This window comes from Halomonas shengliensis (genome assembly GCF_900104135.1).
GTDB classification, from domain to species: Bacteria; Pseudomonadota; Gammaproteobacteria; order Pseudomonadales; family Halomonadaceae; genus Halomonas; species Halomonas shengliensis.
Map to the genome: position 1 here is coordinate 277,981 of NZ_FNIV01000001.1, position 55,768 is coordinate 333,748.

Annotated in this window: 50 protein-coding genes (2 of these 50 running past the window's edge); 24 read left to right on the forward strand and 26 right to left on the reverse strand. The window is 70.9% G+C overall.

What is annotated here, in order from left to right; all coding sequences use genetic code 11:
- From BLP95_RS01295 to BLP95_RS01315, 5 genes are all read left to right on the forward strand, one after another.
- On the forward strand, positions 1-229 hold the 3' end of the coding sequence (locus BLP95_RS01295; protein WP_245678649.1) for an NfeD family protein. The gene continues 1,220 nt to the left of window position 1, outside the view; 229 of the gene's 1,449 nt are visible here — the last part of the coding sequence; the start codon falls outside the window, past its left edge; its stop codon occupies positions 227-229.
- Between the two features lie 54 nt (positions 230-283).
- Entirely contained in the window at positions 284-1,087 is an 804-nt protein-coding gene (locus BLP95_RS01300) for a slipin family protein (RefSeq protein WP_089676386.1), read from the forward strand.
- Positions 1,088-1,191: 104 nt separating this feature from the next.
- On the forward strand, positions 1,192-2,070 hold the full coding sequence (locus BLP95_RS01305; RefSeq protein WP_089676878.1) for a DMT family transporter: 879 nt from the start codon (positions 1,192-1,194) through the stop codon (positions 2,068-2,070).
- Between the two features lie 317 nt (positions 2,071-2,387).
- On the forward strand, positions 2,388-3,878 hold the full coding sequence (locus BLP95_RS01310; RefSeq protein ID WP_089676387.1) for a SulP family inorganic anion transporter: 1,491 nt from the start codon (positions 2,388-2,390) through the stop codon (positions 3,876-3,878).
- Between the two features lie 63 nt (positions 3,879-3,941).
- On the forward strand, positions 3,942-4,796 hold the full coding sequence (locus tag BLP95_RS01315; RefSeq protein WP_089676388.1) for a universal stress protein: 855 nt from the start codon (positions 3,942-3,944) through the stop codon (positions 4,794-4,796).
- Positions 4,797-4,875: 79 nt separating this feature from the next.
- Here BLP95_RS01315 and BLP95_RS01320 read toward each other — a convergent pair whose 3' ends face one another.
- From BLP95_RS01320 to BLP95_RS01345, 6 genes are all read right to left on the reverse strand, one after another.
- A complete protein-coding gene (locus BLP95_RS01320) occupies positions 4,876-5,925 on the reverse strand; it encodes a LacI family DNA-binding transcriptional regulator (RefSeq protein ID WP_245678650.1) in 1,050 nt (349 codons plus the stop codon).
- A gap of 105 nt (positions 5,926-6,030) precedes the next feature.
- Positions 6,031-7,137 carry an ABC transporter ATP-binding protein gene (locus BLP95_RS01325; RefSeq protein WP_089676389.1) on the reverse strand — a complete coding sequence of 369 codons (1,107 nt, stop codon included), beginning with the start codon at positions 7,135-7,137 and terminating at the stop codon, positions 6,031-6,033.
- Between the two features lie 74 nt (positions 7,138-7,211).
- On the reverse strand, positions 7,212-8,834 hold the full coding sequence (locus BLP95_RS01330; RefSeq protein ID WP_089676883.1) for an alpha-glucosidase family protein: 1,623 nt from the start codon (positions 8,832-8,834) through the stop codon (positions 7,212-7,214).
- Between the two features lie 20 nt (positions 8,835-8,854).
- Positions 8,855-9,697: a carbohydrate ABC transporter permease gene (locus tag BLP95_RS01335; RefSeq protein ID WP_089676390.1), complete on the reverse strand. Its 843-nt coding sequence runs from the start codon at positions 9,695-9,697 to the stop codon at positions 8,855-8,857.
- Positions 9,694-10,668, reverse strand: coding sequence for a carbohydrate ABC transporter permease (locus tag BLP95_RS01340; RefSeq protein ID WP_089676391.1), 975 nt, complete (start codon positions 10,666-10,668; stop codon positions 9,694-9,696). Before BLP95_RS01340 ends, BLP95_RS01335 begins: the two co-directional genes overlap by 4 nt.
- Before the next feature lie 14 nt (positions 10,669-10,682).
- The gene (locus BLP95_RS01345; RefSeq protein WP_089676392.1) at positions 10,683-11,984 is read right to left on the reverse strand and encodes an ABC transporter substrate-binding protein; all 1,302 of its coding nucleotides are present in this window, start codon (positions 11,982-11,984) and stop codon (positions 10,683-10,685) included.
- 341 nt (positions 11,985-12,325) lie between these two features.
- Here BLP95_RS01345 and BLP95_RS01350 point away from each other — a divergent pair, with 341 nt between their 5' ends.
- Positions 12,326-13,828, forward strand: a complete 1,503-nt coding sequence (locus BLP95_RS01350; protein ID WP_089676393.1) for a carbohydrate porin — start codon at positions 12,326-12,328, stop codon at positions 13,826-13,828.
- Positions 13,829-13,997: 169 nt separating this feature from the next.
- Entirely contained in the window at positions 13,998-14,360 is a 363-nt protein-coding gene (locus BLP95_RS01355; RefSeq protein ID WP_089676394.1) for a RidA family protein, read from the forward strand.
- Positions 14,361-14,388: 28 nt separating this feature from the next.
- Here BLP95_RS01355 and BLP95_RS01360 read toward each other — a convergent pair whose 3' ends face one another.
- Genes BLP95_RS01360 through BLP95_RS01370 form a run of 3 tightly spaced genes read right to left on the reverse strand, consistent with a single transcriptional unit; the run spans position 14,389 to position 17,554 of the window.
- A complete protein-coding gene (locus BLP95_RS01360; RefSeq protein ID WP_245678651.1) occupies positions 14,389-15,912 on the reverse strand; it encodes an ABC transporter permease in 1,524 nt (507 codons plus the stop codon).
- Complete coding sequence (locus tag BLP95_RS01365; protein WP_089676395.1) at positions 15,909-16,682, reverse strand: ATP-binding cassette domain-containing protein; 774 nt, start codon at positions 16,680-16,682, stop codon at positions 15,909-15,911. Before BLP95_RS01365 ends, BLP95_RS01360 begins: the two co-directional genes overlap by 4 nt.
- Positions 16,683-16,690: 8 nt before the next feature.
- A complete protein-coding gene (locus BLP95_RS01370; protein WP_089676396.1) occupies positions 16,691-17,554 on the reverse strand; it encodes a putative selenate ABC transporter substrate-binding protein in 864 nt (287 codons plus the stop codon).
- A 252-nt stretch (positions 17,555-17,806) separates the two neighbouring features.
- On the opposite strand from BLP95_RS01370, the gene BLP95_RS01375 reads away from it, so the two are divergent.
- A complete protein-coding gene (locus tag BLP95_RS01375; RefSeq protein WP_089676397.1) occupies positions 17,807-19,405 on the forward strand; it encodes a solute:sodium symporter family transporter in 1,599 nt (532 codons plus the stop codon).
- A 298-nt stretch (positions 19,406-19,703) separates the two neighbouring features.
- Here the strand turns inward: BLP95_RS01375 and BLP95_RS01380 are convergent, their stop codons facing one another.
- Positions 19,704-20,558 (reverse strand): MurR/RpiR family transcriptional regulator, encoded by an 855-nt coding sequence (locus BLP95_RS01380; RefSeq protein WP_089676398.1) that lies wholly within the window; start codon positions 20,556-20,558, stop codon positions 19,704-19,706.
- A 206-nt stretch (positions 20,559-20,764) separates the two neighbouring features.
- Between BLP95_RS01380 and zwf the strand changes: the two genes are divergently transcribed.
- From zwf to BLP95_RS01395, 3 genes are read left to right on the forward strand one after another with little or no spacing between them, the layout of a single operon-like run.
- Complete coding sequence (gene zwf / locus BLP95_RS01385; protein ID WP_089676886.1) at positions 20,765-22,258, forward strand: glucose-6-phosphate dehydrogenase; 1,494 nt, start codon at positions 20,765-20,767, stop codon at positions 22,256-22,258.
- A gap of 1 nt (position 22,259) precedes the next feature.
- Positions 22,260-22,928: a 6-phosphogluconolactonase gene (gene pgl, locus BLP95_RS01390; protein ID WP_089676399.1), complete on the forward strand. Its 669-nt coding sequence runs from the start codon at positions 22,260-22,262 to the stop codon at positions 22,926-22,928.
- 18 nt (positions 22,929-22,946) lie between these two features.
- Positions 22,947-23,609 (forward strand): bifunctional 4-hydroxy-2-oxoglutarate aldolase/2-dehydro-3-deoxy-phosphogluconate aldolase, encoded by a 663-nt coding sequence (locus BLP95_RS01395; protein ID WP_089676401.1) that lies wholly within the window; start codon positions 22,947-22,949, stop codon positions 23,607-23,609.
- A 97-nt stretch (positions 23,610-23,706) separates the two neighbouring features.
- Here BLP95_RS01395 and BLP95_RS01400 read toward each other — a convergent pair whose 3' ends face one another.
- The 10 genes from BLP95_RS01400 to ptsP form a co-directional block, all read right to left on the reverse strand.
- Positions 23,707-24,591, reverse strand: a complete 885-nt coding sequence (locus BLP95_RS01400; protein WP_089676403.1) for an SMP-30/gluconolactonase/LRE family protein — start codon at positions 24,589-24,591, stop codon at positions 23,707-23,709.
- Entirely contained in the window at positions 24,588-25,199 is a 612-nt protein-coding gene (locus tag BLP95_RS01405; RefSeq protein ID WP_089676405.1) for a 2-dehydro-3-deoxy-6-phosphogalactonate aldolase, read from the reverse strand. The genes BLP95_RS01400 and BLP95_RS01405 overlap by 4 nt, the downstream gene beginning before the upstream one ends.
- Before the next feature lie 22 nt (positions 25,200-25,221).
- On the reverse strand, positions 25,222-26,214 hold the full coding sequence (locus BLP95_RS01410) for a 2-dehydro-3-deoxygalactonokinase (protein WP_089676407.1): 993 nt from the start codon (positions 26,212-26,214) through the stop codon (positions 25,222-25,224).
- Positions 26,211-26,966, reverse strand: coding sequence for an SDR family NAD(P)-dependent oxidoreductase (locus BLP95_RS01415; protein WP_089676410.1), 756 nt, complete (start codon positions 26,964-26,966; stop codon positions 26,211-26,213). The genes BLP95_RS01410 and BLP95_RS01415 overlap by 4 nt, the downstream gene beginning before the upstream one ends.
- Before the next feature lie 159 nt (positions 26,967-27,125).
- Positions 27,126-28,274 carry a galactonate dehydratase gene (gene dgoD / locus BLP95_RS01420; protein ID WP_089676412.1) on the reverse strand — a complete coding sequence of 383 codons (1,149 nt, stop codon included), beginning with the start codon at positions 28,272-28,274 and terminating at the stop codon, positions 27,126-27,128.
- Between the two features lie 191 nt (positions 28,275-28,465).
- Positions 28,466-29,455: a Gfo/Idh/MocA family protein gene (locus BLP95_RS01425; protein WP_089676414.1), complete on the reverse strand. Its 990-nt coding sequence runs from the start codon at positions 29,453-29,455 to the stop codon at positions 28,466-28,468.
- A 165-nt stretch (positions 29,456-29,620) separates the two neighbouring features.
- Entirely contained in the window at positions 29,621-31,294 is a 1,674-nt protein-coding gene (gene pgi, locus BLP95_RS01430) for a glucose-6-phosphate isomerase (RefSeq protein WP_089676417.1), read from the reverse strand.
- Between the two features lie 156 nt (positions 31,295-31,450).
- A complete protein-coding gene (locus BLP95_RS01435; RefSeq protein ID WP_089676419.1) occupies positions 31,451-33,202 on the reverse strand; it encodes a PTS fructose-like transporter subunit IIB in 1,752 nt (583 codons plus the stop codon).
- A complete protein-coding gene (gene pfkB, locus BLP95_RS01440; protein WP_089676421.1) occupies positions 33,199-34,173 on the reverse strand; it encodes a 1-phosphofructokinase in 975 nt (324 codons plus the stop codon). Before pfkB ends, BLP95_RS01435 begins: the two co-directional genes overlap by 4 nt.
- On the reverse strand, positions 34,173-37,085 hold the full coding sequence (ptsP, locus tag BLP95_RS01445; protein WP_089676423.1) for a phosphoenolpyruvate--protein phosphotransferase: 2,913 nt from the start codon (positions 37,083-37,085) through the stop codon (positions 34,173-34,175). Before ptsP ends, pfkB begins: the two co-directional genes overlap by 1 nt.
- A 190-nt stretch (positions 37,086-37,275) precedes the next feature.
- On the opposite strand from ptsP, the gene cra reads away from it, so the two are divergent.
- Positions 37,276-38,277 carry a catabolite repressor/activator gene (cra, locus tag BLP95_RS01450; RefSeq protein WP_089676425.1) on the forward strand — a complete coding sequence of 334 codons (1,002 nt, stop codon included), beginning with the start codon at positions 37,276-37,278 and terminating at the stop codon, positions 38,275-38,277.
- A gap of 6 nt (positions 38,278-38,283) precedes the next feature.
- On the opposite strand, the gene BLP95_RS01455 is transcribed toward cra, so the two are convergent.
- The 6 genes from BLP95_RS01455 to BLP95_RS01480 all read right to left on the reverse strand — a co-directional run bounded on the left by BLP95_RS01455 (position 38,284) and on the right by BLP95_RS01480 (position 45,779).
- Positions 38,284-39,252 carry a carbohydrate kinase family protein gene (locus BLP95_RS01455; protein WP_089676427.1) on the reverse strand — a complete coding sequence of 323 codons (969 nt, stop codon included), beginning with the start codon at positions 39,250-39,252 and terminating at the stop codon, positions 38,284-38,286.
- 40 nt (positions 39,253-39,292) lie between these two features.
- Positions 39,293-40,183: an aldo/keto reductase gene (locus BLP95_RS01460; RefSeq protein ID WP_089676429.1), complete on the reverse strand. Its 891-nt coding sequence runs from the start codon at positions 40,181-40,183 to the stop codon at positions 39,293-39,295.
- Positions 40,180-41,235 (reverse strand): aldose epimerase family protein, encoded by a 1,056-nt coding sequence (locus tag BLP95_RS01465; RefSeq protein ID WP_245678652.1) that lies wholly within the window; start codon positions 41,233-41,235, stop codon positions 40,180-40,182. Before BLP95_RS01465 ends, BLP95_RS01460 begins: the two co-directional genes overlap by 4 nt.
- Complete coding sequence (glk, locus tag BLP95_RS01470) at positions 41,232-42,197, reverse strand: glucokinase (RefSeq protein WP_176760205.1); 966 nt, start codon at positions 42,195-42,197, stop codon at positions 41,232-41,234. The genes BLP95_RS01465 and glk overlap by 4 nt, the downstream gene beginning before the upstream one ends.
- 182 nt (positions 42,198-42,379) lie before the next feature.
- Positions 42,380-44,266 (reverse strand): phosphogluconate dehydratase, encoded by a 1,887-nt coding sequence (edd, locus tag BLP95_RS01475; protein ID WP_089676431.1) that lies wholly within the window; start codon positions 44,264-44,266, stop codon positions 42,380-42,382.
- 115 nt (positions 44,267-44,381) lie between these two features.
- Positions 44,382-45,779, reverse strand: coding sequence for a coniferyl aldehyde dehydrogenase (locus tag BLP95_RS01480; protein ID WP_089676433.1), 1,398 nt, complete (start codon positions 45,777-45,779; stop codon positions 44,382-44,384).
- A 92-nt stretch (positions 45,780-45,871) separates the two neighbouring features.
- On the opposite strand from BLP95_RS01480, the gene BLP95_RS01485 reads away from it, so the two are divergent.
- The 12 genes from BLP95_RS01485 to lpxL all read left to right on the forward strand — a co-directional run.
- On the forward strand, positions 45,872-47,014 hold the full coding sequence (locus BLP95_RS01485) for a GNAT family N-acetyltransferase (RefSeq protein ID WP_089676435.1): 1,143 nt from the start codon (positions 45,872-45,874) through the stop codon (positions 47,012-47,014).
- A 95-nt stretch (positions 47,015-47,109) separates the two neighbouring features.
- Positions 47,110-47,445 carry a cell division protein FtsB gene (gene ftsB / locus BLP95_RS01490; RefSeq protein WP_023006247.1) on the forward strand — a complete coding sequence of 112 codons (336 nt, stop codon included), beginning with the start codon at positions 47,110-47,112 and terminating at the stop codon, positions 47,443-47,445.
- Positions 47,442-48,176: a 2-C-methyl-D-erythritol 4-phosphate cytidylyltransferase gene (ispD, locus tag BLP95_RS01495; protein WP_089676437.1), complete on the forward strand. Its 735-nt coding sequence runs from the start codon at positions 47,442-47,444 to the stop codon at positions 48,174-48,176. The genes ftsB and ispD overlap by 4 nt, the downstream gene beginning before the upstream one ends.
- Positions 48,176-48,709: a 2-C-methyl-D-erythritol 2,4-cyclodiphosphate synthase gene (gene ispF, locus BLP95_RS01500; protein WP_089676439.1), complete on the forward strand. Its 534-nt coding sequence runs from the start codon at positions 48,176-48,178 to the stop codon at positions 48,707-48,709. Before ispD ends, ispF begins: the two co-directional genes overlap by 1 nt.
- Positions 48,702-49,778, forward strand: a complete 1,077-nt coding sequence (truD, locus tag BLP95_RS01505; protein ID WP_245678653.1) for a tRNA pseudouridine(13) synthase TruD — start codon at positions 48,702-48,704, stop codon at positions 49,776-49,778. Before ispF ends, truD begins: the two co-directional genes overlap by 8 nt.
- 25 nt (positions 49,779-49,803) lie before the next feature.
- Positions 49,804-50,550 carry a 5'/3'-nucleotidase SurE gene (gene surE / locus BLP95_RS01510; protein ID WP_089676442.1) on the forward strand — a complete coding sequence of 249 codons (747 nt, stop codon included), beginning with the start codon at positions 49,804-49,806 and terminating at the stop codon, positions 50,548-50,550.
- Entirely contained in the window at positions 50,537-51,217 is a 681-nt protein-coding gene (locus BLP95_RS01515; RefSeq protein WP_023006252.1) for a protein-L-isoaspartate(D-aspartate) O-methyltransferase, read from the forward strand. The genes surE and BLP95_RS01515 overlap by 14 nt, the downstream gene beginning before the upstream one ends.
- Before the next feature lie 13 nt (positions 51,218-51,230).
- Complete coding sequence (locus tag BLP95_RS01520) at positions 51,231-52,235, forward strand: DUF368 domain-containing protein (RefSeq protein WP_089676444.1); 1,005 nt, start codon at positions 51,231-51,233, stop codon at positions 52,233-52,235.
- The gene (locus BLP95_RS01525; RefSeq protein WP_089676447.1) at positions 52,228-53,352 is read left to right on the forward strand and encodes a peptidoglycan DD-metalloendopeptidase family protein; all 1,125 of its coding nucleotides are present in this window, start codon (positions 52,228-52,230) and stop codon (positions 53,350-53,352) included. The genes BLP95_RS01520 and BLP95_RS01525 overlap by 8 nt, the downstream gene beginning before the upstream one ends.
- Positions 53,353-53,457: 105 nt before the next feature.
- A complete protein-coding gene (rpoS, locus tag BLP95_RS01530; RefSeq protein WP_089676448.1) occupies positions 53,458-54,444 on the forward strand; it encodes an RNA polymerase sigma factor RpoS in 987 nt (328 codons plus the stop codon).
- 145 nt (positions 54,445-54,589) lie between these two features.
- Positions 54,590-55,696 (forward strand): alanine racemase, encoded by a 1,107-nt coding sequence (gene alr, locus BLP95_RS01535; protein ID WP_089676449.1) that lies wholly within the window; start codon positions 54,590-54,592, stop codon positions 55,694-55,696.
- A 17-nt stretch (positions 55,697-55,713) separates the two neighbouring features.
- A protein-coding gene (gene lpxL, locus BLP95_RS01540; protein WP_089676451.1) for an LpxL/LpxP family Kdo(2)-lipid IV(A) lauroyl/palmitoleoyl acyltransferase crosses the window boundary here: on the forward strand, positions 55,714-55,768 show its start. It continues 860 nt past the right edge of the window; the window shows 55 of its 915 coding nt (coding positions 1-55); the start codon lies at positions 55,714-55,716; the stop codon falls past the right edge of the window.

The following is a 55,768-nucleotide window of genomic DNA, read 5'->3' on the forward strand; positions in this document are numbered from 1 at the left end:
GATGCGCTTCGCCGGCCTGCGTCGGCGGCGCGCCCGCACCGGGCAGGAGGAGCTGATCGGCCACGAGGCCGTGGCGCTGGAGGACTTCTCCGGCAGCGGCCATGTGCGCCTGATGGGCGAGCGCTGGAACGCCCGCGCCAGCGAGCCGGTGAGCCGGGGCCAGACGCTGCGGGTCACCGCGGTGGACGGCCTGACCCTGGAGGTGGCGCCGCTGGCGTCGTCCGGGTAACGCAAGCCGGGAAACGGCATCCGCCGTCTCCCGATCCTTCAAGGAGTGGCAACCATGCTGATTTCCTATCTCGTTCCCGTGGTGCTGGTGGTGATGCTGCTCGCCGCCTCGATCCGCATCCTGCCGGAGTACAAGCGCGGGGTGGTGTTCTTCCTGGGGCGCTTCCAGTCGGTGAAGGGGCCGGGGCTGATCATCATCATCCCGGGCATCCAGAAGATGGAGGTGGTCGACCTGCGGGTGGTGACCATGGACGTGCCCGAACAGGACGTGATCTCGCGGGACAACGTCACCGTCAAGGTCAACGCGGTGCTCTACTTCCGGGTGGTGGACCCCGAGAAGGCGATCATCCAGGTGGAGAACTTCACCCAGGCCACCAGCCAGCTGGCCCAGACCACGCTGCGCTCGGTGCTCGGCAAGCACGACCTCGACGAGATGCTCTCCGAGCGCGACAAGCTCAACGACGACATCCAGGAGATCATCGATGCCTCGGCGGAGAACTGGGGCATCAAGGTAGCCAACGTCGAGATCAAGCATGTCGACCTCGACGAGAGCATGATCCGCGCCATCGCCCGCCAGGCCGAGGCGGAGCGCGAGCGGCGCGCCAAGGTGATCCACGCCGAAGGCGAGCTGCAGGCCTCGCGCAAGCTGGTCGAGGCGGCCAATGTCATGGCCGAGAACTCCGCCGCGCTGCAGCTGCGCTACCTGCAGACCATGAGCGACATGAGCAACAAGAACGCCTCGACCATCGTCTTCCCGCTGCCCATGGACATCATGGAGGCCTTCAAGCATATGCAGGCCTCCGCGGCGAACCGTCCGGCGCCGCGTCCCGGCGCCGACGAGGACGGCGACCCGGCCTGACCCCGTGCCAAGGCGGGGCCATCATGGCATCCTGAGGCGCCCTGTCCGTCCACGAGGTTGCCTTGACGCCTTCCCCCCTCGGCCGCCGCCAGCAGGGCCTGCTGATGACCGGCGGCGGCGCCCTGATCATTTCCCCCGACGCCCTGCTGATCAAGGTGATCGGCCTGCCCGACGCCGAGATCCTGGTCTGGCGCGGCCTGCTCACCGCGCTGGGCTTCATCGCCATCGTGGTCGCCCGCCACGGGCGCGGGGCGCTCGCCGCCTACCGCCGCTGCGGCTGGACCGGCATCGGCGTGGCGCTGCTCTTCAGCCTCTCTACCTTCGGCTTCGTGCTGGGCAACCAGTACACCCGCGGCGGCAACGTGCTGATGATCCTGGCCGGTGCCCCGCTGATCGCCGCGCTGCTCTCCCGGTGCTTCCTGCAGGAACGCCTGCCCCGGCGCACCTGGCTTGCGATCCTCGCCTGCCTGGTGGGCATCGCGCTGATCGCCCTGGACGACGCCGGGGTCGGCTCCTGGCAGGGCAACGCCTTCGCCCTGCTCGCCGCCACCGCCATGGCGGCCAACTTCACCCTCTGCCGCACCCGCCAGGGCGTCGACATGAGCCCCATGCTGACCCTGGCGGGGCTGATCGTGGCGGCCCTCGCGGCGCTCCATGGCCTGACGGGCCCCGGCCTCACGCTGCCCGCCGGCGACACCCTGGGGTGGCTGCTGCTGCTCTGCCTGGGCCTGCTGCCACTGGGCTTCACCCTGCTGCAGCGGGGGCCGCTCTACCTGCCCGCCGCCGAGGTGGGGCTGCTGATGCTGCTGGAGGTGGTGGTCGGCACGCTCTGGGTGTGGTGGCTGCTCGGCGAGCGCCCGACGCCGGCCGCCTTCGCCGGCGGCGCCCTGGTGCTCGGCAGCCTGCTGGCGAAGGGACTGGTGGACCGGCGGGTCGAGCGTCGCCAGCGGGCGCTGGGTGCAGCGCAGCACGAGCCCTGCTAGAATGCCGCTTTTCCGTCACCCGCAGCCTTGGACCTTCGTCTGATGAGCCCGATGCACATGATGACTCCCCTGGCAGGGCTGGTCACGCCGCCCTAGCGCACCCCTCCTATCCCTCGGCGATGACGCCGTCCTCGATGCGTCATCGCACGACATCATCCTGATGTCCCGGGCGCCTCGGCGCGCCCTCCTGGCTCGCGACTCACGCCCGCTCCCCGTGCGGTCTTCGGCCACCGCCCCCTCGTCGGGGCGGCCACGGCGCGTGATCGACAGGCTCCAACGCCTCACGGCCCCTCCATCCCCCCTGACCGGACCGCAGCATGTACGAAAAGATGAAACTGAGCTGGTTCTCCAACCTCAAGGGCGACACCCTCTCGGGGATCGTCGTCGCCCTGGCGCTGATCCCCGAGGCGATCGCCTTCTCCATCATCGCCGGGGTCGACCCCAAGGTGGGCCTCTACGCCTCCTTCTCCATGGCGGTGATCATCGCCTTCGCCGGCGGTCGCCCCGGGATGATCTCGGCCGCCACCGGCGCCATGGCGCTGCTGATGGTCACCCTGGTCAAGGAGCATGGCCTTCAGTACCTGCTGGCCGCCACCCTGCTCACCGGGGTGCTGCAGATCCTCGCCGGGTATCTGCGCCTCGCCGACCTGATGCGCTTCGTGTCGCGCTCGGTGGTCACCGGTTTCGTCAACGCCCTGGCGATCCTGATCTTCATGGCCCAGCTGCCGGAGCTGACCGGCGTGACCTGGCACGTCTACGCCATGACCGCGGCGGGCCTGGCGATCATCTATGGCTTCCCCTACCTGCCGGTGATCGGCAAGTCGCTGCCCTCCCCGCTGGTCTGCATCCTGGTGCTCACCGCCGTCTACCTGGCCACCGGCATGGAGATTCGCACGGTGGGCGACATGGGCGAGCTGCCCGACAGCCTGCCGGTGTTCCTGTGGCCCGAGGTGCCGCTCAACCTCGAGACCCTGATGATCATCCTGCCCTACTCGGTGATGCTCACCGTGGTGGGCCTGCTGGAGTCGATGATGACCGCCACCATCGTCGACGACCTCACCGATACCCCGAGCGACAAGAACCGCGAGTGCAAGGGCCAGGGCCTGGCCAACATCGGCACCGGCCTGATCGGCGGCATGGCGGGCTGCGCGATGATTGGCCAGTCGGTGATCAACATCAAGTCGGGCGGGCGGACGCGGCTCTCCACCCTGGTGGCTGGCGTGGCGCTGCTGCTGATGGTCGTGTTCCTGTCCGACTGGGTCTCGCGGATCCCCATGGCGGCGCTGGTGGCGGTGATGATCATGGTCTCCATCGGCACCTTCAGCTGGGAGTCGATCCGTGACCTGAAGAAGCACCCCATGAGCACCAACCTCGTCATGCTGGCCACCGTGGCGGTGACCGTGGGCACCCACAACCTGGCCATCGGCGTCTTCGTGGGCGTGCTGCTCGCCGCCATGAACTTCGCCAACAAGGTGGGCAATATCCTCTACGTGGGCAGCGAGGAGGCCGACGACGGCGAGGCGCGCGTCTACCGGGTGGTGGGCCAGGTGTTCTTCGCCTCCTCCGAGCGCTTCGGCAACGCCTTCGACTTCAAGGAGACGGTAGCCAGGGTCACCATCGACCTCTCCCGCGCCCACTTCTGGGACATCACCGCCGTCCAGGCGCTGGACCGCGTGGTGATCAAGTTCCGCCGCGAGGGCACCCGGGTGGAGCTGGTCGGCCTCAACGAGGCCAGCGCCACCATCGTCGACCGCTACGCGGTGCACGACGACCCCGAGGCGGTGGAGAAGCTGATGGGCGGCCATTGACGGCCGCTATGATCAGGGAGAACGTGACACCCTGACCCGACACGCCAGTATCAGGACAAGACGATGACCGAACAGGTAATGGCCGCCATCGATGGCTCCAGGTTCTCGGAAGGGGTGTGCGACTACGCCGCTTGGGCAAGCCGGGCCCTCGAGGCCCCGCTGACCTTCCTGCACGTGAACGACAACCACCCCCAGACCGCCGAGGCCGACCTCTCCGGCAACATCGGCCTGGGGGCGCGGGAACACCTGCTGGAGGAGCTCTCCCAGCTGGAGGAGAAGCGGGCCAGGGTGGCCCAGGAGCAGGGCCGGCTGATGCTCAAGGCGGCCCGGGAGCGCGCCGTGGAGAAAGGCGTCGCCGAGCCCGCCGGCCGCCAGCGCAACGGCACCCTGGTGGAGACCCTCGAGGAGTTGGCCGACGAGATCCGCCTGCTGGTGGTAGGCAAGCGCGGCGAGACCGCCCATCAAGACAGCGGCCACCTGGGCTCCAACCTGGAGCGGGTGGTGCGCAGCCTGCATCGCCCGATCCTGATGGTGCCCCACACCTACCAGTGTCCCGAGAAGGTGATGCTGGCCTTCGACGGCAGCAAGACCACCCGCAAGGGGGTGGAGATGCTGGCCAAGAGTCCGCTCTTCGCGGGCATCCCGGTGCATGTGGTGATCGTCGGTGCCGAGACCGGCGACAACCGCTCCCAGCTCGACTGGGCACTCAAGACCCTGCGCGAAGCCGGCCACGCGGCCGAGGGCGCCATCCGCGCCGGCGAGGTGGAGGCGACCCTGCGCGGCTACCTGGAGGAGCACGGCATCGACCTGCTGGTGATGGGCGCCTACGGCCACTCGCGCATCCGCCACCTGCTGGTGGGCAGCACCACCACCGCCATGCTGCGCAAGGCCAGGGGGCCGGTGCTGCTGCTGCGCTGAGGTTGCCGAACCGGTCCGCCTTTCCGGCGCGACAACGTCGCCCCGGAGCCGCATGGCCCGGGGCGTCGTGCCTTGCGGCCTAGGGGCAGCTCTCGCCGACGATCAGCTCGGTGGCCAGCAGGCTGGGCTCGGCGGGGACGAGGCCGAGGATCATGCGTGCGGCGATGCGCCCCTTCTCGGTGCTGTCCTGGCGCACCGTGGTCAGGCGCGGCGAGCGATACTGCCCTTCGGCGATGCCGTCGAAGCCGGTCAGGCGCAGGTCCTCGGGGATGCGCAGGCCGCGGCGCTCGGCGAGCGTCAGCGCGGTGAGGGCGATGCGATCGGACATGCACAGCAGCAGGTCCGGCCGCTCCTCCTCGGGCAGGTCAAGGATCCCGGCGATCACCGGTTCGCACACCGGGAAGGTGTTCTCCTCGATGTTCCACATCGGCACCTGGTCGGGGGCGAAGCCGGCCTCCTCGAGGGCACGATGGAAGCCGATGAGGCGCGAGCGGGTGATGGTCTGCTCGGGCCCGAGCAGGGTGTGGTCGGGTGTGACGCGCCCGTTGCAGGGCTCGGCGGTGAGGCGCAGGTTGATGATGCCCGGGCGCCGTGGCGGCCGGCGCAGGGCGTGGCGGGCGATCCCGTAGCAGGCCGGCTCGTCGTCCACGTGGACCGAGGGGCGGCCGGCGATGTCGAAGTCCGCCGAGACCAGCGGCGCCTGGGCCGGCAGGGTGTCGAGCAGGTCGCCGCTGGGCATCAGGCCGTAGACGATGAAGCCGTCGGCCATGCTGGCGGAGCCCGGCAGCAGCCCCTGGGCCTGGCGCGAGGAGAGCAGCAGCAGGGTGTGCCCCTGGGCATCGAGGACCTCGGCGACCCCGGAGAGGAACTCGCTGGCCACCGGGTCGTTGAGGCTGTAGGTGAGGCTCTCGGCGAGGATCACCGCGATGATCCGCGAACGCCCGGTGCGCAGGCTGCGCGCCTTGGCATCGGGGCCACGGTAGCCCAGCCGGCTGGCCTCACCGAGGATGCGCTCGCGCAGGGCCGGCGAGAGCTGGTCCGGGCGGTTGAAGGCGTTGGAGACCGTCGCCGTGGAGACGCCGAGTTCGCGGGCCAGGTCCTTCAGGGTCATGCGGCGTGAGTGGGTCACGGTGCGGATCCTTCGCCTTCTGGAACGATTCAGTTAGCCTGCTATGCTAGCCGCTGGCCCGCGACTTTGCCAGTCCGGGGCGCCTCACGGCGGGCCGGGCCGCCCTCAGGCCGCGGCACGGCGGGGCCGGGCAGGCAGGGCGTGGCCCGCCGTATCGAACAGGTGGAGATGCTCGGGGTCCGGCACCAGGGCGACGCGTTGCCCCTCCTGCCAGCGGCTGGGCGCCTCGCTGCGATGGATCAGCAGGGTGTCGCCGTCGCGGGGCTCCAGGTAGACGTAGACCTCGTTGCCCAGGTACTCGACGTTGACGATCTCGAAGGCGTTGTCGCCGCTGGCCTCGGCCAGGCGCAGGTGCTCGGGGCGCACGCCCAGGGTCAGGGCCTCGTCGGCGCGGCGGCCGCTGGCGTCCTGGGGCAGCGCCAGTTCGCCGATGCCCGCGGTGCGTACCCGGCAGCCGTCGGCGTCGCCGGTCACCAGGGTCGCCGGCAGGAAGTTCATGGTCGGCGAGCCGATGAAGCCGGCGACGAAGCGGGTGAGCGGGCGCTGGTAGAGCTCGTGGGGGCTGCCCACCTGCTCCACCCGACCGCCGTTGAGCACCACGATCTTGTCGGCCAGGGTCATCGCCTCCACCTGGTCGTGGGTCACATAGATCATCGTCGAGCCAAGGCGGTTGTGCAGCCGGGCGATCTCGTTGCGCATCTGCACCCGCAGCGAGGCATCCAGGTTGGAGAGCGGCTCATCGAACAGCAGGATGCGTGGCTCCCGGGCCATGGCGCGGCCCATGGCGACACGCTGGCGCTGGCCGCCGGAGAGCGCCTTGGGCTTGCGGTGCAAGAGCTCCTCGAGCTGCAGGATGCGCGCGGTGGCCATCACCCGCTCCTCGATGGTCTCCTGGCTCTCCTTGGCCAGCTTGAGGCCGAAGGCCATGTTCTCGTACACCGTCATGTGCGGGTAGAGGGCGTAGGACTGGAACACCATGCCCACGCCGCGCTCCCGGGGCGGCAGGTCGTTGACCACCGTGTCGCCGATGGCGAGCTCGCCGTCGCTGATCGACTCGAGCCCGGCGATCAGCCGCAGCAGGGTCGACTTGCCGCAGCCCGAGGGACCGACGAAGACCACGAACTCGCCATCGCCGATCGCCAGGTCGACGTCCTTGATGATGTGGTCGCGACCGAAGACCTTGTTGATCCTGTTCAGGGTGACGCTTGCCATTGTTCTCTCCTTGCCGACCCGGAGCCCGTGGGCGCTGCCCGGGCCGGCGTCTTGTCGGATGCCGGTGGCGCGGGTCAGGCCAGCCGGTAGTAGGCCGCCTGGTAGGGCGGCAGGTGCAGGGTGTCGCCGTCGCATTCGGCGGCGAAGCCGTGGCCCTCGAGTGGCGCCTCCACCGCCAGGGGCAGCCGCGTCGAGCGGGGCTCGCCGGTGAGGTTGAACACGCACAGCAGCCGCTCCCCCTCGCCTTCACGCACGAAGCCGAGCAGCGCCTCACCCACGTCCACCAGGGTCAGCTCACCCGCGACCAGCGCCGGGTGCTCGCTGCGGAAGGCCAGCAGGCGGCGGGTGGCGTTGAGCACCGAGGCGGGGTCCTCCTGCTGGCGCGACACGGCCACGGCCAGGTGACGCTCGTCCACCGGCAGCCAGGGCTCGACGCCCGGGGCGGTGAAGCCGGCATCCGCGCTCGGCTCCCAGGGCATGGGGGTACGGCAGCCGTCGCGGCCCTTGAACTCCGGCCACAGCACCTTGCCGTAGGGGTCCTGGATGCGCTCGAAGGGCACCTCGGCCTCCGGCAGGCCGAGCTCCTCGCCCTGGTAGAGGCAGACGCTGCCGCGCAGCGAGAAGAGCATCGCCAGGGCCACCCTGGGATAGGCCAGCGGATCCTCGCCGGCGCCCCAGCGGCTGGCGCTGCGCTCCACGTCGTGGTTGGAGGTCGCCCAGCAGGGCCAGGCGTCGCCGGCCAGGTGCTGGAAGCGCTCGATCACCTCCCGCAGGTAGGCCGCCGAGTGGGGGGCGTTGAGCAGGTCGAAGGTGTAGGCCATGTGCAGCTTGTCGCCGCCGGCGGTGTACTCGGCCATGCGTTCGAGGGGGGTGTCGTCGCCGATCTCGCCCACGGTGGTGGTGCCGGGGTACTCGTCCATCAGCGCGCGCAGCTCGCGCAGGAAGTCGAGGTTCTCCGGGCGGCTGATGTCATGGACGTGGCGTTGCCAGGTGTAGGGGTTCGACTCCGGGGCGCCCAGGGTCTTGGCCGCGCCCGCCGGCACCGGCGGGTTGTCGGCGAGGGTGGCGTCGTGGAAGTAGAAGTTGACGGTGTCCAGGCGGAAGCCGTCGACGCCCAACTCCAGCCAGAAACGCAGGTTGTCCAGCTGCGCCTGACGGACCTCGGGATGGTGGAAGTTGAGGTCCGGCTGGCTGGCCAGGAAGTTGTGCAGGTAGTACTGGCGCCGCCGCGAGTCGAAGGTCCAGGCCGGCCCGCCGAAGATCGACAGCCAGTTGTTGGGGGGGGTGCCGTCGGGCTTGGGGTCGGCCCACACGTACCAGTCGGCCTTGGCGTTGGTGCGATCGGCGCGGCTCTCCTGGAACCAGGGATGCTGGTCCGAGGAGTGGCTGATCACCTGGTCGATCATCACCTTCAGGCCCAGCGCATGGGCCCGGGTCAGCAGCGCCTTGAAGTCCTCGAGCGTGCCGAACATCGGGTCGACGTCGCGGTAGTCGCTGACGTCGTAGCCGAAGTCGAGCATCGGCGAGGTGAAGAAGGGCGACAGCCAGATGCCGTCCACGTTAAGCGAGGCCACGTAGTCCAGCTTCTCGGTGATGCCCGGCAGGTCGCCGATGCCGTCGCCGTTGGCGTCGAGGAAGCTGCGCGGATAGATCTGGTAAATGACGCCGCCGCGCCACCAGGTCAGGTTGTCTTGCATCTTGGGGTCCATGTGTCGGTTCATCCTTTGACGGCGCCGGCGGTGAGGCCGGAGACGATGCGCTTCTGGAAGATCATCACCAGCACCACCAACGGCACGGTGACGGTCACCGAGGCGGCCATGATCGGCCCCCAGGGCAGCTCGTGCTGGCTGCCGCCGGAGATCAGGGCGATCGCCACCGGCACGGTGCGCTGGTCGTCGGTGAGGGTGAAGGTCAGGGCGAACAGGAACTCGTTCCAGGCGGCGATGAAGGCCAGCAGGCCGGTGGTGGCCATGGCCGGCCACATCAGCGGCAGGAACACCCGGGTGATGGTCACCCAGGGGGTGGCGCCGTCCATGATCGCCGCCTCCTCAAGCTCCATGGGCAGTTGCTTCATGAAGGTGGTCAGCACCCAGACGGTGAAGGGCAGGGTGAAGATGGTGTAGCTCAGGATCAGGCCGGCCGGGTTGTTGTAGAGGCCGAGCCCGCGGATCACCTCGAAGAGCCCGGAGAGCACCGCCACCTGGGGAAACATCGAGACCCCGAGGATCACCAGCATCACCGTGCCCCGGCCGCGGAAGCGCACCCGGCCCAGCGCATAGGAGGCGGTGATACCGAGCAGCAGGGCGATGAAGACCACGGAGAGCGAGACGATGACGGAGTTGAGGATGGCACGTACGAAGCTGCCCTCGCTGAAGATCGTCACGTAGTTGGAGAGGTCCAGCGAATCGAGCCAGTAGCTCACGGTGAACAGCTCGCTCGAGGGTTTCAGCGAGGTGATCACCGCGTAGTAGAAGGGAAAGATGGCGTAGACCAGCACCACGGCGATCAGGGCATAGAACCCGACCCGCTTGGCGAGCTTGGTCAGCTGATAGCGGTTCATTGGTCGACTCCCAGTTGGCGGCGGCCCAGGTAGAGGTAGATCACCACGGCCAGGGCGATGATCAGGAACAGCATCGTCGAGGCGGCACTGCCGTAGCCGACGTCCTGGAACTCGACCAGCTGCTGGCGGGCATAGATCGACATGGTCATGGTGCTGGTGGAGTTGGAGGTGAGCACGTAGATCACGTCGAACACCCGCAGGGCGTCGAGCAGGCGGAAGATCACCGCCACCAGCAGGGCCGGGGTGATCAGCGGCAGGGTCACCCGGAAGAACACCTTGACCGGATGGATGCCGTCCACCTCGGCGGCCTCGTAGCAGTCCCTGGGCAGCATCTGCAGGGCGGCCAGCACCAGCAGGGCGACGAAGGGGATGGTCTTCCACACGTCGACCATGATCACCGCCCACATGGAATAGCTGGCGCTGGCGGTCCAGGCGATGGGCGCGTCGATGATACCGATCCCCATCAGCAGGTGGTTGATGATCCCGAACTGGTCGTTGAGCATCCAGGCCCACATCTTGGCCGAGACGATGGTGGGGATCGCCCAGGGGATCAGCACCGCGGCGCGCACCAGCATGCGCCCCTTGAACTCGGCGTTGAGCAGCAGGGCGACGATGATGCCGAACACTACCTCCAGCGACACCGAGACGACGCTGAAGAAGAGGGTGTTCCACACCGAGGTCCACCACACCGGGTCGGTGAGCAGGCCGTACCAGGCGCCGTCGTCATGGACCAGGTAGTTCTCGAAGCCGATGAAGGCGGCGCCGGCGGTATCCGACAGCGAGGCATCGGTGAAGCTGAAGTAGAAGGTGCGCAGCAGCGGCCAGCCGGCGACCAGGGCCAGCGTCACCAGCATGGGCAGAAGGAACAGCCAGGCGGCACGGACCCGCTGACGGCGCACCTTGGTGCCGCGGTAGCCGGCCGGCGCGGCGCGCCCCACCCGGGGCGCGCCTTGAGTGGCGGGAGTCGACATGAGGACCTCCTGGGTTACCAGCGGCGACGCTTGATGCGGGAGAGTTCGCTGTCCACCTGGGAGACGGCCTCGGCGCCGCTCTGGTCACCGGAGAGCACCTGGTGCACGGCGTTGAAGAAGCTGTTACTGACCCGGCCGTAGTTGTCGCCGGTGGGGGCGGAGGGGCGTGCTACGGCGTTGGTGAAGGTGTCGTAGAGGGTGCCGAAGAAGGGCACGGCGGCGAGCACCTGCTCGTCCTCGTAGAGGGCGGCCAGGGTGGGGTTGTAGGCGCCCTCGATGGCGCGGCGCTTCTGCTCCGCCTCGCCGGTCAGGAAGGCCACCAGGTCGGCGGCGAGCTCCGGGTTCTCGGTGTAGCGGGACACGGCGAGGTTCCAGCCGCCCAGGGTGGCGGCGCTGCGGTTTTCGCCGCCCGAAGCCGCGGCGTTGGGGCCCTCGCCGCCGTGGGGCAGCTTGACCACGCCGACCTTGTCGCGCACGTTGCTCTCCTCGCTCTGGGCCAGCGACCAGGCATAGGGCCAGTTGCGCATAAACACCGCGTTGCCGCTCTGGAAGATGCCGCGGGCCTCCTCCTCGGTGTAGTTGAGCACGCCTTTCGGCGAGATGTTGCCGATCCAGCTGGCGGCGAGGTCCAGCGCCTCCGCGGCCTGAGCGTTGTCGATGGTGATCTCGCCCTCGGCATCGACGATGGTGCCGCCGCCGTAGCTGGCGATCCACTCCAGGGCGTTGCAGGTCAGCCCCTCGTAGGCACGGCCCTGGAAGACGTAGCCCCACATCCGGTCGTTGCCGGCCTCGCGCTCAGCGGCCTGGATCTCGGTGGCGATCTCGGTCAGTTGTTCCCAGGTCTCGGGGGCCGCGACGCCATGCGCCTCGAGCAGGTCCTTGCGGTAGTAGAGCACCCCGGCATCGGTGAACCAGGGCATCGCCACCAGGCGCTCGTCGATGGTGTTGTTGGCGACAATGGTCTCGAAGTGCCCCGCGGCGGCGTCCTCGCCCAGCGCCTCGCCGAGGTCGAGCAGGTGGTTGGCCAGCAGGCCCGGCCACACCACGTCGATCTGCATCACGTCGATGTCGCTGGACTGGGCGGAGAGGATCTGCTGGTAGAGCGACAGGCGCTCGGTGGAGGAGTTGGGGGTGGAGACGATGTCGACCTCGTGGCCGGTCTGCGCCTCCCAGCGAGCGACGCCCTGCTCGCACAGGGTCAGCTCCGCGCCGACGGCGCCGCAGGAGATGGTGAGGTCCGCCGCCTGGGCCTGGCCGGTGCCGGAGAGGCTGGCGCCGCCCAGGACGATGGCGGTGATCAGTGGCTTCTTGAGCATGGCAATGTCCTCGTCGTGGCTTGTTGTTGTGGGGCCGGGGCGAGCGGCAGTGCGCCACTCGCCGCAGGTCTTAAACGATTAAGTTCGTGGCGACAGTTAAGACCACCGGCCGGGACGCATCAACCTAGACTTTTGTCGCAATTCGGCTGGCATCCTAAGCAGACTGAAACGATTAAGACATTGGTCGAAAAGGGGGCATTCCGCGTTGTTGCTGGCCGCTTAAACGATTAAGTTTTCGCTGTCGCGTCGTCTCTCGGCGCCCGGGGCGAGGGAGCCCGGCTGGTTGTCTCATCGCCCGCCCCTGTGACCAACGCCTTCACAACAACAAGGGATGCATCATCATGAACCGCGTCATCTTCAAGACCCCGCTGGCCATCGCCGTGGCCGCCGCCGGCCTCGCCCTGACCGGCACCGCCTCCGCCCAGCCCTCCGATCTCGAGGCTCGCCTGGCCGAGCTGGAGGCGCGCATCGCCGCCGCCGAGCAGCGCGCCGATGCCGCCGAGGAGCGTGCCGAGCTGGCCGAGCGGCAGGCCGCGGATCGCCTGTCGTCGGAAGAGGTCGAACAGCGCCTGGCCCGGGTCGAGCGCCAGGCCAGCGGCGAGGAGGGTTTCTCCTTCAATGCCTACGCTCGCTCCGGCCTGCTGATCGGCGAGGACGGCAAGAGCGCCGAGGGTGGCCCCTACCTCACCCCGGCGGGCGCCCAGGGCGGTGCCGTGGGACGCCTGGGCAACGAGCCGGATACCTACGCCGAGGCGATCCTCAACTACCGCATGCGCTTCGACAACGGTGCCAGGGCCAGGTACACCACCATGCTGGCCGACGGGGTGACCACCAGCAACGACTGGACCGCCGAGGAGTCGAACCTCAATGTCCGCCAGGTCTACGCCGAGTTCAGTGACCTGCCGAGCTTCAGCGGCGCCTTCGAGAACGCCTCGATCTGGGCCGGCAAGCGCTTCGACCGCGACAACTTCGACATCCACTGGCTCGACAGCGACGTGGTCTTCCTCTCCGGTACCGGCGCCGGCATCTACGACATGCAGTTGGCCGAGAGCTGGACCTCCAACCTCTCGCTCTATGGCCGCAGCTTCTCCGACTACCGGGTCGACAGCGAGAACCCTGACGACACCGGCGACACCGACAACCTGATCCTGACCTCCAACAACTACTTCGGAAACTGGCAGTGGATGGTCAACGGCATGTCCGCCGCCGACAACGAGGAGCGGGACATCGGCCAGGGTCAGGAGGCCGCGGAATCCGGCTTCCATACCATGGTGGCCTACCATGGCGACAGCTTCTTCGGCCTCGCCGAGGGGAACTTCAAGGCCGCCGTGCTCCACGGCCAGGGACTGGGCGCCGAGGTCAAGGGGCTGGGCGCCAACGGTGACCTGACCGACGAGGCCACCTCCACCCGGCTGGCCCTCTACGGCACCACCTACCTGGCGCCCCGCTGGCGCGTGGCCCCGGCCATCCTCGCCGAGACCAGCGAGGACCGCTATGTCGACGGCGACCAGTACGACTGGGCCACCTTCAACGTGCGCCTGGCCAACGAGCTGACCGAGAACTTCGAGCTGCAGTACGAGGCGAGCTACCAGTGGATGGACCTCGACCCCCGGGGCCATGGTGGCAACCGCGCCGTCGAGGGGGACTACACCAAGCTGACCCTCGCCCCGACCTTCAAGCCTGAGGTGGGCGGCTTCTGGCAGCGCCCGGAGATCCGCCTGTTCGCCTCCTGGAGCGACTGGGACGAGGAGCTCGACGGCTACAGTGACGACGACGCCCTGGGCAAGGAGGGCTTCACCGGCAGCCAGTGGACCTTCGGCGTGCAGACCGAGGTCTGGTTCTGAGCCGACCGGCGCCGGCAGCGTCCGGCGCCCGTCTTCCTTTCGGCAGTCGTCTCGATGCTTGCCCGCGGCCCCTGTCGCGGGCCTTTTGATGGTGGGCATCGCCCATCGACGCACCCCGGCGAAGCGGCGATAATCTCGGGCGTCTTTCCCCCTCACCAGGAGTACGCCCATGACCCTCCAACGCCACGACACCAAGGCGCGCATGAGCCGCGCCGTGATCCACAACGGCATCGCCTACCTGTGCGGCCAGGTGGCCGGCCCCGAGGCGCGCCATGGCGACATCACCGCCCAGACCGAGAGCATGCTCGCCCGCGTCGATGCCCTGCTCGAGGAGATCGGCAGCGACCGCGAGCACCTGCTCACCGCCACCCTCTACCTGAAGGACGGCCACGACTTCGCCGCCATGAACGCGGTGTGGGACGCCTGGGTACCCAGCGGCCATGCTCCGGCGCGCACCTGCGTCTGCGCCCCCATGCCCGCCGACGAGCTCAGGGTGGAGGTCACCGTCACCGCCGCCGTGAAGGGCGACTGAGCCCCGGCGCATCGCCGCTCCTGTGCCCTCAGCGGGCGCAGGGGTCGTCCAGCAGGGCACCCTCGCGCGGCCTAAGCCGCCGCGAGAGGGCGTCGACCGCGATGTTGAGTCCGGCGGTGACCAGCAGCAGGAAGAAGGCGACGTCGAACATCAGGTACTCGAAGCTCCCCTCGATGTAAAACCCCAGCGTCGCCACCCCCAGCATCCCCAGGATCGCCGTCTCGCGCAGGATCACCTCGGCGCGGTAGTAGAGCAGTGCCAGCAGCCCCGGGTAGAGCCGCGGCAGCAGCTCGTAGGCGTAGCGGCCCGAGGCCGGCAGCCCCGGCATGCCGGGGGAGAGGGCGTCGGCGTGGCGCGCCACCAGGAAGGCGATCAGTGCGCCGTTGTGCAGCGCCAGGGCGAGCCAGGCGGGCAGCAGCGAGGGGCCCAGCAGCAGCAGGAAGAGGAAGGCCAGCATCAGCTCCGGGGTGGAGCGCAGCACGATCAAGAGGCCGCTGCCGGCGAGTCGTGTCACGGGGTTGCCGAAGTGGCGGCAGGCCAGCGGCCACAGCACCAGGGCCACCGCCAGCGCCCCCACGGTGCCCAGCAGCCCCAGCAGCAGGGTGTTGCCGATGGCCGGGGCGAGTTCCGGGATGTCGGCGAACCAGGCGGCCAGGCCCGCCGCGTCGCCGGCGAGCAGCGCCGCCGGCCAGATGTCCTGGGAGACGAAGCGCCACAGCAGGGCACCGTCCACCTCGGGCCAGGGGCCCAGCAGCCAGGCGCCGCCCACCAGCAGCAGCGGGATCAGCCGCCGGTGGCTCCACCAGGGCAGGGCGGCGATCAGCAGGTAGAAGAGCCACAGTAGGGCGCCGGCCTCGTGGTAGCGCCCCTCGCGGAAGGCGGTCTCGAGGTGGAAGCCCAGGGTCGGCAGCCCCACGAAGCCGAGCAACACGCTGGCGCGCAGCCCGCACTCGAAGCGGTAGCGGGTGTAGCCGACCAGCTGGGTCCAGGCCAGCGGCAGCTCCACGTAGAAGAAGCGCGACAGCCGCCCGCTGCCTGGCGGCAGGGCGTCGCCCGGGGCGCGCGGCACCTGCTCGAGGATCTCGGCGTAGACCTTGGCGAAGATGCCGGCGTAGGGGATCGCCAGCGCCGCCAGGGCGGTGAGCGCCGAGAGCCCGAACACCTGCAGGAAGAGCAGCGCCCAGAACAGCTCGTGGATGGCGCGCACGAAGGCGCAACCGGCGCGCACCAGGCGCGAGCGGGCGAAGAGCAGCGCCAGCGGGATGCCCAGCACCACCCCGGCCAGGGTGCCCCACAGCGCCACCGCCACGGTGAGGCCGATGGCGGTGAGCGGCGACTCGAGCGAGCCCCAGGCGGGCCAGGCCAGGCCCAGGGCCATGCGACCCAGTTCCGCCCAGGGGTCGCGGGTGTGGATCGCCAGGTCGGCGAAGGGCATCAGCAGCACCGCCAGGGCGACCAGCCCCAGGGTGTGGCGGGCGAGACGCAGCCCGGGGGTGGCGCCGCGCCACCAGTGGCGGCCGTGCCCCAGGCGTTCGGCGAGGGCGCGGCTCATGGGCGGCCCCGCGAGCAGGGCAGTATCTCCGGACCGGGTGTGGAGGGTGGGTCGGGCTCGGCGTGGGCCGTGTTGGGCGAAGCGTCGGGGTAGAGGGTGTCGAGGTCGGCCAGGCTCAGGTCGGCCGCCGGGGCGTCCAGCACCAGGCGCCCATCGCGCAGCCCCCAGACGCGGTCGAAGCGCGACAGCGCCAGCTCGCGCTGGTGCAGCGCCACCACCGCGGTGGCGTGACGGGCGTCGATCAGGTCGAGCAGCCGCCACGCCTGGTGGGGGTCGACGCTGGCTACCGGCTCGTCGCCCAGGAATACCGGCCGCCCCTGGTAGAGGGCGCGGCCGATGGCCACCCGCTGACGCTGGCCGCCGGAGAGGTGCGCCACGGGGCGCCGCTCCAGTCCCGCCAGGCCGAGCAGGGCGCACAGCTCGCCCACCTCCTGCCAGGGGCCGCGCAGCGGTCGCACCAGGTTCCAGAGGTTGGCCAGCGCCGAGCGCTCGGGCAATCGCCCCATGTAGACGTTGTGGTAGACGGCGAGCTGAGGCACCAGGCCGTGGTGCTGGGGGCACCAGGCGGCCTCGCGCCCTAGGCGGGCACGCAGGGCGGCGAGCAGGGTCGATTTGCCGGCGCCGCTCTGGCCGAGCAGCGCCACCCGCTCCCCCGGGTAGAGGCTGAGGGAGAGCCCTGGCAGCACTACGTGGTCAGCGTGGCCGAGGTCCTCGTGGACTAAGCTGACCAGCGCCTCGCCGGCCGGGAGGCCGCATTGCTCGCTCTCCATGGCGCGGCTCAGCGCAGCAGCCCGAGGGCTTCCGCGACCTCCTCGATGGGCGCGTAGAGGGCGTTGTCGGCGGCGATGAAGCCCTCACGGGGGAAGGCGCCTAGCAGCTCGGGGTCCTCCATCTCCAGGAAGGCGGCCTGGACCTCGTCGCCGAAGCCCTCGCCGAAGCGTTCATCGGCGTCGCCGCGGATCGTCCAGTTGTAGTCGGGATACTCGGGTGTCGCCCAGATCACCGAGACCTTGTCGGTATCCACGCGGCCGTCGGCCACCGCGGCGTCCCACACGCTGTAGTTCATCGCCCCCAGGTCCCAGGTGCCGGCCTCCACCAGGGCGATGGTGCGCGAGTGGTCACCGGAGTAGCCGACCCGGGAGAACAACGCCTCGGGGTCGGCGTCGTCGAAGCGCTGGCGCAGGAAGTGCTCCGGCATCAGCCGCCCGGAGGTGGAGGTGCGGGCACCGAAGGTGAGGCTCATGCCCTCGATCGCCTCGGGCAGCGTCTCGGCCCGCTCGAGCCCGGTGGACTCGTGGGCGATGAAGTAGCTCTGGAAGCGGGCGTCCTCGCTGCCCTGGGCGATGGCCCGCGAGCCCGGCACCAGGCGACGCGCCTGGACGCCGGAGAGGCCACCGAACCAGGCCAGCTGTACCTGGTCGTTGCGGAAGGCGGTCACGGCGGCGCCGTAGGACTTCACCGGCACGTACTCCACCTCCACGCCGAGGCGCTCCTCGAGGTAGTCCGCCACCTTGCCGAAGCGCTCCACCAGGCGCGCTTGGTCCTCGTCGGGGATGGCGGTGAAGCGGAAGGTCTCGGCCGCCGCGCCCTGGGCGGCGAACAGCGGCAGGGCGAGGGCGGCGAGGAGGGCGATCCGGCGCATGGTGTGGCTCCTGGAAGAAGTGAGGCGGCTATTGTTCCCCTCTCGGCCGGGCCTGGCAAGGGCAGGCCCGGCCGACGGCAGGTAGGCGGGCGTGGGTACGTAAACTTACCAATATTAATGGCGAAACTTCGACCAAGGTCGGGTATTTCACACGATTCAGGTGGCTAGAATGTCGTGATCATTTCAATGTCAGACATGGCCGGTCGTGCGCCGCCCGGCCGGCCCACCCAAACCGACTCGAAGGAGTCTCCCATGCACGCCCTCACCCTGGCGTCCTTCCTGTTCTTCACGGGGCTGGTCGCCTTCATCACCTGGCGCATCACGCGCCGCGACGACCACTCGAGCACCAGCGGCTACTTCCTGGCCGGGCGCACCCTGACCTTCCCGCTGATCGCCGGCTCGCTGCTGATGACCAACCTCTCCACCGAGCAGATGGTGGGCCTCAACGGCGCCGCCTTCGCCGATGGCCTCTCGGTGATGGCCTGGGAGGTGGTGGCGGTGATCGCCCTGGTGGCGCTGGCGCTGTTCTTCCTGCCGCGCTTCTTGAGAAGCGGTATCGCCACCCTGCCGCAGCTGCTGGAGATCCGCTTCGACCGCGGCACCCAGCTGATCACCAACGTGATCTTCCTGATCGCCTACGCGGTGATCCTGCTGCCGATCATCCTCTACTCCGGCGCCATGGGGCTGCAGGGCATGCTCGACCTGCAGGGGCTGACCGGCATCCAGTCGCCCACGGTGCTGCTGTGGCTCACCGTCTGGGTGGTGGGCATCATCGGCGCCATCTACGCGCTGTTCGGCGGCCTGCGTACCGTCGCCGTCTCCGACACCCTGAACGGCGTGGGGCTGCTGGTGGGCGGCTTCGTCATCGTCTACTTCGGCCTGCAGGCGGTCAGCGATGGCGGCGGGGTGCTGGAGGGCTGGAACCTCCTCAAGGAGAGCCATCCGGAGAAGCTCAATTCCATCGGCGGCGCCGAGCAGCAGGTGCCCTTCTTTACCCTGTTCACCGGTGTCTTCCTGATCAACGTCTTCTATTGGACCACCAACCAGCAGATCATCCAGCGCACCTTCGCCGCCAGGAACCTGGCGGAAGGGCAGAAGGGGGTGCTGCTGACCGGCTTCTTCAAGCTGCTCGGGCCGCTCTACCTGGTGCTGCCGGGGATCATCGCCTACCACCTCTATGCCGACCAGGGCGTGCGCGCCGACGAGGCCTACGGCCAGCTGGTGTTCAACGTGTTGCCGCCCTACCTCACCGGCTTCTTCGCCGCGGTGATGGTGGGCGCCATCCTGTCGTCGTTCAACTCGGCGCTCAACAGCACCACCACCATCTTCAGCCTCGGCATCTACAAGGGCGTGCTCAACAAGGACGCCAGCGAGGAGCAGGTGGTGAGGTCGGGCAAGGTGTTCGGCTGGATCATGGCTGCCGTCACCATGATCATCGCCCCACTGCTGGCCGGCCAGGAGAGCCTGTTCGGCTACCTGCAGAAGATGAACGCCATCTACTTCATTCCGATCCTGGCGGTGGTGGTGGTCGGCCTGCTGACTCGCCGGGTGCCGCCCATGGCCGCCAAGATCGCCCTGGTGGGCGGCTGCCTGCTGATCGCCGCGGGGTACTTCGTGCCGCCCTTCAACAGGCTGCCGGTGATCATGCACGAGTTCCACTTCGTGGCGCTGGTGTTCGTGCTGCTGGTGGCGCTGATGCTGCTGATCGGCAAGCTGCGTCCGCGCGAGACCCCCTGGGTCCACGAGGACGTCCAGGCGGTGGATCTCACCCCCTGGAGGGGTGCGGTGCCGGTGGGCAGCGTGCTGGTGGTGCTGGTGGTGATCATCTACGCCGCCTTCGCCGGCGCCTGAGGAGAGCCACCGCCCCGCCGGGTGCCCGCTGGGGTGGTGGCATAAAGGCTGTCGTAGGAAGCACCGCTCTAGGCTTTCCCGGCGACAGGCCCCGGAGCGCCGGACCGTCGATGGGGCGCTGTGAACCCGTCCCTGGGCGCTACCGATGCCCTGCTGCGCTCTCGCGTCCTGCTCCGCTTGCAGGTCCGGTGCTGGCCATCCATGGCCAGCCCGTTCGGAGCAGTGCTCCTCACCCCTGGCATAGGACCCCCTCTTCGGTCTGTCCCCGGCGCCTTTCGCTATCGCGACATGACTAACGTTAGCCGCTGGGGTAGCGGGTCTCCTTGAGGCTGTCCTTGATCTTCTTGAGGTGGCCCAGGAAGTCCTCGCCGCGGCGCAGGGTCACTCCGGTGGCCAGCACGTCGATCAGCGCCAGCTGGATCATCCGCGAGGTCATCGGCATGAAGTGGTCGGTGTCCTCGTGGGTGGCGACCTCCAGGGTCTCGCTGCACTCCCTGGCCAGCGGCGAGTCCGGGGCGGTGATGCCCAGTACCACGGCGCCGCTCTCCCGGGCCAGTCGGGCGATGTCCACCAGCTCGCGGGTGCGTCCGGTCCAGGAGATGATCACCACCACGTCGCCGGTGCGGCAGGTGGAAGCCACCATGCGCTGCATCAGCACGTCGACGTAGGCGGTCACCGGCAGGTTGAAGCGGAAGAACTTGTGCTGGGCATCCTGGGCCACGGCGCCGGAGGCGCCCAGGCCGAAGAAGTGGATCTGCTTGGCCTGGATCAGGTAGTCCACCACCCGCTCGATGCGCTTGGGGTCGGTCTGGCGGCGCGCCTCGTCCAGCGCGGCGATGGTGGCGCCGAAGATCTTCTGGGTATAGTCGGCGGCGTTGTCGTCGGGTTCCACCGCCTGGCTGACGTAGGGGGTGCCGCCGGCCAGGCTCTGGGCCAGCTTGATCTTGAAGTCGGGGTAGCCCTTGGCCTCGAAGCTGCGACAGAAGCGGTTGACGGTGGGCTCGCTTACCGAGGCGGCCTGGGCCAGGGTGGCGATGCTCATGCCGGTGGCGGCGGCCGGGTCGGCCAGGATGACGTCGGCGACCTTGCGCTCCGAGCGGTTGAGGTCGTCCAGGCGCTGGCGGATGCGGTCGAGCAGGTCGTGACGGGCCATGATCGAGGGGCGGTCTCCGGTGGCTGGGCGTTGACGGTCGATGTGGTGATTTAACTACATGGTGGCGGGTATCCTAGCTTGGGCCGTGATGCCAAACCAGCATGGTGCCCCGTGCGTGGCATTATTTTGGTAAGTTTACTCAAATAACTTGTGTTTTCAGGCGAAGAGCAGTATTTTTTTGGTAAGTTAACAATATGGGGTCGCAGATGAGCCAACGCAATCGCACCGGCCAGACCGCCGGCACCGAGATCGACCTGGCGCTGTTCGGGGCACTCGGCGACCTGGCCCAGCGCAAGCTGTTTCCGGCGCTCTTCCACCTGGAGCGCGAGGGTCTCCTCGATCCCGCGACCCGCCTGCTCGGCCTGGCGCGCCAGGAGCTCGATGCCGACGCCTTCCGGGCACGCATCGAGAAGGCGCTCCGGACCTACGTCAAGGCCGAGGAGCTCGAGCGGTCCGTGCTCAAGCGTTTCCTGGCCCGCCTGGACTTCCTGACGCTCGACTTCACCCAGCCCGAGGGCTACGCCGCCATCCGCGAGTGGCGCCAGGACGCCGGCCGCCCCATGGTGGTCTACCTCTCGGTGGCGGCCAGGATCTACGGCGACATCTGCCGCCACCTCGAGGCGGGCGGCTGCCTGGATGACGAGTGCCGGGTGGTGGTGGAGAAGCCGATCGGCTACGACCTGGCGTCGTCGGCGGAGATCAACGACGCCATCGGCGCCGTCTTCCCCGAGTCCCGCATCTATCGCATCGACCACTACCTGGGCAAGGAGACGGTGCAGAACCTGATCGCGCTGCGCTTCGCCAACCCGCTGTTCGGCACCCAGTGGAACCAGAACCACATCTCCCACGTGGAGATCACCGTGGCCGAGCAGGTCGGCATCGAGGGGCGCTGGGGCTACTTCGACGACGCCGGCCAGCTGCGCGACATGGTGCAGAACCATCTGCTGCAGCTGGTCTGCCTGATCGCCATGGACCCGCCCGCCAACCTCGACGCCGACGCCATCCGCGACGAGAAGGTCAAGGTGCTCAAGGCGCTCAAGCCCTTCACCGACGACATGCTGGGGCGCGACGTGGTGCGCGGCCAGTACACCGCCGGCACCATCGACGGCAGGTCGGTGCCGGGCTACCTCGAGGAGGAGGGCGCCAACACCGAGAGCCACACCGAGTCCTTCGTGGCCATGAAGACCGGCGTGGCCAACTGGCGCTGGGCCGGGGTGCCCTTCTACCTGCGCACCGGCAAGCGCATGCCGGAGAAGCTCTCGCAGATCGTCATCCACTTCCGCCAGCAGCCCCACTACATCTTCGACCCGGACCAGCGCGACCTGGCCGCCAACAAGCTGGTGATCCGCCTGCAGCCGGAGGAGGGCATCGCCCTGGAGGTGCTGACCAAGGACAGCGGCCTGGACAAGGGCATGCGCCTTCGCCGCGGCCCGCTGCACCTGGACTTCAACAGCGCCTTCCCCAAGACCCGCATCCCCGACGCCTACGAGCGCCTGCTGCTGGAGGTGATGAAGGGACAGCAGTACCTCTTCGTGCGCCGCGACGAGGTGGAGCACGCCTGGCAATGGTGCGACAACCTGATCGCCGCCTGGCAGGATCGCGACGAGCCGCCGCGCCGCTATCCCGCCGGCTCCTGGGGCCCGGTCGCCTCCATCGCCATGATCACCCAGGACGGCCGCAGCTGGTACGAGGACTACTGAGATGAGCGACGATTCCCGCAAGCGCCTGGCCGCCCAGTTGGCCGAGGCGGTGGCCGAGGCGCTGCGCGCCGACCTGGCGCGTCACGACAGGGCCCTGCTGGTGCTCTCCGGGGGCTCCACCCCGGTGCCCTTCTTCGCGGCCCTGGCGGCCTGCGAGCTGGACTGGGCGCGGGTCCAGGTGACCCTCGCCGACGAGCGCTGGGTGGCCGAGGACGCTGCCGACAGCAACGCCCGGCTGGTGCGCGAGCACCTGCTCAAGGGCCCTGCCGCCGCCGCCACCTTCGTGCCGCTGACCACCGCCGACCCCACCCCCGAGCAGGGCGCGGCCGCCGTGGCCGAGCGCCTCGCGGCCCTGGCCTGGCCGGCCAGCGCGGTGATCCTGGGCATGGGCGGCGACGGCCACACCGCCTCGCTGTTCCCGGACAGCCGCGAGCTCGCCCTGGCCCTGACCACCGAGGCCGCGGCGGTGGCGGTGCGCACGCCGAGCCAGCCCCAGCCGCGCATCACCCTTTCCGCCGAGCGCCTGCACCAGGCGCGGCGGCACTTCCTGCACATCACCGGCGGCGACAAGCGCGCTGTGCTGGCCCGGGCGCTGGCCGGGGACGACGTCCGCGAGCTGCCGATCCGCGCCTTCCTCGCCTGCCCGCTGGCCACCTACTGGGCCCCTTGAACACCTGGAGACGACGACATGAGCATCGACAAGCAGCTGCCCTCGACCCGCACCACCGAGCTGGACAGCATCTGCCTCAAGGCGGAGGTGATCCCGGTGCTGGCCATCCAGCGCGTCGAGGACGCGGTGCCCCTGGCCACCGCCCTCGTCGAGGGCGGCCTCAGCGTGCTGGAGGTGACCCTGCGCACCGACTGCGCCCTGGAGGCGATCCGCCGCATCAAGGCGGCGCTGCCCCAGGCCAGCATCGGGGTGGGCACCGTGCTGACCCCGGCCCAGTACCGCCAGGCCGAGCAGGCCGGCGCCGACTTCGTGGTCACCCCCGGCACCACCGAGGCGCTGTTCCGTTACGGCGTGGGCAGCCCGGTGCCCATGCTGCCCGGGGTGGCCACCGTCTCCGAGCTGATGACCGGCTGGCAGTATGGCTATCGCCGCTTCAAGTTCTTCCCCGCTGAGGCGAGCGGCGGCGTCAAGGCGCTCAAGGCCTTCGCCGGCCCGCTGCCGGAGGCGCGCTTCTGCCCCACCGGCGGCATCAACCTGGACAACGCCGAGGACTACCTGGCGCTCAAGAACGTGATGTGCGTGGGCGGCTCCTGGCTGACGCCGGCGTCGCTGGTCGAGGCGGAGGACTGGAACGGCATCCGCCAGCTGGCCCGCGAGGTGGCCGAGCGCTACCACCACTGAGCGTCGTGTTTCCCGTGTGCTCTCTCGACAGCCAGTCGCTGTCGCCTTTCACCCGGCCCTCGCGGCCGGGTTTTTTTGGGGCAGTGTCGGCGGACGCCTATGCCAGCCGCAGCGGTGGCTCGGCGAGGCCGGTCACGCCCGTCTCGGCGACGAACAGTGCGCCGGCCAGGGGCTCGGTGGCCAGCGCCTCGGCGGAGAGCCCCTCCCGGGCGGTGGTGATATAGAGGCGTTCGAGGTCGGCCCCGGCGAAGGCGGGGCAGGAGGGCTGTGAAACCGGCAGCCTGACCTCGGCGACCACGCGGCCGTCGTGGTCCAGGCGCACCACCCGGCCGGCGCCCCACAGGGCGAGCCAGAGGTGGCCCTCGGCATCCACCACGGCGCCGTCGGGGTTGCCGGGGGTGGCCGAGAAGTCGGCCCAGGGCACCGGGTCACCCACCGGCCAGCCGTTGCGGTCCAGCGCCCAGCGCATCACCACCCCGGTCGGAGTGTCGGTGAACCAGGCGAACTCGCCGCCCGGCGAGAAGCACAGCGCGTTGGGGATGGTGAGCCCGGTGCGCAGCGTCACCAGCTCACCGCGATGCAGGCGGTAGAGGCGGCCGGCGCCGGGCTCGGCCCCCTTGCCCATGCTGGAGAGCCACAGGCTGCCGTGGCGGTCGACCCGGGCGTCGTTGCTGCGCGTGCGCGGGTTGTCGGCCTCGAAGTCGCAGAGGGGGACCTCGAGCCCGCCCGCCGGATCGAGACGGCTCAGGCGATCCTCGCCCACCAGTAGCAGGCCGCCATCCTCGCAGGGAGCGGCCAGTGAGACCATGCGCTCGAGCTCGTGGTGCCCGGTGGCGCCGGAGGCGACCTCTAGCCAGTGCAGCCGGCGGCCGAGGATGTCGCACCAGGTGAGGCGCCCGCTGGCGACGTGCCACTGGGGGCCTTCGCCCAGCGCGCAGCGGCTCTCCACGGCGAGTTCGGCTGGGACGCTGGGCAGGCTCATGCCTCGCCTCCCGCGGCGCGCCAGGCCGCCACCAGTGCCCGGGCCTGCTCGGCCACCTGCGCCGGCGCCTGGCCGGGCCGGTAGAGGGCGCCACCGAGGCCCGCGCCATCCACCCCGGCGGCGCGCCAGTCGGCGAAGTTCGCCTCGCCGATGCCGCCCACCGCGTAGAGCCGGGTACCGGCCGGTAGCACGGCGCGCACCGCCTGCATCCCGGCGAGCCCCACCTGCACGGCGGGGAAGAGCTTGAGGCCGCTGGCGCCGGCGTCCAGGGCATCGAAGGCCTCGGAGGGGGTGACCACCCCCGGCCAGCTCTCCATGCCCAGGCGCCTGGTCGCCTCGATCACCGCCGGGCGGCAGTTGGGCGAGACGACCAGGCGCCCGCCGGCGGCGTGGACCTCGCGCACCTGGTCGGGGGTAAGCACGGTGCCGGCGCCGACCCGGGCGCGTTCGCCCAGGGCGTCGGTCAGGCGGCGGATGCTCTCCAGTGGCTCGGGGGAGTTGAGCGGCACCTCCAGGGTGGTGATGCCGGCGGCGAGTACCGCCTCGCCCACCGCCACCGCCTCCTCGGGGGTGACGCCGCGCAGGATGCCGATCAGGGGCAGGGTCATGGCAAGGTCTCCAGCATGGGAATCAGTCACCCTCGGCGGGGCCGAGGGCATCGTGGGCCAGGCGCAGGCCGGCGAGCACGGCGGCCTCGCCGTCCAGGCAGCGGCTCTCGCGGCCCAGGGCGTCCAGCGCCAGGGCGTAGCGCGCGCAGAGCGACGCGCCGCCGATCAGGGTGACCGGGCCTGCCGCGGCGCCGTCCTCGGTGTCGAGGATGCCGGCGAGCTCCAGGCCGATGGTCAGCCCCGAGAGGCGCGTGGCGAGTCGGCTGGCGCGCGCCGGCCCGCGGGGCAGGCGGGGGTCGAGGAGGTCGGCGGCGCGCAGCCCGAAGAGCTTCGCCGAGTAGGCGGCGGGGGCCGAGCGGATCTCGCGCACCGCCGCCACGAAGGCGTCACGGCAGCCCGGGTCGTCGAGGTCATCGTCGCCCTGCGCCAGGGAGTGCTTGAGCACCGACTGGCGGGCGAGCAGCGCGAAGAGCTCGCCGGTGAGGCAGGTGGTGAAGCGGGTGACCGCGCCGGCCTCGAGCCTTGCCCACTTGGCGTGGGTGCCGGGCAGGCAGGCCAGGCCCGCGACGCCGGGTTCGCGGGCCACCAGCCCCGCCAGCTGGGTCTCCTCGCCGCGCATCACGTCGAAGGCGCGCCCGCCCTCGTCGGCGGTCTGGCACAGGCCCGGCAGCAGCGCCACCGCGAGCCTGGGGTCGGCCACCGCCGGCGCCACCGCGCCCCGGGCGAGAGCCCCCAGGCGGGTCGGCACCGGCAAGTAGGCGGCCTCGCGCCAACCCTGGCGGGCGCCGGCCATGCCGCAGATGCGCACCGGCACGCGCCCCGTGGCGGGCAGCCAGTCGCCGATCACCCGCAGCAGCTCGGCCTCGTAGTCGTCGGGGGCCAGGGCGAGCATGCCGTGCCCGGAGCCGGCGCGGGCCAGCACCTCGCCCCGGGCGTCCAGCGCCCAGGCGCGCAGGTTGCTGGAGCCCCAGTCCACCGCGACCCAGGCCAGCCGGCTCTCGACGGCGGCGCTCATGCGCGCCCCCCGTCGACCACCAGCTCCTGGCCGGTCATCATCCGCGAAGCCCGGGAGGCCAGGAACAGGCAGGGGCCGACCAGGTCCGCCACCGGGATCGCCTCCTTGAGGCACTGCTGGGCCAGGCACTCGGCGAGGTCGGCGTCTTTGACCCACAGCGCCTTCTGGCGCTCGGTCATCACCCAGCCGGGGATCAGGCTGTTGACGCGGATGGCGTCACCGCCGAGCTCCCGAGCCAGCGCCCTGGTCAGCCCCAGGATGGCCGACTTGGCGGCCACGTAGGTGGGGTAGCCGGAGAGGCCCAGCAAGGCGCTGTTGGAGGAGAGGTTGATGATGGCGCCACCCCCCAGTTCGCGCATGTCCGGGGCGACCGCCTGGGCGGTGAAGAAGTGGGGGCGCAGGTTGGTAGCCAGGCTGTCGTCCCACTCCTCGACGCTCCAGTCGTCCAGGCGGTGGCGGGTGTCCCGGGCGGCGTTGTTGACCAGCACGCCGATGGGCCCATGGGCTTGGCGCGCCCGGTCGATGGCGGCGGTCAGCGCCGTCACATCGCGCACGTCGCAGGCGATGCCCAGCGGGCGGCTGCCATGGGCCGTCGCCATGGCCTCGCAGAAGGCCTCGGCAGGCTCCAGGTCGACGAAGGCCACCCTCGCCCCCTGGGCCAGGAAGCCCTCCACCAGGGCCGCGCCGATGCCGGAGCCGCCACCGGTGATGAAGACGCTCTGGCCCTTGAGGTCGTGAAATTCGATATCCATCTTGTCCTCCTCCTTCGAAGCGCTGATACAAATAGGCGAGCGAGATGAAGCGCAAGGCGCACGCAGCGCAGAAACCGGAGCCTATGCGGTACTAGGTGAGGCTTTCGAGCAGCGCGCAACGCAGCGATTCGCTCGCGCAGCCATTTGGGCAGCGTTTCCTCACCACTCGGCGATGGAGCCGTCCTGATGCGTCCACACCGGGTTGCGCCAGCGGTGGCCCACCTTGGCGCGCTCCTCGACGAAGGCCTCGTCGATCTCCACGCCCAGCCCCGGCCCCTGGGGGATGGCGCAGAAGCCGTCCTCGATGGCCAGCGCCGACTTGTCCACCAGGTAGTCCAGCACGTCGTTGCCGCGGTTGTAGTGGATGCCTATGCTCTGCTCCTGGATGAAGGCGTTGTGGCAGACCGCATCCAGCTGCAGCGAGGTGGCCAGGGTTAGCGGGCCGAGCGGGCAGTGCGGGGCCAGCGCCACGTCATGGGCCGAGGCCAGGGCGGCGATCTTCATGCCCTCGCTGATGCCGCCGCAGTGGGAGAGGTCGGGCTGGACGATGTCGATCATGCCGTCGGCCAGCAGGTCGCGGAACGCGAAGCGGGTGTACAGCCGTTCGCCGGTGGCCAGCGGGTAGCCCAGTCCCCCGGCGATCTGTTTCAGGCAGGGCAGATGCTCGGGGGCCACCGGTTCCTCGACGAACATCGGGTGGAAGGGTTCCAGCTCGCGCAGCAGCGCCTTGGCCATGGGGCGGTGCACCCGGCCGTGGAAGTCGATGCCGATGCCCACGTCCGGCCCCACGGCGTCGCGGGCCTCGGCGACCCGGGCCACCGCCTCGTCCACCTTGCGGTGGCTGTCGACGATCTGCAGCTCCGGGGTGCCGTTCATCTTGAAGGCGGTGAAACCCTGCTCCACCAGCGCGCGGGCGCCTTCGCCCACGTCGCTGGGCCGGTCGCCCCCGGTCCAGGCGTACATGCGCATGCGGTCGCGTACCGCGCCGCCCAGCAGCTGGTGCACCGGCACGCCCAGGTCACGGCCCTTGAGGTCCCACAGCGCCTGGTCGATGCCGGCGATGGCACTCATCAGGATCGGGCCGCCGCGGTAGAAGCCGGCGCGATAGAGGGTGTTCCACAGGTGCTCGATGCGGTGCGGGTCCTGGCCGACCAGGTAGTCGGAAAGCTCATGGACGGCGGCCTCCACGGTGGCGGCGCGGCCCTCGATGACCGGTTCGCCCCAGCCGTAGCAGCCCTCGTCGGTCTCGATCTTGAGGAACAGCCAGCGCGGCGGCACCTGCCAGGTCCTGAGTCGTGTGATCTTCATGGGGGCTCCTGGGTCCGGGTGGGGAGCGGCCGTCGCGAGGCGACCGGCCAGGGTGTGACCTCCATGCTATGAAATGTCTGACATTTAGGCAAGTGCCCCTTGGTCGCATTCCCCCGGTACCGAAACGCGCAGGGGCAGGCCGATGGCCTGCCCCTGGGTGGACACGACGTTCGCGAGGACACCGGCACGGCTCACGGCGTGATGGTGCGCTCCTGGTGCAGCGAGTCGCGGCAGGCCGCCAGTAGTCGCGCCTGGTCGGCGAGCTCGGTGGGGGTATCTGGCGCTGGGCCTTCGCCCAGGGCCCAGGCGGAGAAGGCCTCGACCTGGGCCGGATACTGATCGCCGTAGACCGGCTCGCGGCGGGTGCGGCCCCGTTCGTCGGTGATGACGATCTCGCCCACGCCGCCCTGCTTGTCGGGGCGGAAGGCGACGGGCAGCAGCAGGCGGCCGTGGCTGCCGATCACCTCGTAGCGGTTGACCATGGTCTGCTCGAAGCTGGCGCCGAACTCGGCCAGGCGGCCGTCGGCGTAGCGCAGCATGCCGCCCACGCTGGTGTCCACGCCCAGCGCCCCGGGCACTCTTCCCACCACGGTCACCGCCGCGGGCATGCCGAGCAGGCGGCGGATGACGTCCAGCGGGTAGCAGCCGACGTCATGCAGGCTGCCACCCGCCGACGCCGTCGAGAGTCGGATGTCGTCGGCCCCCAGGTCCAGGGGGAAGGAGAAGAGCCCGCGCACCTGGCGCACCTCGCCGATCTCGCCGCTTTCGAGGATCTCCCGGGCGCGGGCATGCTGGGGATGGTGGCGGTACATGTAGCCCTCCATCAGCGCCACCCCGGCCCTGTCGCAGGCGGCCTGCATGGCGCGGGCCTGCTCGGCGTCGAGGGCCGCGGGCTTCTCGCACAGCACGTGCTTGCCGTGGCGGGCCGCCTCGCACACCCAGCGGGCGTGGAGGTGGTTGGGCAGCGGCACATAGACCGCCTCCACGTCGGGATCCTCCAGCAGGTGGCGGAAGCCGTCGTGGGCACGGGGGATGCCATATTCGGCGGCGACGTCGCCGGCCTTGCCGCTCTCGCTGGCGATGGCGGTCAGACGCGCGTTGGGCGCGGTCTGGATCGCCGGGATCATCGCCTTGCGGGCGATGCCGGCGGTGCTGAGGATGCCCCACTGGAGCTGGCGCATGTCGGCGTCTCCTTGCTGGGGTAGAGGCCTGGCATGGCAGGCCTGTCTGCTTGGTGCGCTTGTCCCGGCTCACCCGTCGGAACGTTTGGCCGCTTGTCGATTGGCTAGCAGGGAACATGCCTCACCGGTCATCGTGGGTCCAGAGGCGTAACCATCAAGATGGTGTCAGCGGCTGGGTGCTCGGCTGCTGGCCTTGCCCTTTGCCCCCTTGCCGGATCTGGGGGCCGCGGGTTCTGGTGTCGCGCTGGCGTGACCGGGGAAATGCTCCCTGACCCGCATGAGCAGGCCCTGGGTGGAGGCGTCGAAGTCCTGGCTCTGGGCGTCGAGGCGACTGCTGATCTCTCCGGCGATGCGCTTGCCGAGCTGCACGCCCCACTGGTCGAAGGAGTTGATGTTCCAGATCACCCCCTGAACGAACACCTTGTGCTCGTAGAGCGCGATCAGAGCACCGAGGTTCCTGGGCGTCAGTTCGTCGAGCAGCAGGGTGCTGGAGGGTCGGTTGCCCGGGCAACTGTAGGGATCGAGCTCTCCACCCTTGGCGCTGCCCTCCATGAAGGCGTTGGCCTGGGCCAGCATGTTGGTGAGCAGGGCGAAGTGGTGCTCCTCCATGCCGGGCTCGGGCTTCAGCGAGGCGATGAAGTCGATGGGCACGTAGCGGGTGCCCTGGTGGAGCAGCTGGAAGAAGGCGTGCTGGCCGTTGGAGCCGGTCTGGCCCCAGACGATGGGCCCGGTCTTGTAGTCCACCGGGTGGCCGAAGATGTCCACCGACTTGCCGTTGGACTCCATGTCGAGCTGCTGCAGGAAGGCCGGCAGCTGATGCAGGGCCTGGTCGTAGGGCACGATGGCCTGGGTCTCGGCGCCGACGAAGTTGATGTACCAGATGCCGATCAGCGCCATCAGTACCGGCATGTTCTCGCGGAAGGGGGCGGTGAGGAAGTGCTGGTCCATGGCATAGGCGCCCTCCAGCAGCTCCATGAACCCCTCGAAGCCGATGGAGAGGGCGATGGGCAGCCCGATGGAGGACCACATGGAGTAGCGCCCGCCCACCCAGGCCCAGAACTCGAAGACGTTCTCCTCGCGGATGCCGAAGGCCATGGCCGCCTTCTTGTTGGTGGAAGCGGCGATGAAGTGCGCCCCCACGTCGGCATCCGGGCCGGCATTCTCCAGGAACCAGCGCCGGGCGGTATGGGCGTTGAGCAGGGTCTCCTGGGTGGAGAAGGTCTTGGTGGAGACGATGAACAGGGTGGTGGCCGGGTCGAGGCGGCTGAGCACCTTCTGGATGTGGGCGCCGTCGACGTTGGAGACGAAGTGGAAGTTCAGCTCCGGGTGGCGGTGCTTGAGCAGCGCCCGGCAGGCCATGTTGGGCCCCAGGTCCGAGCCGCCGATGCCGATGTTGACCACGTCGCGGATGCGCTCGCCGCTGTAGCCCTTCCATTCGCCGTTGCGCACCGCCTCGGAGAACGCCCGGATCTGCTCGCGGGTGCGCTGGATCTCCGGCATCACGTCCTGGCCATCGACCATCAGCGGCCCCTCGCCGAGGTTGCGCAGGGCGGTGTGCAGCACCGGACGGTCCTCGGTGACGTTGATGATGTCGCCGGAGAACATCTGGGCGCGGCGCTGCACCAGCGCCGAGTGCTCGGCGAGCTCGATCAGCTTGTCGAGCACCGCGTCGGAGACCTGATGCTTGGAGTAGTCGAGGAACAGGCCGCCCACCCGCAGGCTCATCTTCTCGAAGCGCTGGGGGTCGGCGGTGAAGTAGTCGCGGATGCGGTCGTCCGCGGTCTGCGCGTGCAGCTGCTTGAGGGCCTGCCAGGTGACGCTGCGGGTAAGCTGGAACATGGGGCGCTCCGTTGTTGTGGGTCGGTGGGGTGCCGAGGGTTTGTTATGTAAAAATACTACCCAATGGGCGGGATTTTGGCCAATCTATGCGCATTGATCGACGTTATCCTGTAATAAAACAACAATGCGCTGCCCCGTGGCCTGCCACGGCCACGCTCAGGTGCTGGCGCCCACCGCCACCGGCGCGGCGCCGCGCTTGATCGCCGCATAGCCCAGGCCGGTGATCAGCGAGCCGATGACGATGGCGGCCAGGTAGAGCAGGGCCGGGGTGATGGCGTTGGGGATCAGCAGCACGAAGATGCCGCCGTGGGGGGCCATCAGCTGGGCCCCCACCAGCATGGAGAGGGCCCCGGTCACGGCGCCGCCGGCGATGCAGGCGGGAATCACCCGCAGCGGGTCCTTGGCGGCGAAGGGAATGGCGCCCTCGCTGATAAAGCACAGGCCCAGCACGAAGGAGGCCTTGCCCGCCTCGCGCTCCGGCCCGGAGAACTTCTGCTTGGCGACGAAGCTGGCGATGCCCATGCCGATGGCCGGCACCATGCCGGCGGCCATGATCGCCGCCATGGGCGCATAGGTCTGGGAGGCCAGCAGGCCGACGCCGAAGGTGTAGGCGGCCTTGTTGACCGGCCCGCCCAGGTCGAAGCACATCATGGCACCCAGCAGCACGCCCAGCAGTACGGCGTTGGCGGAACTCATGCCGGCCAGGAAGCTGGTCAGGCCGGCGAGAATTGCCGCCACCGGCTCGCCGATCACGTAGATCATGGTCAGGCCGGTGACCAGGCTGGCCACCAGGGGAATGATCAGGATCGGCTTGAGGGACTCGACGCTGGCCGGCAGCTTGACATGACGGGTCACCGCCAGGGCCACGTAGCCGGCCAGGAAGCCGGCGAGGATGCCGCCGATAAAACCCGCCTCGATATTGGCCGCCAGCATGCCGCCGATCATCCCCGGGGCGATGCCGGGACGGTCGGCGATGGAGTAGGCGATATAGCCGGCCAGCACCGGGATCATCAGGGCGAAGGCGGTGCCGCCGCCGATCTGCATCAGCGCCGCGGCGAGGGTGCCCTCCTGCTCGAAGGCCTCGATGCCGAAGACGAAGGAGAGCGCGATCAGCAGGCCCCCGGCCACCACCATGGGCAGCATGAAGGAGACCCCGGTGAGCAGGTGCTTGTAGACCCCCTTCTCCTTGGCGCTCTTCCTTGCCTCGCCGCCGGCGGCCGGTGCGTTGGCGTGTTCCGTCTCGGCCTGCTCGAAGGCGGCCTCGAGGGTCGCCCGGGGCTTCTTGAGCGCCGCCCCGGTGGAGGTGCGGTAGACCCGCTTGCCGGCGAAGCGGGTGGGGTCCACCTCGATGTCGCAGGCCAGGACCACCAGGTCCGCCGCGGCGATCTCCTCCTCGGTGAGCCGGTCCTGGGCGCCCACCGACCCCTGGGTCTCCACGCGGATCTCGTGCCCCAGGGATTTCCCGGCCTCGCTCAGGGCCTCGGCGGCCATGAAGGTGTGGGCCACCCCGGTGGGGCAGGCCGTCACCGCCACGATCCGCGCGCCGGAGCCGGGGGCCGTGCCGGTGGCCAGCGCCGGGGCGGGGTCGTCGGCCGGGGTGAAGGCCTCGGCCTCGCGCTCGGCCCGCGCCAGGAAGGCGGCGGGGTCGGGCAGCGCCTGGTCGATCGGGCCCTGGAAGAGCCGCTTGCCGGCGAAGCGCTGCGGGTCGGGCACATGGTCGGCGGCCACGATGACCAGGTCGGCCGCCTGCAGGGCGGTCGCCGACAGCGGCGTGACGGGCTCGAGTTCGCCGTGCATCTCGACATCGACCCGCCAGCCGAGACGCTGGGCGGCCTGCTCCAGGCGGCGGGCGGCGAGGAAGGTGGTGGCCAGGCCGCTGGGGCAGGCGGTGACGATGATGGCGTTCATGCGAGGGCTCCCCCCGCGTCGACGTCGTTGAGGCGACGCACGCGGGTCTGTTGCTGGAGTTGCGGGAAGTCATCGGCGCGGACATGGCCCACGCCGACATGGCGGACGGACTCGGCGGAGAGCGCGGTGGCGAAGCGCAGCACCTGTTCCGGCGTATGGCCGGAGAGGATGCCGTGCAGCATGGCAGCCAGCAGGGTGTCGCCGGCGCCGACGGTGCTGGCCACGTCCAGGCGCGGGGGCACCGCCTGCCAGGCGCCACGGCGGCTGACCCACAGCACCCCGGCCGGCCCGGCGGAGATCAGCGCTTCCTCGACGCCGGCGGCGTAGAGGCGAAGCGCCGCCCGGAGACGAGTCTCGGCGGTGTCGAGGGGCGTGCCGGCCCAGGCCGCCAGCTCCTGTTCGTTGGGCTTGACCGCGGTGGGGCGGGCGTCGATGGCCCGTGCCAGGGCCTCGCCGCTGGTGTCGACCCATACCGCGAGGCCGGCGTCGCGCAGCCGGGCCACCAGGCCTGCCAGGTCCTCGGCGGCGACGCCGGGCGGCAGGCTGCCGGCGATCACCACCCCGGCGGGGCGGCGCTCGGCGTTGGCCAGGCGGGCGTCCAGCCAGTCGAGCAGGCGCTGCCAGCTGGCGGCGTCGATGCGCGCGCCCGGCCCGTTGATGTCGGTGACCCGGCCGTCGGCCTCGGCGAGCTTGGCGTTGATGCGGGTCTCCCCCGGCACCCGCAGGAAGGCATCCTCCACGCCCAGGGCCTCGAAGGCGCGCAGGAAGGGGCCGTCGTTCTCCTCGCCGAGGAACCCCGTCACCGTGACGTCGTGGCCCAGCTCGGCGAGCACCCGGGCCACGTTGACGCCCTTGCCGGCGGCGGCGAGGTGGGTGGCACGGGTACGGTTGACGATGCCGGGCTCCAGTCGCTCTAGGGTCACCGAGAGGTCCAGGGCCGGGTTGAGGGTCAGGGTGAGCACGCGGGCCATCAGCGCACCTCCAGGGCGTCGCGGACGGCCTCGCTGGTGGCCTGGGCCAGCGCCAGGGCGGCCTGGTCGCGGGCCTCCGCGAGGTCGAACTCGCGCAGGCGCGCCTTGACCAGCGGCACCTGGCGGGCGCTCACCGACAGCTCGTCGACGCCAAGCCCCACCAGCACCGGCACGGCGGTGGCATCCGAGGCCAGCTCGCCGCACACGCCGACCCACTTGCCGCGGGCATGGGCGGCGGCCACGGTCATCTCGATCAGCCGTAGCACCGCCGGGTGCAGGCCGTCGGCCTGGGCGGAGAGTTCGGGGTGGTCGCGGTCGATGGCCAGGGTGTACTGGGTCAGGTCGTTGGTCCCCACCGAGAAGAAGTCCACCTCGTCGGCGAGGCTGGCGGCCAGCAGGGCGCTGGACGGCACCTCGACCATCACCCCCAGCTGCAGGTCGGTGGCGCGCTCGGCCTCGGGGATCTCCGCCAGCAGCCGGTCGACGATCGCCCGGGCGGCGCGGAACTCGCCGATGTCCTTGACCATGGGCAGCATGATGCGCAGCGGCCGGGCCTTTTCAGTAACCCCAGCCGCAGGCGCCTTTCCCGATTCATCCGCGGGCGCCGCGGCCATCAGCAGGGCGCGCAGCTGGGTCTCGAGGACCTCGGGCCGGGTCAGGGCCAGGCGGATACCGCGCAGGCCGAGGAAGGGGTTGTCCTCCTTCGGCATCGGCCAGTAGGGGAGCGGCTTGTCGCCCCCCACGTCGAGGGTGCGGGCCACCAGCGGCCGGCCGTCCAGGGCGTCCAGGGCCTCGCGGTATTCGCCGACCTGGGTGTCGAGGTCCGGCTCGTGGGCGTGGGCCATGAACAGGAACTCGGTGCGCAGCAGGCCGATGCCCTCGGCGCCGCGCGCCACGGCATCGGCGGCGTGGGCGGTGTTGCCCAGGTTGGCGGCCACCTCGACGCGGTGGCCGCAGCGGGTGCGTGCCTCGCCGAAGCGGGCCTCCCAGGCCTCGGCCGCGCGACGCTCGCGCTCCACCAGGCGCTGCTCGGCGGCGGCGCGGCGTTCGGCGGAGGGAGCGGGAACCACCCGGCCCCGCTCGCCGTCGAGGATCAGCTCGCTCCCGTTCTCCAGGGTGAGCACCCGCTCGCCGGCCCCCACCACCGCGGGGATGCCCAGGGCGCGGGCCAGGATAGCGCTGTGGGCGGTGGCGCCGCCGCGGGCGGTGAGCAGGCCGCGGACCCGGGTGGTGTCCAGGCGCGCCACATCGGAGGGGCCGATGTCGTCGGTGACCAGGATATAGGGGTGGTCCGGCGGCGCCGGCAGCTCGACCCGGCAGAGTACCCCCAGCACCCGGCGACCGACGTCGCGCAGGTCGGCGGCGCGCTCGGCGAGCAGCCGGTCGGCGAGCATCTCCTGGGCGTGGGCCGCGGTCTCGATGGCGTCCCACCAGGCCGCCTCGGCGGAGCGACCGTCCCGGATGCCCTCGCCGGCCGCTTCGAGGAGTTCGGGGTCGTTCAGCATCTCCTCGTGCATGGAGAGGATCTGGGCGACCTCGCCGCCGCGGGCCTGCTGCACCAGGGCCTCCAGCTGCGCGGTCCCCTCGTGGATCGCCTGTTCCAGGCGGCGGCGCTCGGCTGCGGGGTCGGCGGCCCGGTCGGGGTAGTCGAAGCGGGGCGTGCGCAGCACGAAGGCCGGGGCGATGGCCAGCCCGGGGGAGGCCGCGACGCCGGGGTGGGGCAGGTCGGCGGGCAGGGGCGTCAGGGGCGCGGCCGCTTCCCGGGGGGCGAGTCGCTCACGGCTCTCGTCGAAGGGCAGGACCTGCTCGCCCAGCCCCTCGGCGACGGCGCGGTCGAGCGCCTCGAGGGCCGCCTCGGCGCCCTCGCCCTCGGCGGAGAAGGCGAGCTGCTGGCCACGGCGAGCCCCCAGGCCGATCACCTTGGTCAGGCTGGTGGCCGGCACGGCTTCCCCGCCGCCCTCGGCGAGGCGCACGCGAATCGCAATGCCCTGGGCGCGAGCCACCTGCACCAGCTGCTTGGCCGGACGGGCGTGCAGCCCATGGGCGTTGAGGACCCGGGCCAGGCGGGTATGGGCGCTGGCCGATTCCCCGGAGAGCCGGCCCAGCACGGTGGCGGCGTCGGCCCCCTTGAGCTCCCCTGCCTGGCCGCTCTCCAGCAGGGCCAGGATCCGCTCCAGTAGGCCGCGATGGGCATCGCCCCGCGCCGCCAGGCAGAAGACCCCGGTGACCGGTTCGTCGTTCTCCGCCAGGGCTCGGTCGGAGGTCGCCAGGGACAGGGCGGGCGTCTCCACGCCACGGTCGCTGGTGGCCAGCCACAGCCCCTGGCCGAGTCGCAGCGGGGCGCCTTCGGCCACCGCCGCGACGAAGCCGCCGGCCACGCAGTCGAGCTGGCGCAGGCGGGCGGCCCCGGCCAGGGCCAGCTCGCGGACGTCGCGGGCGGGGAAGCCCAGGCAGAGGGTGTCGGCATCGAGGCGCGCCTCCACCACGGCCTTCGACAGCAGCGAGGCGATCACCCCCGCCGAGGTGGCCTGCGCGAGGCGGCCGGCGACGCTGTCGTCGTCAAGCACATGGGTGAGCTGGCGCAGGATGTCCAGGTGCTCGTCGCTCTGGGCGGCGATGGTCACCAGGGCATGCACGCGGTGGCCGTCGTGCCAGTCGATGCCGCGGGGGAATTGCAGCACCCGCACCCCGGTTGCCCTTACATGCTCGCGGCTCTCCGGGGTGCCGTGGGGGATGGCGATGGCGTTGCCCAGGTAGGTGGAGGACTGGGCCTCGCGGGCGTGCAGGCCGTCGCGGTAGCCGGCCGTGACGAGGCCTGACCGCTGCAGCGTCTCGGCGGCGCTGTCCAGCGCGGCCCGCCAGTCGTCGGCATGGCAGTCCAGCAGGATATCGTCGGGACTCAGGGTCAGCATGGGGGGCTCCTGTAAGGGTGGCGGGCCGTGTCGGATAGCGTTGTCCGGCTTTGGCTGAATCGTGTCACCTGTCTATACTCAAGGCTGGATCGATTCACCTGCGTTGGCAAGTGGCCGCATCTACGACATTGGTAGGGGGAGGTCGCCACGCCCTGACATACAATGGCGCGAACGCCACGGGAGGTAACCCATGACACTCGCCGAAATCGCCCGGCTGGCCGGCGTCTCGCGCACCACGGCCAGCTACGTCATCAACGGCAAGGCCGAGGAGAAGCGCATCAGTCCCCGGACCGTGGAGCGGGTGATGGCCGTGGTGCGTGAACACCGCTACCGGGTCGATGCCCAGGCCGCCGCCCTGCGCCGCGGCTCTAGCCGGACCCTGGGGCTGATCATTCCCGACCTGGAGAACGTCAGCTATGCGCGCCTGGCCAAGCGGCTGGAGCGCGGGGCCCGAGAGCAGGGCTACCAGCTGCTGATCGTCGGCTCCGACGACCGGCCCGATGCCGAGCGCGACCTGGCCCTGGCGCTGCGTGCCCAGCGCTGCGAGGTCCTGATCGTCGCCAGCTGCCTGTCCGAGGGCGACCCCTTCTACGGCGAGCTCCTGGCCGACGGCCTGCCGGTCGTCGCCGTGGACCGCGGCCTCGATCCGGCGCGCTTTGCCAGCGTGGTGAGCAACGACCGCGAGGCGGCCGAGCGGCTGAGCCGTTCGGTGCTGGGCGAGAGGGTGAACAGCGTGGCCTGGCTGGATGCGGTGCCGGGGCTCTCGATCACCGCCGAGCGGCGGGCCGGCTTCCGGCAGGCGCTGACGGAAGGCGAGGCGCGTCCGCTGATGTGCTGCGCCGAACGCTACGACCGGGAGCATGGCGCACGGCTGATGCGCGAACTGCTCGACACCCATGGCCTGCCCGACGCCCTGATCACCGCCTCCTACACCCTGCTGGATGGCGTCTTCGACGTGCTGCTGGAGGAGGGTGGGCTGCCCCCGTCGCTGCGCCTGGCCACCTTCGGCGACAGCCGCCTGCTGGACTTCCTGCCGCTGCCGGTCAATTCGGCGGTGCAGGATCACGACCGCATCGCCGCGGCCGCCCTGCAGGCCGCCCTCGCCGCGGCGCGAGGAAGCTACCGGCCCGGGGCCACCGTGATCGCCCGCCAGCTGCGCTGGCGCCTGCCGGAGCGCCGGCCCGTCTCGTAAGGCGGGTCAGCGGCGCAGCCCGGCCAGGTCCTCGCGGGTCGGCAGGGCGACGTAGGCACCGGGTCGGGTCACGGCGTGGGCGCCGCAGCGGCAGGCCGTTTCCACGGCGCGGGCCAGGAACGCCTCGTCGCGCTGCCAGCCCTCCAGGCCTGCGCTGCCGAGGTGTTCGGCGAGCTCGGCCAGCAGCCCGCCGATGAAAGCGTCCCCGCCGGCGGTGGTGTCCACCGCCTCGACGGCGGGCGGTGTCACCCGCCGTTCGATGCCCACTCCCAGCAGCCGCACGTCACCCGGGCCGTCGGTGATCACGACGGCCTTGACCCCGGCGGCCAGCCGCTCGGCCAGCCAGGCCTCCTCCGGGTGGTCGGCGCGCAGGAAGTCGAGCTCGTCGGTGGAGAGCTTGAGCAGGTCGGCGGCGTCGAGCAGGCGGGTCACCAGGCTGATGTCGGCCTGGCCGGTCGCCCACAGGTTGTGGCGCAGGTTGGCGTCCACGCTGACCAGGCAGCCGGCGCGACGGGCCATCTCGGCCATGGCCAGGGTGGTCTCGGCGATTTCCGGCTCGGTCAGGCTGTTGCTGCACAGGTGCAGGATGGCGGGCTCGGCGAACACGCCCTGGGGCAGGTGCTCGAGCCGGTAGAGCAGGTCGGCGGCCGGTGGCCGGTAGAAGTCGAAGGTGCGCTCCCCCGCGGCGTCCCGGGAGACGAAGGCCAGCGCCGTGCGCGCCTCGCGGGTGCGCACCACGCCCGAGGTGTCGACGCCATGGGCGGCGAGTTCGGCGGCCAGGAAGTCGCCGAAGTGGTCGTCGCCCAGCATGCCCAGGAACCGGCTCGGCACGCCGAGCCTCGCGCAGGCCACGGCGACGTTGGCGGGCGCGCCGCCGGCATAGGGGGTGAAGGTCTCGGGGCCCTGCCCGGCATCGCCGAGGCGGCTGGAGAGCATGTCGACCAGGGCCTCGCCGAAGGCAATCACGGGTATCATCGGGGGTCTCCTCAAGAGGGGCGGGTAGGGGCGAGCGCCGTCAGGCGACCGGATGGCCGCGGGCAGCCTCGAGCAGGGCGTACCAGTCGGGACGGGCCAGGGCGAGGTCGGCATCCTGCGCCAGGGCGGCGATGCGTTCGGCGCGCAGGCTGCCGATCACCGGTACCGGACGCCCCGGCAGGGCGCGCAGCCAGGCCAGCGCCACACCGGCCGGCGTGGCGCCGTGGACCCCGGCCAGGTGGTCCAGCAGGCCCACGGCCGGGCCCTGGAAGACCCGGCCGCCACCCAGCGGCGACCAGACCAGTGGCGCCAGGCCGTCGGCCACCAGCGCATCGTAGCGGCCGTCGAACAGCGGCGTGGGGTGGTCCAGGGAGAGCTGCAGCTGGTGGGCCTCCAGCCGGTGATGCATGGCGGCCTGGAGGCGTCGCCACTGCTCGGGCAGGAAGTTCGAGACCCCGGCGGCACCGATCTTGCCGGCGGCGATGGCATCGTCCAGGGCGCGACCGGTGGCCGCGGCCGCCATCAGCGGGTCGGGGCGGTGGATCAGGAAGTGGTCGAGGCGCTCCACCCCGAGGCGCGAGAGGGCCGCATCGATGGCCCGCGTCAGGGCGGCCGGCGAGCTGTCGTAGTGCTTGATCCCGGTATCCCGCTGGCCGGCTCGGGAGGCGTCGCGCCCCGGGGTGACGATGCCCGCCTTGGTCACCACCTTTACCCGCCCCGCCAGGGACGGGCGGGCGCGCAGGGCGGCGCCGAACAGGGCCTCGCCCTGGCCGTCGCCGTAGATGTCGGCGTGGTCGAACCAGGCGAGGCCCTCGTCGAGCCGCGCCTCGATCCAGTCGCCCAGGCGCCCGGGGGCATGTAGCGCCGGCACCTCGTGCAGGCGCATCATGCCGAGCAGGAAGGGGGCGTCGATGCGGGGCGCGGCGCTCATGAGGCGGCATCCGCCACCGAGAGCGTGGTGCCGAGCAGGTGCTGGGCGCCCGGGACCAGCCACACCGGGTCGAGCCGGGTGTTGGCCGACTCCACGCAGAGGAAGTGGCGGGCGGCCTCAGCGGGGGTGTCGTCGGGCAGCGCGTCGCCCGGGTTCCAGACCACCGCCGAGTCGCTGCCCTGGCGGGCGACACGCAGCCGACGCTGGCCGTCGTCCAGGACGAGCTCGGCGTTGGAGTGATAGATGCGGTCCAGCCCGCCGCGCACGCCGAGCTCGCCCTGCTGCTCGCGCTCGGCGAAGTCGGCGAGCTTGTCCAGGTAGCGGGCGCCGGCTAGCCCCTCGACCCGGCAGTCCCTGGCGTCGGCCACCGCCAGGTAGCTGTGCAGGGCCCCGGTGATCTTGGCCGGGGTCTCGCCGACATGCTCGGTGATCAGTTCCACATGCAGGCGGTTGGCATTGGCCTGGATCACCGCCCGGGGCACCAGCTGGGAATGCAGGCGCTCGAGCGGCGAGAGGTGCAGCTCGACGCCCTCCTCGTGCTCGTCCACGGCATCGAGGCGCCAGTCGGCCTTGCGCGCCGGCCCGTGCATCGGCCCGGAACGATCCGGGGACTCGTCGGCGGTGTGCTCGTCGGCGAACCACGGCCAGCACAGCGGGATGGCGCCGGGCAGCGCCTGGGGCGTGGGCGTGACCCACAGCCAGCCGCCGGCCACCAGGGCTTCCTCGCTCTGATCCGGGCGGGAAGTGCTGGTGCGCGTTCGCGTGTCTTCGGACGCGTTAGAGAGCGGCGCGGAAGCAGAGCCTTCAGCAGTCGCGTCTTCAGATGATGCGGAAGCGCCCGCGGCTGTCGCGTCCTCGGGCGACACAGGAGCGCCCGCGGCTCGCGCGGTTTCGGGCGCGTGAGGTAAATAGTGAAGCACCTGGGCGCCCTGGAGCGACACCGCGAGTTCGCCCCAGGCCTCGCGGGCCAGCCATACCTCGCGGCCGGCCCATTCGGCGCGGCGCTGTCCATCGGTGGCGTCCAGCAGGGCGCGCAGGGATGCGGGAATCATTCGACCTCCTCATTGTGCAGGGCCTCGGCGGCGCCCAGCAGGCCCGGCCAGGGCGCGGTGACCACCTGGATCGGCAGCGCCGCGTTGTAGGCCCGCATGCGCCCCTTGTCGGCGAAGGCCTCGCGGAAGCGGCTCTTCGGCAACCAGTCGAGCAGCCGCGGCAGGATGCCCCCGCAAAGGGTGACGCCGCCGCGGGCGCCGAGGGTCAGCGCCGCGTCGCCGCAGACGTCGCCGAGGATCTTCAGGAAACGCAGCAGGGTATCACGGGCCACGGGGTCCGCGTCGGCGGCGGCGGTGACCTCGGCGGGGCTCGCGTGGGCGGGGTTGGCGCCCTTCAGCGAGCAGTGGGCCAGGTAGAGGTCGAGCAGCCCCTGGCCGCAGAGCACGCGCTCCACCGATACCCGCCCGTAGCGGTTGCGGAAGTGGCGCAGCAGGTTCTGCTCGCACTCATCGGTGGGGGCGAAGGTGACATGCCCGCCCTCGCCGGGCAGCGGGATCCAGGCGTGGCGGCCGGGGAAGAGGGTGGCCACGCCGAGCCCGGTGCCGGGCCCGATCACCAGGCGCGCGGCGTGGGAGGCGGGCGTGCCGGGCTGCACCTCGACCAGCTCGTCCTCGCCCAGGTGGGGGACGCCGAGGGCCTGGGCGGTGAAGTCGTTGATGGTCTTGAAGAGTTCAAGCCTCAGCTCCGCCTGCACCGCGGCGCGGGAGAAGACCCAGTGGTTGTTGGTCATCTTGATGCGGTCATCATGCACCGGGCAGGCGAAGGCCAGGCAGGCCTCGCGGGGCGCGCGCTCGCCTACCGCCCCGACCCGGGCCAGGTAGTCGCGCACCGCCTCCACCAGGCCGGGGTAGTCGGCGCAGGGCAGGGTCAGGATGTCGTGGGGCGCGAAGGCGCCCGGGGTCACCAGGGCGAGTCGGGCGTTGGTGCCCCCGATATCGCCGATCAGGGCGGGTCGAATCATCGTCAATGGTTCTCTAGGGCTGCGTCGCTCGAAGCTGTTCCGGCGACAAGCCTGCGAGGGGGCGCTGTGAACCCCTCCCTGGGCGCTACCGACGCCATCCATGGCGTAGGACCCCCTCTGCGGCTTGTCCCCGGCGCTTCTCACTATCTCACATGCCGTGGATCAGACGGCCTCGGCGTGGCTCAGGCGTCCTCGTCGTGGATCTGGCCGGCCTGGCGGGCCAGGTCGTCGGCCTCGAAGCCGCCGAACACCCCGGCGCCTTCCTCGCCGCGCATGGCCAGGTGGCGGAAGCCGGCGAACAGCTCGCGGCCCAGGCCCACGTGGTAGTGATCCAGCTCGGCGACGCGCTTCTCGCGGTCGGCCCAGGTGTGGGCGTCCACCTTCGCCTGGAGGGTGCCGGCGTTGGCATCCAGGCGCACGATGTCGCCGTCGCGCAGCTTGGCGAGCGGCCCGCCGTCGAGGGCTTCCGGGCTGATGTGGATCGCCGCCGGCACCTTGCCGGACGCGCCGGACATGCGCCCGTCGGTGACCAGTGCCACCTTGTGGCCGCGGTCCTGGAGCACGCCCAGGTAGGGCGTCAGCTTGTGCAGCTCGGGCATGCCGTTGGCCTTGGGGCCCTGAAAGCGCACCACGGCGATCACGTCGCGGTCCAGCTCGCCGGCCTCGAAGGCCGCCTTGAGCTCATTCTGGTCCTCGAAGAGCTTGACCGGGGCCTCCACCACGCGATGCTCCTCGGCCACCGCCGAGACCTTGATGACCCCGCGGCCCAGGTTGCCGTCCACCACGGTGAGGCCACCGGTGGGGGCGAAGGGCGTGGCCACGCCGCGCAGCACCTCCTCGTCGAGGCTCCTCTCGGGGCCCTCGCGCCAGGTGAGCTTGCCCTCCTCGAGGAACGGCTCCCGGGTGTAGGCGGTGAGGTCGGTGCCGAACACCGTGGGGATGTCGCCGTGGAGCAGCCCCGCGGCGAGCAGTTCCCGGAACAGCAGGCTCATGCCGCCGGCGGCCTGGAAGTGGTTGATGTCGGCCTGGCCGTTGGGATAGACCCGCATCAGGCTCGGCGTCACCGCGGAGAGGTCGGTGAAGTCCTCCCAGGTAAGGGTGATGCCGGCGGCGGCGGCCATGGCCACCAGGTGCAGGGTGTGGTTGGTGGAGCCGCCGGAGGCGAGCAGGCCGACGATGGCGTTGACGATGGCGCGCTCGTCGATCTGCTTGTAGAAGGGGCGGTAGTCGCCGCCGGGCTCGGTATTGCGGATCGCCTGCTCGGTGGCGAAGCGGGTGAGCGCCTCGCGCATCTCGGTGCCCGGGTTGACGAAGGAGGTGCCCGGCAGGTGCAGGCCCATCATCTCCATCATCAGCTGGTTGGAGTTGGCGGTGCCGTAGAAGGTGCAGGTGCCGGGGCTGTGGTAGGACTGCGACTCCGCCTCGAGCAGCTCCTCGCGGCTCGCCTTGCCCTCGGCGAAGAGCTGGCGGATGCGCGCCTTCTCCTTGTTGGGCAGCCCGCTGGGCATGGGGCCGGCCGGCACGAACATGGCCGGCAGGTGGCCGAAGCGTGCCGCGGCGATGAACAGCCCCGGCACGATCTTGTCGCACACGCCGAGGTAGAGCGCCGCGTCGAACATGTTGTGGGAGAGCCCCACGGCGGTGGCCATGGCGATGACGTCGCGGGAGAACAACGACAGCTCCATGCCCGGCTGGCCCTGGGTGACGCCGTCGCACATGGCCGGCACGCCGCCGGCGAACTGGGCGGTGGAGCCCATGGCGCGGGCGGCGGCCTTGATGGTCTCGGGAAAGGTCGCAAGCGGCTGGTGGGCCGAGAGCATGTCGTTGTAGGCCGAGATGATGCCAAGGTTGGCGCTGTTCATCAGTTTCAGCGCATTCTTGTCCTCGAGCCCGCAGGCGGCGAAGCCGTGGGCCAGGTTGCCGCACGAGAGCTCGCCCCGGTGCACGCCGCGGCGGTGCTGGTCGGCCATGCGCGCCTCGTAGAGGGCGCGGCGCTCGGCGCTGCGCTCGCGGATGCGGCGGGTGACGTCGGCGACGGTGGCGTTGAGGGCGGGGGTGGGACTGGCCATGGGACACCTCGGCGGTTTGTTTTGGTAAGTTTACCAATATAGATTGCGAGCTTTCGCCAATCCTAGCGGAATTGTTGTCCTTTTTGTAGTTTTCTTACCTTGAAGGGGCCGCGGCTCACAGCCCCAGCAGGCGTAGCAGCCAGCGCCGGTAGGGCGGGTTGAGCCAGCCTACCGCGCTGCGTCGCGACTGGACGAAGACGCTGCGCTCCAGGCTGAAGCGACGGAAGCCCGCCTCGCCCTGGTAGGCGCCGATGCCGCTCGCGCCGACCCCGCCGAAGGGCAGGGCGGGCACGGCGTTGTGCCACAGGGTGTCGTTGAACACCACGCCGCCGGAGTGGGTGGTCTGAAGCACCCGGCGGCGCAGGTCGGGGTCGTCGGTGAAGGCATAGAGCGCCAACGGACGCGGGCCGGCAGCGACGCGGGCCAGGGCATGGGCCATGTCGGGCACGCCGATCACCGCGAGCCAGGGGCCGAAGATCTCCTCCTGCATGATCCGCAGGTCGTCGGTGGGGTCGACCACCAGGGTAGGCGGCAGCTTGACCCCGCCGCTGGCAAGCTCGAGCCGCTCGCCGAGCGCTATCACCCGGCAGCCGCGGTCGCGGGCCTCGGCGAGCATCGCCTCGAGGCGCTCGCGCTGTGCCTTTCCCGGCACCGCACCGTAGTCGCGGCTGGCGCTGCCCTCGGGGTAGAAGCGCGCCACCTGGCGTTCCAGCGCCTTGAGGAAGGGGTCGAGGCGCGAGGCCTCGATCAGCACATGGTCGGGGGCGATGCAGGTGCGCCCGGCGTTGAGCCACTTGCCGAAGGCGATGCGCTCGGCAGCCTTCTCCAGGTCGGCGTCGGCGGCCACCAGGGCCGGGCTCTTGCCGCCGAGCTCCAGGGTGACCGGCGTCAGGTTGGCCGCCGCGGCGCGTGCCACCTCGCGGCCGATGGCCCCGCCGCCGGTGAACAGCAGGTGGTCGAAGGGCAGGGCGGCGAAGGCGCGCGCGACCTCGGCGTCGCCCTCCACCACACATAGCTCCTCGGGGGCGAAGTAGCGCGCCGCGAGCCTGGCCATCAGCGCCGAGGTGGCCGGGGTGTGCTCGCTGGGCTTGATCATCACCCGGTTGCCGGCGGCCAGGGCGTCGATGGCGGGCAGCCAGGCCAGGCTCCAGGGGTAGTTGGAGGGGGCGATGATGCCCACCACCCCCAGCGGCTGGGGGTGGGTGCGCGCGGTGGCCGGCTGGAGCCGCCAGGGCACGGCGGCTCGGCGCGGGCGCATCCAGCGGCGCAGGTGGCGCCGCGCATGACGCACCGCCTGCAGCACGGTGGCGATCTCCGCCAGCCGGCTCTCGGCCTCGGCGCGGTGGCCGAAGTCCTCGCCGATGGCGGCGATGATCTCCTCGCGGTGGTGCCGGGTCAGGGCCGCCAGCCGGGCCAGGCGATCGCGGCGCTCGGCCAGGCTGGGATAGGGGGCGGCCGAGAAGGCGCGGCGCTGGGCGTCGAGGCGCGCGGTCAGGGCGCGGGCATCATCCATGCGAGGGTCCTTGAGGCGGTGATGGCAAGGGGTCGGGAGTCTGGGCACAATGTAGGCCCTTCGCCAACGCCTTGTCAGCCGCCGGAGTCGCCATGCCCTCGCTCGTGTCGCAGGAAGTGCCCGCCATCGAGGCGCTGCCCGCCGCCGACTGGAACGCCCTGGTCGACGACGACTCCCCCTTCCTGCGCCATGAGTTCCTGCACGCCCTGGAGGCCAGCGGCGCGGTGGCGCCGGCCTCCGGCTGGGTGCCGCGCCACCAGACGCTGTGGCAGGGGCGGCGGCTGGTGGGCGTCATGCCGCTTTACCACAAGTATCACTCCCTCGGTGAATACGTCTTCGACTGGGCCTGGGCCGATGCCTGGGAGCGCGCCGGCGGGCGCTACTACCCCAAGGCGCTCACCGCCGTTCCCTTCACCCCGGCGCCGGGACCGCGGCTGGCCCTGGCGCCGGGCATCGATCCGCTCGCCGCCCGCGAGGCCCTGGCCGCGGCCTGGGAAGACGATCCGGCCCTGTCGAGCTGGCACCTGCTGTTCGCCACGGACGCCGAGGTGGCCGACTGGCAGGCGGCGCGCCCGGGCCTGCTGGCCCGCCATGGGGTGCAGTTCCAGTGGCGGGACGCCGGCTACGGTGACTTCGAGGGCTTCCTCGCCGCCCTGACCGCCAAGCGGCGCAAGGCGATCCGCCGCGAGCGGCGCCTGGTCGCCGACCAGGGGCTGACCCTGCACCGCCTGGAGGGCGAGGCGATCGACGCCGCGGCCCTCGAACACTTCTTTCGCTGCTACGAGATCACCTACCTCGAGCGCGGCCGCAGCGGTTACCTGAGCCTGGAGTTCTTTCGTCGCCTGCGCGCCACGCTGCCGGAGGCCCTGCTGCTGATCCAGGCGCGCCTCGAGGACAAGCCGGTGGCGGCGGCGCTCTGCCTGCAGGGCGCACGCACCCTCTACGGCCGCTACTGGGGAAGCGAGGTGGTCGCCGACTGCCTGCACTTCGAGGCCTGCTACTACCAGGGCATCGAGCACTGCCTCGAGCGCGGCTTGACCACCTTCGACCCCGGCACCCAGGGCGAGCACAAGCTGTCCCGAGGCTTTGCCCCGCGGCTGCTCACCTCGCTGCACCATATCGCCGACCCGCGGCTGCGCGACGCCGTGGCTCGCTTCTGCGCCGAGGAGCGCGAGCATGTGCTGGCCTACCGCCGAGCCGCCGAGGCGGCGCTGCCTTTCCGGCGCGGGGCCTAGCCTCTTCGCCGAGCCTGCCGCCGAGATTGGCCCTGCCGGCGGGCCGCTAAGATGGCATAATGCCTGCCATCGTAACGACGTAACGGGAAGGCACCATGCTCAAGGGGTTGGCGCTGGCGCTGACGGTGCTGCTGGCGCTGCTGCAGTACCGGCTATGGCTCGGCCAGGGCGGCATCGAGGAGCTCGCCGAGGTGCGCGAGCGGGTGGCGTCGCTGGAGGCGGCCAACCAGCCGCTGCGCGACCGCAACGCGCGCCTGGCGGCCGAGGTGCTCGACCTCAAGACAGGCCTCGATGCCATCGAGGAGCGGGCACGCAGCGACATCGGCATGGTGCGCACCGACGAGCAGTTCTTCTGGGTGCCCGACGTGGCGGTGGAGGCCGAGCCGGTGGTTAACCCGCTGCCCGCCACCGAGCTGGAGGCGCGCCGATGAGGGCGGAGCCCTGGCTGGTGGTGCCCGCGGCCGGCCGCGGACGACGCATGGGCGCCGACCGCCCCAAGCAGTACCTGACCCTGGCCGGGCGCCCGGTGCTGGCGCATACCCTGGCGCGGCTGCACGCCGCCTTCCCGGCGGCGAGGCTGTGCCTCTGCCTCGATCCCGACGACGCCTGGTTCGACCCGGCCTGGGTACCCTTCGCCGACTGGCGGTGGGTAGCCGGCGGCGCCGAGCGCGCCGACTCCGTGGCCAATGCCCTGGCGGCCATCGCCGACGAGGCCCGCGAGGACGACCTGGTGCTGGTCCACGACGTGGCGCGGCCCTGCGTGGCGCTCGATGACCTGCGTCGGCTCAAGCAGGCGCTTGACGATGACTTGGTGGGCGGGCTGCTGGCCGCCCCAGTAGCGGATACCATGAAGCGCGACGACGGCGCCGGCCGGGTGGCCGCCACCGAGCCCCGCGACGGGCTGTGGCACGCCCTGACGCCCCAGGGGTTCCGCCATGGCCTGCTGGCCCGGGCGCTTGCCGCGGCCGCCGACGCGGGCGTGGCGGTCACCGACGAGGCCTCGGCGGTCGAAGCGCTGGGCGAGGCGCCTCTGCTGGTGCCGGGGCGGCGCGACAACCTCAAGATCACCCATCCCGAGGACCTGGCGCTGGCCGGGCTGATCCTGGCCGCCCAGGCCTCGGCCGAGAACGAGACGGCGCCGGCGGGCGCCGCGGAGAGATGATGCGAATCGGCCATGGCTTCGACGTCCACCGCTTCGGCGAGGGCGACCACCTGATGATCGGCGGTGTCGCCGTGCCCTTCGAGCGCGGCTTCATCGCCCACTCCGACGGCGACGTGCTGCTTCACGCCATCAGCGACGCCCTGCTCGGGGCCTGCGCCCTGGGCGATATCGGCCGCCACTTCCCGGACACCGATCCGGCCTGGAAGGGCGCCGACAGCCGCGACCTGTTGCGCCGCGTGGTGGCCTTGGTGCGCGAGGCCGGCTACCGGGTCGGCAACCTCGATGCCACCCTGATGGCCCAGGCGCCGAAGATGGCCCCCCACGTGGGAGCCATGGCGGCCAACATCGCCGACGACCTGGGTGTGGCGCGCGGTGCGGTCAACGTCAAGGCCACCACCACCGAACGGCTGGGCTTCACCGGCCGCGGCGAGGGGATCGCCGCCGAGGCGGTGGCGCTGCTGCTGCCGGTCGCCGGCATGTCGGTCTCAGATGTGCCGGTCGCGGACCGGCAGGGCGAGCCTGCCGGTGAGTGAGGTCGACGCCCCCCGCGAGCCCGATGCCATTGCCTGGCCCCCGACCTGGCCGCGATCGCTCGACGACGCCTTCGGCCCGCCGCCGCCCGGGGAGTACCGGGCGCGCCCCGAGGACTTCCAGGTCGAGGAGGTGCTCGACTTCGCCCCCGAGGGGGAGGGCGAGCACCTGTGGCTGTTCATCGAGAAACGCGACCTGACCACCGCCATGGCGGTCAAGGCGCTGGCGCGGTTGTGCGAGGTGTCGCCGCGGGTGGTGGGCGTCTCGGGCATGAAGGATCGCGTCGCCGTGACCCGTCAGTGGCTCTCGGTGCAGCTGCCGGGGCGCGTGGCGCCGGCGGGCCTCGTTGATGCGCTGGCCGAGCAGGGCATACGGGTGCTGGAGATGGCCCGCCATCCGCGCAAGCTCAAGCGCGGCGTGCACCGCGCCAACCGCTTCCGGCTGCGGCTCACCGGGCCGGCGGTGGAATCGCCGGGCTTCACGCCGCGCTGGGAGCGACTGCTCGAGCGCGGCGTGCCCAACCTCTTCGGTCCCCAGCGCTTCGGTCCCGATGGGCGCAACCTGCTGCGCGCCCGCGCGCTGCTGGCCCGGGGCTGGCGCAAGCGTGACGACCGCGACGGCATGCTGCTCTCGGCGGCGCGCAGCTTCCTGTTCAACGAGGCACTCGCCGAGCGCCTGGCCGATGGCAGCTGGGAGACGCTGCTGCTGGGCGAGGTGGCGATCCTCGACGGCACGGCGAGCCAGTTCACCGTCGAGGCGCCGGACGCCGAGCTCGCGGAGCGGGCGGCGCGCCTCGACCTGCACGCCAGCGGCGTGCTGTGGGGTGTGGGGCGCTCCGCGGCGAACGGCGAGGCGCTGGCCCGCGAGGCCCGCCTGGCCGGCCGCTACCCGGCGCTGTGTGCCGGCCTCGAGCGGGCCGGGGTGCGTCTCGCGCGTCGGCCGTTGCGGCTGCGCCTCGCCGAGGCGAGCCTTGAGCTCGGCACCGATGCGCTCTGGCTCACCTTCACGCTGCCTCGCGGGGCTTTCGCCACCGCGGTGCTCAGGGAATTGATCGCGCACCCGACCCTGTGACGGGGCGCCCAGACGAGGAGACGAGATGCGTCGACTGCTGCTCTCCAACGACGATGGCGTGCATGCCCCCGGCCTGCGTGCCCTGCACGATGCCCTGGCGGCCCACGCCAGGCTGCGCGTGGTGGCCCCGGACCGCGACAAGAGCGGGGCCAGCAACTCCCTGACTCTGACCCGGCCGCTGGCGCTCTCGGCGCTGGACAACGGCTTCTACAGCGTCGACGGCACCCCGGCGGACTGCGTCTACCTGGGGGTCAACGGCGTCTGGGACGAGAAGCCCGACCTGGTGATCTCCGGCATCAACCACGGCGGCAACCTGGGCGACGACGTGCTCTACTCGGGCACCGTGGCCGCCGCCATGGAGGGACGCAACCTGGGCATGCCGGCCATCGCCATGTCGCTGGTGGGTCACCGCCACTTCGACACCGCCGGCCGGGTGGCGGCGAGCCTGGTGGGCGCCGCGGACCAGCTCTCGCTGCCGCCGCGCAGCCTGCTCAACGTCAACGTGCCCGACCTCCCGTGGAGCGAGATCCAGGGCTTCCGGGTCACCCGCCTGGGCTATCGCGGCCCGGCGGCGCGGCCCCAGGAGGTGCGCGACCCGCGGGGACGGGTGCGCTGGTGGATCGCCGCCGTGGGCGAAAACGCCGACGACGGCCCCGATACCGACTTCGCCGCCGTGGAGGCGGGCTTCGTCTCCATCACCCCGCTGCAGACCGACCTCACCCGGCATGCGGCTATCGCGGACGTCAAGGGCTGGCTGGATGCACTCACCTGAACGGCTGGCCGAGCTGGTGCGCGGCGTGGGGATGACCTCCCAGCGCACCCGCGATCGCATGGTGGAGCGTCTGGCCGCCCAGGGCATCCGCGACCCGCGCGTGAAGGAGACCCTGGCGCGGGAGCCGCGCCACCTCTTCCTGGACGAGGCGCTGGCCCATCGCGCCTACGAGGACACCTCGCTGCCCATCGGCCACGGCCAGACCCTCTCCCAGCCATGGATCGTGGCGCGCATGACCGAGCTGGTGCTGCAGGAGGCGCCCGAGCGGGTGCTGGAGGTGGGCACCGGCTCCGGCTACCAGACGCTGATCCTGTCGCGGCTGGTGCCGGAACTCTGGTCCATCGAGCGAATCAATGCCTTGCACCGGCGTGCCGCCGAGCGGCTGCGCCTGCTGGGGGCGCGCAACCTCCACCTGCGCCTGGCCGACGGCGGCCATGGCTGGGAGGAGGCGGCCCCCTTCGATGTCATCCTGCTCACCGCCTGTGCCAGCGAGCTGCCCACGGCGCTGCTCGCCCAACTCGCCGGGGGGGGCGTGCTGATCACCCCGCTCGCCGACGCCCGCGGCCGCCAGTGGCTGACCCGGGTGCAGCGCCAGGGCGACCAGTTCGAGCGGCGGCGGCTGGAGCCGGTGCGCTTCGTGCCGCTGCTGGAAGGCGTCATCCGTTGAAAGGAGCTCTCAGTTGAAGCGATATCTCGGCCTGGTGATCCGGGGTGCCGGCATGGGCGCCGCCGACGCCGTTCCCGGCGTCTCGGGCGGCACCATCGCCTTCATCACCGGCATCTACGAGGAGCTGATCCACACCATCAAGCGCTTCGGCCCCAGCGCCTTCGGCGCCTGGCGCCGCGGCGGGGTGGCGGGGCTCGTCGCCCACCTCAACCTGGCCTTCCTGGTGCCGCTGCTGGCGGGCATCCTGGTGAGCCTGGTCAGCGTCGCCCACCTGGTGGTGTGGCTCATGGAGGATCACCCGCTGCTGCTCAACGGCTTCTTCTTCGGCCTGGTGCTGGCCTCGGCGCTGGTGGTCAGCCGCCATCCCGCCGACTGGAAGTGGTGGCACATCGCGCCATTGGTGGCCGGGCTGCTGCTGGCCCATGGCCTGCCCGCACTGATGCCGCTGGTCAGCGAGCTAGGCAGCCGCGAGACCATGCTGGTGGTGGGCGGGGCCATCGCCATCAGCGCCATGATCCTGCCCGGCGTCTCGGGCAGCTTCCTGCTGCTGACCATGGGGCTCTACGGCACCGTGATGGATGGCATCCGCGGCTTCGACCTGGGGCTGATCGGCCTGTTCGGGGCGGGCTGCGCGGCGGGGCTCTTCGCCTTCTCGCGGCTGCTCTCCTGGCTGCTCGACCGTCACCACACCGCGACCCTGCAGCTGCTGGTGGGCTTCATCGTGGGGTCGCTGCCGGTACTCTGGCCGTGGCGGGAACTGGTACGCTACCAGCTCGGCCCCGAGGGACAGATGATTCCGCTGGATTTCCGCTACCTGACACCTGGCGACTATGCCCTGCTCACCGGCGATGCCCCCCAGTTGCTGGCCGTGACGGCCCTGATGCTGGCGGGGGCGGCCACGGTGCTGCTGATCGACCACGGCGGTCGGCACGCCACCCGGTCGCGTCCGGCCGGCGGGGCCACCACACATGGGGCAAGCCCCGACGGGGCGAACAAGGAGGAAGGCTCTGATGCGTAAGGTATTGATGATTTCGGGGCTGGCCCTGGCGATAGCCGGCTGCGCCAGCCAGCAGGAGGCCCCCCGGCAGGTGCCGGTGCGCGACCTCTCGGCCAGCCGTGCCGACGACGCGGCCAGCCACTACACGGTGGAGCGGGGCGATACCCTCTACGGGATCGCCTGGCGCCACGACATGGACTACCGCGACCTGGCGCGCCTCAACCGCATCGGCCCGCCCTACCGCATCGAGCCGGGCCAGCGCCTGGTGCTCGACCCCGAGGCCGCCCGCGGCGAGGCCGGCGCCGACGTTGACGCCGGCAGCGCGGTGGCGGTGGCCACGCCCCTCGGTGGTGCCCAGCCCCAGGACGACGCGGACGACATGGGCTGGCTGCTGCCCAGCGGCGAGACCGAGGCGCGGCGGTCGTCAGGCGAGCCCCTCTCGGGCGATGCGGCAGCGGGCGGCGTCGCGGACGCAGAAAGCGACCAAGGCCCGGGGCCGGTCTACTCGCCGGACAGCCCCGGCGCCGATGGCAGCCTGAGCGAGCGTGACCTGGCCGAGCGCAGTGAGCGTGATGCCGCCACCGAGACGGCCGACGTCGCCGACCAGACCCAAGACGTGGCCGAGGCCGCAGCCGAGGAGGAGCCCGACCGGGAGAGTGCCGACGAGGCGTCGAGCGAGGCGGCCGCCGAGACCGATGCCGGCACCGCCGTGGCCGGCGGCACCCAGGGCGCCGATCGCGATTCGCGCACCTACACCCCGGTGGCCGAGGTGCCCTGGCAGTGGCCCGTCGACGGCGAGGTGGTGGGGCGTTTCGGCGACGGCGGCACCATCACCGCCGGCATTGATATCGCCGGGCAAAAGGGGCAACCTGTCAAGGCGGCGGGACCGGGCATCGTGGTCTATGCGGGCAGCGGCGTACGGGGGTACGGCCAGCTGATCCTGCTCAAGCACAACGACCAGTTCCTCAGCGCCTACGCCCACAACGACTCCCTGCGAGTCCGTGAGAATGACGTGGTCGAGGCTGGCGAGGTGATCGCCACCATGGGCGACAGCGATGCCGAGAGCGTCAGGCTCCACTTCGAGGTGCGCAAGGATGGTCAGCCCCAGGACCCACTGGAGTATCTGCCACCACGCTGATGCCTCGCCCCGGTGGGCTCGCCCACCGAGTGTCACACAATAATAATCGGTAGCGCCGATGCTTCTCGGCATCGGCCACAGGACGCAAGCACGGGGTAGCCATCGATGAGCATGCTTGAACGGGACCTTCAGGATGTGGATCTTGACGCGCTCGAGGAGAAGGAGGACGAGATCGTCGATAGCATCGACGACGAGACCCGCGAGGAGGACGAGGCCGCCTTCGAGAAGGCGTTGAATCGCGAGGACCGCTACAGTCACCAGAGCCTCGACGCCACTCAGATCTACCTCAACGAGATCGGTTTCTCGCCGCTGCTCACCCCCGAGGAGGAGGTCTTCTACGGCCGCCTGGCCCAGAAAGGGGATCCGCTGGGCCGTTCGCGGATGATCGAGTCCAACCTGCGCCTGGTGGTCAAGATCGCCCGGCGCTACCTCAACCGCGGCCTGTCGCTGCTCGATCTGATCGAGGAGGGCAACCTCGGCCTGATCCGCGCGGTAGAGAAGTTCGATCCCGAGCGCGGCTTCCGCTTCTCCACCTACGCCACCTGGTGGATCCGCCAGACCATCGAGCGGGCGCTGATGAACCAGACCCGCACGATTCGCCTGCCGATCCATGTGGTCAAGGAGCTCAACATCTACCTGCGCGCGGCCCGCGAGCTGACCCAGAAGCTCGACCACGAGGCCACCGCGGAGGAGATCGCCGAACACCTCGACAAGCCGGTGGCGACGGTCAAGAAGATGATGGGGCTCAACGAGCGCATCTCCTCGGTGGACTACCCGGTGGGCGGCGACAGCGACAAGCCGCTGATCGAGACCCTGGCCGACGACAACGAGCACGGCCCCGAGTCCAGCCTGCTGGATGGCGACGTCAAGCAGCATGTCGACGAGTGGCTCTCCGAGCTCACCGATAAGCAGCGCGAGGTGGTGGTGCGCCGCTTCGGCCTGCGCGGCCACGAGGCCGCCACCCTGGAACAGGTGGGCGAGGAGATCGGCCTGACCCGGGAGCGGGTGCGCCAGATTCAGGTCGAGGCGCTTAAGAAGCTGCGTCGGGTGCTGGAGAAGCAGGGCCTCAACCTGGAGGCCATCTTCGAGTAGTGGGTAGAGATTCCTGCTGGAATGCTCCCTTCCTTTAGCGTGATCACAAGGAAAACCGCCGTCGATACGGCGGTTTCTTCCGTGATTTCGCCGTCCATTCCGAAGATAATGCCGGGTTGTTCCGTTCGCTGACCTGGAGTTCGCCATGGCCCGGCCGCTGACCGCCGAGATCGACCTCGACGCCCTGCGCCACAACTACCGTCTCGCCTGCGAGTGCTCGCCCGAGAGCCGCTGCGTCGCCGTGCTAAAGGCCGACGCCTACGGCCACGGCGCGGTGGCCTGCGCCCGTGCCCTGGAGGGGCTCGCCCCGGCCTTTGCCGTGGCCTGCATCGAGGAGGCGGTGACCCTGCGCGAGGCGGGCATCGCCACCCCCATCGTGCTGCTCGAGGGCATCTTCAGCGCCGATGAGCTTCACCGGGTGGACGAACTGGGCCTGTGGATGGCGGTCCACAGCGACTGGCAGCTCGACGCGCTGCTCGCCCATCGCCCGGCGCGCCCCATCCCGGTGTGGCTCAAGGTGGACTCCGGCATGCATCGCCTGGGCTTCCCGCCCGAGCGGGCCGAGGCGGCCTGGCGTCGCCTGCAGGCCGCCCCCGACCACGCCTGCGACCTGCAGCTGATGAGCCACTTCGCCACCGCCGACCTGGTGGAGGGGGCCTACTTCGAGGCGCAGATGGCGCGCCTGACGGCCCTCGCCGAGCGCCTCGACGCCTCGCTGTGCCTGGCCAACTCGCCGGCCACCCTGGCGCGGCCTTCCGCCCACGGCGCCTGGAACCGCCCCGGGGTGATGCTCTACGGCAGCGACCCGCTGGAGGCCGCCAACGCGGCCAGCCGCCGCCTGGCGCCGGTGATGACGCTGCGCTCGGCGATCATCGCTGTGCGCGAGCTGCCCGCCGGCGAGCCGGTGGGCTACGGCGGGCGCTGGGTGACCCCGCGCCCCTCGCGCATCGGGGTGGTAGCCGCCGGCTACGGCGACGGCTATGACCGCCACGCGGTGGACGGCACCCCGGTGCTGGTCGAGGGGCGGCGCACCAGGATCGCCGGCAAGGTCTCCATGGACATGCTTACCGTGGACCTGACCGACCTTCCCGAGGCCGACATCGGCAGCGAGGTGGTGTTGTGGGGGCGGGCGGCCACCGGCGAGGTGCTCTCGGTGGACGAGGTGGCCCACCACTGCGACACCATCAGCTACACCCTGCTCACCGGGGTGCTGCCCCGGGTGCCGAGGCGCTATCATGGGCAGCCCCGCTAGCTCGACAGGAAGCCCGCATGTCCAGGGACGACGCCTCGACGAACTTCGCCCACCCCCGTTACTGGCCGGTGT

What these genes read in the sequence shown, in the direction of transcription:
- BLP95_RS01340 (WP_089676391.1), bottom strand. Translation starts at nt 10,668, where the DNA reads ATGTCGACTCCCGCCACTCAAGGCGCGCCCCGGGTGGGGCGCGCCGCG.
- ispF (WP_089676439.1), top strand. Translation starts at nt 48,176, where the DNA reads ATGCGAATCGGCCATGGCTTCGACGTCCACCGCTTCGGCGAGGGCGAC.
- BLP95_RS01330 (WP_089676883.1), bottom strand. Translation starts at nt 8,834, where the DNA reads ATGCAAGACAACCTGACCTGGTGGCGCGGCGGCGTCATTTACCAGATC.
- BLP95_RS01365 (WP_089676395.1), bottom strand. Translation starts at nt 16,682, where the DNA reads ATGGAGAGCGAGCAATGCGGCCTCCCGGCCGGCGAGGCGCTGGTCAGC.
- BLP95_RS01355 (WP_089676394.1), top strand. Translation starts at nt 13,998, where the DNA reads ATGACCCTCCAACGCCACGACACCAAGGCGCGCATGAGCCGCGCCGTG.
- BLP95_RS01425 (WP_089676414.1), bottom strand. Translation starts at nt 29,455, where the DNA reads ATGCGCCAGCTCCAGTGGGGCATCCTCAGCACCGCCGGCATCGCCCGC.
- cra (WP_089676425.1), top strand. Translation starts at nt 37,276, where the DNA reads ATGACACTCGCCGAAATCGCCCGGCTGGCCGGCGTCTCGCGCACCACG.
- BLP95_RS01345 (WP_089676392.1), bottom strand. Translation starts at nt 11,984, where the DNA reads ATGCTCAAGAAGCCACTGATCACCGCCATCGTCCTGGGCGGCGCCAGC.
- BLP95_RS01370 (WP_089676396.1), bottom strand. Translation starts at nt 17,554, where the DNA reads ATGCGCCGGATCGCCCTCCTCGCCGCCCTCGCCCTGCCGCTGTTCGCC.
- ispD (WP_089676437.1), top strand. Translation starts at nt 47,442, where the DNA reads ATGAGGGCGGAGCCCTGGCTGGTGGTGCCCGCGGCCGGCCGCGGACGA.
- BLP95_RS01415 (WP_089676410.1), bottom strand. Translation starts at nt 26,966, where the DNA reads ATGGATATCGAATTTCACGACCTCAAGGGCCAGAGCGTCTTCATCACC.
- BLP95_RS01485 (WP_089676435.1), top strand. Translation starts at nt 45,872, where the DNA reads ATGCCCTCGCTCGTGTCGCAGGAAGTGCCCGCCATCGAGGCGCTGCCC.
- BLP95_RS01360 (WP_245678651.1), bottom strand. Translation starts at nt 15,912, where the DNA reads ATGAGCCGCGCCCTCGCCGAACGCCTGGGGCACGGCCGCCACTGGTGG.
- surE (WP_089676442.1), top strand. Translation starts at nt 49,804, where the DNA reads ATGCGTCGACTGCTGCTCTCCAACGACGATGGCGTGCATGCCCCCGGC.
- zwf (WP_089676886.1), top strand. Translation starts at nt 20,765, where the DNA reads ATGAGCCAACGCAATCGCACCGGCCAGACCGCCGGCACCGAGATCGAC.
- BLP95_RS01350 (WP_089676393.1), top strand. Translation starts at nt 12,326, where the DNA reads ATGAACCGCGTCATCTTCAAGACCCCGCTGGCCATCGCCGTGGCCGCC.
- ptsP (WP_089676423.1), bottom strand. Translation starts at nt 37,085, where the DNA reads ATGCTGACCCTGAGTCCCGACGATATCCTGCTGGACTGCCATGCCGAC.
- BLP95_RS01400 (WP_089676403.1), bottom strand. Translation starts at nt 24,591, where the DNA reads ATGAGCCTGCCCAGCGTCCCAGCCGAACTCGCCGTGGAGAGCCGCTGC.
- BLP95_RS01435 (WP_089676419.1), bottom strand. Translation starts at nt 33,202, where the DNA reads ATGAACGCCATCATCGTCACCGCCTGCCCCAGCGGCCTGGCCACCACC.
- dgoD (WP_089676412.1), bottom strand. Translation starts at nt 28,274, where the DNA reads ATGAAGATCACACGACTCAGGACCTGGCAGGTGCCGCCGCGCTGGCTG.
- BLP95_RS01315 (WP_089676388.1), top strand. Translation starts at nt 3,942, where the DNA reads ATGACCGAACAGGTAATGGCCGCCATCGATGGCTCCAGGTTCTCGGAA.
- BLP95_RS01380 (WP_089676398.1), bottom strand. Translation starts at nt 20,558, where the DNA reads ATGGCCCGTCACGACCTGCTCGACCGCATCCGCCAGCGCCTGGACGAC.
- BLP95_RS01525 (WP_089676447.1), top strand. Translation starts at nt 52,228, where the DNA reads ATGCGTAAGGTATTGATGATTTCGGGGCTGGCCCTGGCGATAGCCGGC.
- pgi (WP_089676417.1), bottom strand. Translation starts at nt 31,294, where the DNA reads ATGTTCCAGCTTACCCGCAGCGTCACCTGGCAGGCCCTCAAGCAGCTG.
- BLP95_RS01305 (WP_089676878.1), top strand. Translation starts at nt 1,192, where the DNA reads ATGACCGGCGGCGGCGCCCTGATCATTTCCCCCGACGCCCTGCTGATC.
- BLP95_RS01455 (WP_089676427.1), bottom strand. Translation starts at nt 39,252, where the DNA reads ATGATACCCGTGATTGCCTTCGGCGAGGCCCTGGTCGACATGCTCTCC.
- alr (WP_089676449.1), top strand. Translation starts at nt 54,590, where the DNA reads ATGGCCCGGCCGCTGACCGCCGAGATCGACCTCGACGCCCTGCGCCAC.
- BLP95_RS01460 (WP_089676429.1), bottom strand. Translation starts at nt 40,183, where the DNA reads ATGAGCGCCGCGCCCCGCATCGACGCCCCCTTCCTGCTCGGCATGATG.
- rpoS (WP_089676448.1), top strand. Translation starts at nt 53,458, where the DNA reads ATGAGCATGCTTGAACGGGACCTTCAGGATGTGGATCTTGACGCGCTC.
- BLP95_RS01465 (WP_245678652.1), bottom strand. Translation starts at nt 41,235, where the DNA reads ATGATTCCCGCATCCCTGCGCGCCCTGCTGGACGCCACCGATGGACAG.
- BLP95_RS01335 (WP_089676390.1), bottom strand. Translation starts at nt 9,697, where the DNA reads ATGAACCGCTATCAGCTGACCAAGCTCGCCAAGCGGGTCGGGTTCTAT.
- BLP95_RS01405 (WP_089676405.1), bottom strand. Translation starts at nt 25,199, where the DNA reads ATGACCCTGCCCCTGATCGGCATCCTGCGCGGCGTCACCCCCGAGGAG.
- edd (WP_089676431.1), bottom strand. Translation starts at nt 44,266, where the DNA reads ATGGCCAGTCCCACCCCCGCCCTCAACGCCACCGTCGCCGACGTCACC.
- BLP95_RS01375 (WP_089676397.1), top strand. Translation starts at nt 17,807, where the DNA reads ATGCACGCCCTCACCCTGGCGTCCTTCCTGTTCTTCACGGGGCTGGTC.
- BLP95_RS01480 (WP_089676433.1), bottom strand. Translation starts at nt 45,779, where the DNA reads ATGGATGATGCCCGCGCCCTGACCGCGCGCCTCGACGCCCAGCGCCGC.
- BLP95_RS01325 (WP_089676389.1), bottom strand. Translation starts at nt 7,137, where the DNA reads ATGGCAAGCGTCACCCTGAACAGGATCAACAAGGTCTTCGGTCGCGAC.
- pfkB (WP_089676421.1), bottom strand. Translation starts at nt 34,173, where the DNA reads ATGGCCCGCGTGCTCACCCTGACCCTCAACCCGGCCCTGGACCTCTCG.
- glk (WP_176760205.1), bottom strand. Translation starts at nt 42,197, where the DNA reads ATGATTCGACCCGCCCTGATCGGCGATATCGGGGGCACCAACGCCCGA.
- pgl (WP_089676399.1), top strand. Translation starts at nt 22,260, where the DNA reads ATGAGCGACGATTCCCGCAAGCGCCTGGCCGCCCAGTTGGCCGAGGCG.
- BLP95_RS01395 (WP_089676401.1), top strand. Translation starts at nt 22,947, where the DNA reads ATGAGCATCGACAAGCAGCTGCCCTCGACCCGCACCACCGAGCTGGAC.
- BLP95_RS01410 (WP_089676407.1), bottom strand. Translation starts at nt 26,214, where the DNA reads ATGAGCGCCGCCGTCGAGAGCCGGCTGGCCTGGGTCGCGGTGGACTGG.
- BLP95_RS01310 (WP_089676387.1), top strand. Translation starts at nt 2,388, where the DNA reads ATGTACGAAAAGATGAAACTGAGCTGGTTCTCCAACCTCAAGGGCGAC.
- ftsB (WP_023006247.1), top strand. Translation starts at nt 47,110, where the DNA reads ATGCTCAAGGGGTTGGCGCTGGCGCTGACGGTGCTGCTGGCGCTGCTG.
- BLP95_RS01515 (WP_023006252.1), top strand. Translation starts at nt 50,537, where the DNA reads ATGCACTCACCTGAACGGCTGGCCGAGCTGGTGCGCGGCGTGGGGATG.
- BLP95_RS01300 (WP_089676386.1), top strand. Translation starts at nt 284, where the DNA reads ATGCTGATTTCCTATCTCGTTCCCGTGGTGCTGGTGGTGATGCTGCTC.